The organism is Moorena sp. SIO3I8 (genome assembly GCF_010692325.1).
GTDB lineage: Bacteria > Cyanobacteriota > Cyanobacteriia > Cyanobacteriales > Coleofasciculaceae > Moorena.
The window spans coordinates 1-57,671 of record NZ_JAAHHW010000035.1 but is presented as its reverse complement, the minus strand read 5'-3'; the positions used below and the strand labels follow the sequence as shown (position 1 = coordinate 57,671).

At 43.9% G+C, this 57,671-nt stretch carries 42 protein-coding genes and 1 pseudogene (1 of these 43 running past the window's edge); 21 read left to right on the top strand and 22 right to left on the bottom strand.

Annotation, left to right across the window (positions count from 1 at the left end):
- From F6K51_RS15800 to F6K51_RS15790, 3 genes are all read left to right on the top strand, one after another.
- Nucleotides 1-500, top strand: partial view of a CTP synthase gene (locus F6K51_RS15800; protein WP_293021669.1) — the final stretch only. The gene continues 1,168 nt to the left of window position 1, outside the view; only the last 500 of its 1,668 coding nucleotides appear in the window; the start codon falls outside the window, past its left edge; the stop codon is at nt 498-500.
- A gap of 616 nt (nt 501-1,116) precedes the next feature.
- Nucleotides 1,117-1,536, top strand: coding sequence for a hypothetical protein (locus tag F6K51_RS15795; RefSeq protein ID WP_293021668.1), 420 nt, complete (start codon nt 1,117-1,119; stop codon nt 1,534-1,536).
- Between the two features lie 160 nt (nt 1,537-1,696).
- Nucleotides 1,697-1,861 carry a hypothetical protein gene (locus F6K51_RS15790; RefSeq protein ID WP_293021667.1) on the top strand — a complete coding sequence of 55 codons (165 nt, stop codon included), beginning with the start codon at nt 1,697-1,699 and terminating at the stop codon, nt 1,859-1,861.
- Between the two features lie 131 nt (nt 1,862-1,992).
- Here F6K51_RS15790 and F6K51_RS15785 read toward each other — a convergent pair whose 3' ends face one another.
- From F6K51_RS15785 to F6K51_RS15770, 4 genes are all read right to left on the bottom strand, one after another.
- Nucleotides 1,993-2,838 carry a metallophosphoesterase gene (locus tag F6K51_RS15785; RefSeq protein ID WP_293021665.1) on the bottom strand — a complete coding sequence of 282 codons (846 nt, stop codon included), beginning with the start codon at nt 2,836-2,838 and terminating at the stop codon, nt 1,993-1,995.
- 197 nt (nt 2,839-3,035) lie between these two features.
- Nucleotides 3,036-5,048, bottom strand: coding sequence for a hypothetical protein (locus F6K51_RS15780; RefSeq protein ID WP_293021663.1), 2,013 nt, complete (start codon nt 5,046-5,048; stop codon nt 3,036-3,038).
- Nucleotides 5,049-5,054: 6 nt separating this feature from the next.
- Nucleotides 5,055-5,183 carry a hypothetical protein gene (locus tag F6K51_RS15775; protein ID WP_293021661.1) on the bottom strand — a complete coding sequence of 43 codons (129 nt, stop codon included), beginning with the start codon at nt 5,181-5,183 and terminating at the stop codon, nt 5,055-5,057.
- Between the two features lie 354 nt (nt 5,184-5,537).
- Nucleotides 5,538-6,227 carry a glycosyltransferase family 2 protein gene (locus F6K51_RS15770; RefSeq protein WP_293021660.1) on the bottom strand — a complete coding sequence of 230 codons (690 nt, stop codon included), beginning with the start codon at nt 6,225-6,227 and terminating at the stop codon, nt 5,538-5,540.
- Nucleotides 6,228-7,077: 850 nt separating this feature from the next.
- On the opposite strand from F6K51_RS15770, the gene F6K51_RS15765 reads away from it, so the two are divergent.
- The 4 genes from F6K51_RS15765 (at nt 7,078) to F6K51_RS15750 (ending at nt 12,051) form a co-directional block, all read left to right on the top strand.
- Nucleotides 7,078-8,277 carry a glycosyltransferase gene (locus tag F6K51_RS15765; RefSeq protein ID WP_293021659.1) on the top strand — a complete coding sequence of 400 codons (1,200 nt, stop codon included), beginning with the start codon at nt 7,078-7,080 and terminating at the stop codon, nt 8,275-8,277.
- 163 nt (nt 8,278-8,440) lie between these two features.
- Nucleotides 8,441-10,129, top strand: a complete 1,689-nt coding sequence (locus tag F6K51_RS15760) for a glycosyltransferase family 39 protein (RefSeq protein WP_293021657.1) — start codon at nt 8,441-8,443, stop codon at nt 10,127-10,129.
- Nucleotides 10,130-10,313: 184 nt separating this feature from the next.
- Nucleotides 10,314-11,060, top strand: coding sequence for a sulfotransferase family 2 domain-containing protein (locus tag F6K51_RS15755; protein WP_293021655.1), 747 nt, complete (start codon nt 10,314-10,316; stop codon nt 11,058-11,060).
- An 82-nt stretch (nt 11,061-11,142) separates the two neighbouring features.
- The gene (locus F6K51_RS15750; RefSeq protein ID WP_075904680.1) at nt 11,143-12,051 is read left to right on the top strand and encodes a CoB--CoM heterodisulfide reductase iron-sulfur subunit B family protein; all 909 of its coding nucleotides are present in this window, start codon (nt 11,143-11,145) and stop codon (nt 12,049-12,051) included.
- A 179-nt stretch (nt 12,052-12,230) separates the two neighbouring features.
- Here F6K51_RS15750 and rpmA read toward each other — a convergent pair whose 3' ends face one another.
- A complete protein-coding gene (gene rpmA, locus F6K51_RS15745) occupies nt 12,231-12,503 on the bottom strand; it encodes a 50S ribosomal protein L27 (RefSeq protein ID WP_070395797.1) in 273 nt (90 codons plus the stop codon).
- Between the two features lie 362 nt (nt 12,504-12,865).
- A complete protein-coding gene (gene rplU / locus F6K51_RS15740) occupies nt 12,866-13,303 on the bottom strand; it encodes a 50S ribosomal protein L21 (protein ID WP_293021651.1) in 438 nt (145 codons plus the stop codon).
- A gap of 361 nt (nt 13,304-13,664) precedes the next feature.
- Between rplU and F6K51_RS15735 the strand changes: the two genes are divergently transcribed.
- From F6K51_RS15735 to F6K51_RS15725, 3 genes are all read left to right on the top strand, one after another.
- Nucleotides 13,665-15,068 carry an alanine/glycine:cation symporter family protein gene (locus tag F6K51_RS15735; protein ID WP_364304065.1) on the top strand — a complete coding sequence of 468 codons (1,404 nt, stop codon included), beginning with the start codon at nt 13,665-13,667 and terminating at the stop codon, nt 15,066-15,068.
- Nucleotides 15,069-15,118: 50 nt separating this feature from the next.
- Nucleotides 15,119-15,553, top strand: coding sequence for a universal stress protein (locus F6K51_RS15730; RefSeq protein WP_293021649.1), 435 nt, complete (start codon nt 15,119-15,121; stop codon nt 15,551-15,553).
- 243 nt (nt 15,554-15,796) lie between these two features.
- A complete protein-coding gene (locus tag F6K51_RS15725) occupies nt 15,797-16,609 on the top strand; it encodes a carbon-nitrogen hydrolase family protein (RefSeq protein ID WP_293021647.1) in 813 nt (270 codons plus the stop codon).
- A 79-nt stretch (nt 16,610-16,688) separates the two neighbouring features.
- Here the strand turns inward: F6K51_RS15725 and aroF are convergent, their stop codons facing one another.
- The 6 genes from aroF to F6K51_RS15695 form a co-directional block, all read right to left on the bottom strand.
- Nucleotides 16,689-17,753, bottom strand: coding sequence for a 3-deoxy-7-phosphoheptulonate synthase (gene aroF / locus F6K51_RS15720; RefSeq protein WP_293021645.1), 1,065 nt, complete (start codon nt 17,751-17,753; stop codon nt 16,689-16,691).
- 519 nt (nt 17,754-18,272) lie between these two features.
- The gene (locus F6K51_RS15715; RefSeq protein WP_293021643.1) at nt 18,273-18,782 is read right to left on the bottom strand and encodes a PAM68 family protein; all 510 of its coding nucleotides are present in this window, start codon (nt 18,780-18,782) and stop codon (nt 18,273-18,275) included.
- Between the two features lie 35 nt (nt 18,783-18,817).
- Complete coding sequence (rpsO, locus tag F6K51_RS15710) at nt 18,818-19,087, bottom strand: 30S ribosomal protein S15 (RefSeq protein WP_008188496.1); 270 nt, start codon at nt 19,085-19,087, stop codon at nt 18,818-18,820.
- A gap of 60 nt (nt 19,088-19,147) precedes the next feature.
- Nucleotides 19,148-19,576, bottom strand: a complete 429-nt coding sequence (gene ruvX, locus F6K51_RS15705; protein WP_293021640.1) for a Holliday junction resolvase RuvX — start codon at nt 19,574-19,576, stop codon at nt 19,148-19,150.
- Between the two features lie 112 nt (nt 19,577-19,688).
- The gene (locus F6K51_RS15700) at nt 19,689-20,927 is read right to left on the bottom strand and encodes a GNAT family N-acetyltransferase (protein ID WP_293021638.1); all 1,239 of its coding nucleotides are present in this window, start codon (nt 20,925-20,927) and stop codon (nt 19,689-19,691) included.
- A 993-nt stretch (nt 20,928-21,920) separates the two neighbouring features.
- On the bottom strand, nt 21,921-22,223 hold the full coding sequence (locus F6K51_RS15695; protein WP_008188499.1) for a hypothetical protein: 303 nt from the start codon (nt 22,221-22,223) through the stop codon (nt 21,921-21,923).
- A gap of 852 nt (nt 22,224-23,075) precedes the next feature.
- Between F6K51_RS15695 and F6K51_RS15690 the strand changes: the two genes are divergently transcribed.
- Nucleotides 23,076-25,400 (top strand): DNA polymerase III subunit gamma/tau, encoded by a 2,325-nt coding sequence (locus F6K51_RS15690; RefSeq protein WP_293021633.1) that lies wholly within the window; start codon nt 23,076-23,078, stop codon nt 25,398-25,400.
- A gap of 223 nt (nt 25,401-25,623) precedes the next feature.
- Here F6K51_RS15690 and F6K51_RS15685 read toward each other — a convergent pair whose 3' ends face one another.
- Nucleotides 25,624-27,687, bottom strand: coding sequence for a tetratricopeptide repeat protein (locus tag F6K51_RS15685; protein WP_293021631.1), 2,064 nt, complete (start codon nt 27,685-27,687; stop codon nt 25,624-25,626).
- Between the two features lie 752 nt (nt 27,688-28,439).
- Between F6K51_RS15685 and F6K51_RS15680 the strand changes: the two genes are divergently transcribed.
- Nucleotides 28,440-28,943 (top strand): hypothetical protein, encoded by a 504-nt coding sequence (locus tag F6K51_RS15680; RefSeq protein WP_293021629.1) that lies wholly within the window; start codon nt 28,440-28,442, stop codon nt 28,941-28,943.
- 12 nt (nt 28,944-28,955) lie between these two features.
- Here F6K51_RS15680 and F6K51_RS38455 read toward each other — a convergent pair.
- Together F6K51_RS38455 and F6K51_RS15675 are read right to left on the bottom strand one after the other, a co-directional pair.
- Nucleotides 28,956-29,156, bottom strand: a pseudogene (locus F6K51_RS38455) (transposase); the annotation flags it as partial.
- A 765-nt stretch (nt 29,157-29,921) separates the two neighbouring features.
- Nucleotides 29,922-30,347, bottom strand: coding sequence for a hypothetical protein (locus F6K51_RS15675; RefSeq protein WP_293021627.1), 426 nt, complete (start codon nt 30,345-30,347; stop codon nt 29,922-29,924).
- A gap of 284 nt (nt 30,348-30,631) precedes the next feature.
- Between F6K51_RS15675 and F6K51_RS15670 the strand changes: the two genes are divergently transcribed.
- Entirely contained in the window at nt 30,632-33,301 is a 2,670-nt protein-coding gene (locus tag F6K51_RS15670) for a carboxypeptidase-like regulatory domain-containing protein (RefSeq protein ID WP_293021624.1), read from the top strand.
- A 118-nt stretch (nt 33,302-33,419) separates the two neighbouring features.
- Here the strand turns inward: F6K51_RS15670 and rpsF are convergent, their stop codons facing one another.
- Entirely contained in the window at nt 33,420-33,728 is a 309-nt protein-coding gene (gene rpsF / locus F6K51_RS15665; RefSeq protein WP_293021674.1) for a 30S ribosomal protein S6, read from the bottom strand.
- Between the two features lie 574 nt (nt 33,729-34,302).
- On the opposite strand from rpsF, the gene F6K51_RS15660 reads away from it, so the two are divergent.
- Nucleotides 34,303-35,103, top strand: a complete 801-nt coding sequence (locus F6K51_RS15660) for a fumarylacetoacetate hydrolase family protein (protein WP_293021619.1) — start codon at nt 34,303-34,305, stop codon at nt 35,101-35,103.
- Here F6K51_RS15660 and F6K51_RS15655 read toward each other — a convergent pair.
- Both F6K51_RS15655 and F6K51_RS15650 read right to left on the bottom strand, forming a co-directional pair.
- Nucleotides 35,100-35,573, bottom strand: a complete 474-nt coding sequence (locus tag F6K51_RS15655) for a Tic20 family protein (RefSeq protein ID WP_293021617.1) — start codon at nt 35,571-35,573, stop codon at nt 35,100-35,102. The genes F6K51_RS15660 and F6K51_RS15655 overlap by 4 nt on opposite strands.
- Nucleotides 35,574-35,712: 139 nt before the next feature.
- The gene (locus F6K51_RS15650; RefSeq protein ID WP_293021609.1) at nt 35,713-35,910 is read right to left on the bottom strand and encodes a hypothetical protein; all 198 of its coding nucleotides are present in this window, start codon (nt 35,908-35,910) and stop codon (nt 35,713-35,715) included.
- A gap of 761 nt (nt 35,911-36,671) precedes the next feature.
- Between F6K51_RS15650 and glyA the strand changes: the two genes are divergently transcribed.
- The 4 genes from glyA (at nt 36,672) to F6K51_RS15630 (ending at nt 45,634) form a co-directional block, all read left to right on the top strand.
- Nucleotides 36,672-37,955: a serine hydroxymethyltransferase gene (gene glyA / locus F6K51_RS15645; RefSeq protein ID WP_293021603.1), complete on the top strand. Its 1,284-nt coding sequence runs from the start codon at nt 36,672-36,674 to the stop codon at nt 37,953-37,955.
- 1,463 nt (nt 37,956-39,418) lie between these two features.
- Nucleotides 39,419-39,844 carry a hypothetical protein gene (locus tag F6K51_RS15640; protein ID WP_293021601.1) on the top strand — a complete coding sequence of 142 codons (426 nt, stop codon included), beginning with the start codon at nt 39,419-39,421 and terminating at the stop codon, nt 39,842-39,844.
- A 572-nt stretch (nt 39,845-40,416) separates the two neighbouring features.
- Nucleotides 40,417-42,054 (top strand): efflux RND transporter periplasmic adaptor subunit, encoded by a 1,638-nt coding sequence (locus F6K51_RS15635; RefSeq protein WP_293021599.1) that lies wholly within the window; start codon nt 40,417-40,419, stop codon nt 42,052-42,054.
- A 352-nt stretch (nt 42,055-42,406) separates the two neighbouring features.
- Nucleotides 42,407-45,634, top strand: a complete 3,228-nt coding sequence (locus tag F6K51_RS15630) for an efflux RND transporter permease subunit (protein ID WP_293021597.1) — start codon at nt 42,407-42,409, stop codon at nt 45,632-45,634.
- Between the two features lie 122 nt (nt 45,635-45,756).
- Here F6K51_RS15630 and F6K51_RS15625 read toward each other — a convergent pair whose 3' ends face one another.
- Together F6K51_RS15625 and queA are read right to left on the bottom strand one after the other, a co-directional pair.
- Nucleotides 45,757-46,542 (bottom strand): Uma2 family endonuclease, encoded by a 786-nt coding sequence (locus F6K51_RS15625; RefSeq protein ID WP_293021595.1) that lies wholly within the window; start codon nt 46,540-46,542, stop codon nt 45,757-45,759.
- 263 nt (nt 46,543-46,805) lie between these two features.
- Complete coding sequence (gene queA / locus F6K51_RS15620; RefSeq protein WP_293021593.1) at nt 46,806-48,014, bottom strand: tRNA preQ1(34) S-adenosylmethionine ribosyltransferase-isomerase QueA; 1,209 nt, start codon at nt 48,012-48,014, stop codon at nt 46,806-46,808.
- Between the two features lie 140 nt (nt 48,015-48,154).
- On the opposite strand from queA, the gene F6K51_RS15615 reads away from it, so the two are divergent.
- Both F6K51_RS15615 and aroA read left to right on the top strand, forming a co-directional pair.
- A complete protein-coding gene (locus F6K51_RS15615) occupies nt 48,155-48,544 on the top strand; it encodes a hypothetical protein (RefSeq protein ID WP_293021591.1) in 390 nt (129 codons plus the stop codon).
- A gap of 146 nt (nt 48,545-48,690) precedes the next feature.
- On the top strand, nt 48,691-50,043 hold the full coding sequence (gene aroA / locus F6K51_RS15610) for a 3-phosphoshikimate 1-carboxyvinyltransferase (RefSeq protein ID WP_293021673.1): 1,353 nt from the start codon (nt 48,691-48,693) through the stop codon (nt 50,041-50,043).
- Between the two features lie 161 nt (nt 50,044-50,204).
- Here the strand turns inward: aroA and F6K51_RS15605 are convergent, their stop codons facing one another.
- On the bottom strand, nt 50,205-51,356 hold the full coding sequence (locus F6K51_RS15605) for a DUF1972 domain-containing protein (RefSeq protein WP_293021589.1): 1,152 nt from the start codon (nt 51,354-51,356) through the stop codon (nt 50,205-50,207).
- A 1,482-nt stretch (nt 51,357-52,838) separates the two neighbouring features.
- Here F6K51_RS15605 and F6K51_RS15600 point away from each other — a divergent pair.
- Nucleotides 52,839-55,082 (top strand): alpha/beta fold hydrolase, encoded by a 2,244-nt coding sequence (locus F6K51_RS15600; RefSeq protein ID WP_293021587.1) that lies wholly within the window; start codon nt 52,839-52,841, stop codon nt 55,080-55,082.
- Nucleotides 55,083-55,265: 183 nt separating this feature from the next.
- Here the strand turns inward: F6K51_RS15600 and F6K51_RS15595 are convergent, their stop codons facing one another.
- The gene (locus tag F6K51_RS15595) at nt 55,266-56,468 is read right to left on the bottom strand and encodes a glycosyltransferase (protein WP_293021585.1); all 1,203 of its coding nucleotides are present in this window, start codon (nt 56,466-56,468) and stop codon (nt 55,266-55,268) included.
- Between the last annotated feature and the right edge of the window lie 1,203 nt (nt 56,469-57,671).

Below are 57,671 nucleotides of genomic sequence, written 5' to 3'. Positions count from 1 at the left end.
AATGGGCAAAGCACATAGCCCTCTTAGAAGATGCCCATAGTGCCGAGTTTTTCACTGATATCAAGAATCCCGTCATTCATCTATTGCCAGAGCAACAAGATGTAGTGGATTTAGGCGGTACCATGCGTTTAGGGCTATACCCATGCCGTATAGCACCTAATACTCTAGCATCTTCCCTCTACCAAGAAGAAGTCATTTATGAGCGCCACCGCCACCGGTATGAATTTAATAATGCTTATCGCAACCTATTTTTAGAAACAGGTTATGTCATTAGTGGTACTTCTCCCGATGGTCGCCTCGTGGAAATGATTGAATTGAAACAACACCCCTTCTTTATTGCCACTCAGTTCCACCCAGAATTTAGCTCCCGTCCCAGTCATCCCCATCCATTGTTTGTAGGATTTGTGCAAGCTACCATTGACAAAGGACAGGTTAAACAGTCTAGTACTAACGGCAGTACTAGCCAAAACCAGCAATCCGTTGCGGAAGTAAGCTCTTGAGTATGTGATGTCACAAATGTCGCAGATTAGGGTATTAATGACATCATGCCGGATAATTACCCTCGATCAAAACATGATTCCACAGAAATTATCCGGCTCTGAGGAATAAAGCCCTGAAATATGACTTAGCTTGATCAGCCCCTAGGCAAAAGTGAAGTACCCCAATCTACTTCGTGTCGGTTGGGGCTTCCAACTTTCGCTCAATTCAGGGACAGTCTTAAGAGAATGAAGAATTAATAATTAAGAATTAAGAATGAATAATTAAGAATGAATAATTAAGAATTAAGAATGAATAATTAAGAATTAAGAATTAAGAATCCAATTCTAAATTCTAAATTCTAAATTCTAAATTTTTCTTATCCTGGTTAACTATTTATCCTTTAATAAATAACTAGTAACCAGTAACCAGTGTTAATTAACAACAAGTAACCAGTAATCTCAATAAGAAGAGCAATCCTAAATGAATTGTGATAATTTTTGTTCCCTGTTCCCTATTCCCTGTTCCCTGTTCCCTTTGCTAAAGTGATTAACTCGAATCGTTCGCGTAGCTTGGCCTTTGGCCATCGAATTGGTAATTGCTAGTATTACCAACCCATTATTTCAATAAGGAGGTTTTGTGAGTTACTGGATAAAAGTTAATTACGATCATCGAGAATATGTCATTGATCTGGACCGACTTAGTACATTCACCCATGGTCCCAACGGAAAAATAACCTTCTGGTTACCCGATAGTACTATCCCCATTATTGTCAACCGTCAAAATGACCCAGACGGTTATCAACGAGTGGTCAACTACATTCAAAAGTTATCAGCACGATCACCTTCAGGTTTTTGGATTACATTCAATTACGAGCGTCATGATTATATCCTTGACCTCAACAAAATCAGTAGTTTTTGTCACTACCCAAATCAGAGATTAACCTTTTGGTTACCTGACAGTTCCATGCCCATCATTATTAGCGAACAAAAATATCCAGAAATTTATCATAAGATAATAGACTACATTGAACAAAAAACTGGCTACCTACTAACGTAATTATAGAATTAAGAATTAAAAATTAAGAATTAAGAATTGAGAATTGAGAATTGAGAATTGAGAATTAAGAATTGGGAATTAAGAATTAAGAATTGAGAATTGAGAATTGAGAATTGAGAATTGAGAATTGGCAATTCCGTAAGTATTCAGCTATCAGCTAATGCCCTACGCGAACAGACAGTTATCAACTTATGCACTACGGGCACGCTGTCTTGATGCAGTCGCTCATGGGGGGAACCCCCAAGACCGTAATGGTGCGTTTTCCGTAGGCGAATTAAATTCGCCACGGGTCGCACCTCTGCATCGCTACTTGAGGTGCTTTTGAATAAAATAAGCTCTTCGCGCAGCGTGAGCTTTAGGCTCACAGCTGAATGCTTACCTAATTCCCCATTCTACATTCTTAATTCTTAATTCTACATTCTTAATTCTACATTCTTAATTCTTAATTCTACATTCTTAATTCAACGTAATTACTGTAACTTCTGGTGGACAAAATAGACGACCTGGCCAATAAGTTCCTAAACCACGATTAGTATATAACTGGTTTCTACCGATCCGATGTAGACCCTCGGACCATTCCCAATGGTTAGTTACTTTTGAACATACTTTCAAATAGGGTATCCAGGGCTGCACAGATCTAGGAATATACTTCCGGATAGTTTTCAAAAATGCTGGCGCAGGTCCGATTCCTGGAATCACAATCTGACCACCATGGGTATGACCAGACAACTGCAAATCCACTCGCCAACGCTGTAATATCTCCGCAGTATCAGGGTTGTGGGATAAGACAATCCGGGGTGTTTTGGGGTCAAGTTGATTGAGCACTGGACCAGGATTGAAATCACCAGACCAAAAATCAGCAAGTCCTACTAGAGGTAATTGTGCTCCAAACGGATAAGCGATCGCATTCCACAACACCTTCACACCAATCTTAGTTAGAGCCTGAGTAATTGTTGCTTTTGAATGACGCCAGGCTAAATCATGGTTACCCAGTATAGCATAGATTCCATGGCGACTTTCCAGGTACTTCAATCGCCGCGCTAGTAGATAAATAGGAGTCGGGCTATTGGTTACGTAGTCGCCAGTTAAGACGACTAGATCAGGTTCAGCTTGATTAGCGGCTTCAATAGCGTCAGCTAAGATATTTCCTGGTAACTGCTGTCGATCATAATGTAAATCGGATAGTTGTACAAGTTTTGTGCCTCGCAATGACGTAGGTAAATCCGCGATCGCAACTGTGATTTTTTCTACCCTTAAGGGTTCTGAAAATATCCAATTCATCCAGCTAATCAAGAGGGTCATTAAACACTTGCTTCCAGCATAGCTCAGCCATACTACTATCAACTAGATGAATTAAGCTATCAGCTATCAGCTATCAGTTATCAGCTATCAGCTAAGGCTGACGGCTGACCGCTGACGGCTGACCGCTGACGGCTGACGGCTGACGGCTGACGGCTGATAGCTTAAAATCTAATTTAGAATTACGGAGAAAATCAGGATTATTTTTGACTAAGGAAAATTTTGACCTTGTCTTTTGACCAGCCTTGGGTATAACTTCTATTTTGGTAAGTTATCTGCTCGCCTTGGTTAGTTTGATCAGGTTCAGGTTTAGTTGAAAAAATTGCACAAGGAATAAATTTGCTATTGTTGGTGGAAAGTTCAGACTTACTGGCTGATGCATTCTTAACATTTATATGTTCAATTATCACTGGTGAATCAGTCTGTTGTTGTAACAGTATCCATAATGGGTATTCCCAGTCATTGTCACCTAAATACATGCCAATATCTGTACATTTATTACTTTTCAAAACATCAATAGCACCGAGGTAACCTAATCTGATTCGAGACCTACTGTTAAAATATTGCTCAGTACGGCTAGTGTTTAAAATACTGTTAGCGCCGACAAGAGGTCGTTCTCTACCAGATAATGCCCATGGTAATGATGTGATGATCAGAACCACTGCTATAACATTGGCAACTTGACGTAGCTTAATTTGGGACAATACTATTCCGACTACTGCAGAAAAAAGTAAGAAAATTGGTAAATGAAGCCGACTGTTCCACCATTGCCATTTCAACAGGAAACAAAATAGTATAAATATGCTAATAATAACAGCAAGATAACTGAGTATATAGCGTTGCTTTCGACCCTGTCGTTGGATGAAACAAGCGATGATAGAGAAAACAATTAAAACTAGATGAAGGGTGTTGCTGGTGTTGTTTTCTGTAGCATTAATTCCCAGAGTTGATAAGCCACCAGGAATCCCAAACTTTCCGGTATAGGTGGTGCGGGGGTCACTAATATCTACACTTAAAACCAGATGGAATAAATTAATTATCTTATTGGAGATAGCATTAATAATCCCAATCGGTGTTCCCAGGTGAAGACCAATATTTCTCAAAATATTGGAGACTAACACTGACGTTGTAAAAATTTCATTAGTATATCGTAGTTCTTCTGACGCCGTAGCAATTGGAGTGCCATACAAGTCGAAGTTACGGATATAGTGACCAAGATTAATTGAAATAACAATAATCCCTACCGCTAAAATTGGCTTCCACCATCGCCAACCTAGGCGCTTAATCATGATCAGTGAAAACCAGATAAATAAGGGGAATGTATAAATATAGGCTGTTGCTTTCGTCACAATAGCCATGCCCATGGTAGCACCAACCCCTACTATATTAATCCAGCTAACTCTGGATTTGAGAGTCAAAATAATAAAGTAAGCCAAACAAATCACCCAGAACGAAACCACATAATCATTCTGGGTACTTGACCCTTGTAGGATTCCCATCGGAATAGTCGCAGCGACGACAGCAGCAAAAATCTGTCCTCGTATAGTCGCTCCCAGTTGTTGAGCAATCAGAGATACCCCAATCACGCTACCAATCATACTGAACCATTGGACAAGATTAGCTAAGCGATCGCCCCCACTCAGGAGTTGAAAATGCATGATCGTAAATTCAGCCCAAGGGTTTTGGTAAAGCTGTCTGGGAATATGGGTAGGATAATGGGCAACACTGTGATGCTGCATCCAATGAAGCACACGACTCATGTGGTAAGTCATGGAATCCCAGGTGTTGGGAGGCGCAACGATAGCAGTTAAGCCTACGATAGCGACCAGAAATCCTATACCTCCAAGTAAGACCAGTAAAAAACCAGAGATTTGGTCATTCCTATCCCTTGGGTTTTGCCCGTTTGTGGAGGGTGAGCTTTGCCCAATCCCATTTTGCCCAATCCCATGTTGTGAATCTTGGGTGAGGGTGACTCGTCCTGGTTTAACAGTCCGAAAGTAGGCAAAAATCAACGTCAGACTCAGTAAACCCCAGATTCCCGCGATCCAACCCCAAGTAATTAACTTAAATAAACTTAAAACTTCAGTAATAAAGGTTAATAAGACTCCCCAAGTAATAGCTGCCCACAATAGGGAACTACGCCAGCAATAATTGTAACGATAGATGAAGAGAAATAAAACAGTGAAGGTAATCAGAGGGAGCAAAGCCAACATAGTTATTCAAAGGGAATAGGGAATAGGGAGTAGGGAGTAGGGAGTAGGGAGTAGGGAGTAGGGAGTAGGGAGTAGGGAGTAGGGAGTAGGGAGTAGGGAGTAGGGAGTAGGGAATATGGGATCAAAAATTATCACAATTCATTTAGGATTGCTATAGTTAATTAATTTATTGTTAATTTATAGTAATTTAATTAAGGGAGTAATATCAAATCTGGTGGACTACTTATCCTATCTCTTCTGGGGTAATGGGTACTTGACAATTTCCTATTATCCATTACCGTAACCCAAAAATCCAGGGACTATTTGGTAAGTGATTAGTAAGCATTCAGCTAATGCGCGTAGCCCATTAGCTGCTAGCTGATAGCACCTCAAGTAGCATCTCAAGTAGCGCTTAAGCTGATAGCTGACGGCTGAATGCTTACCTTACAACCAAACTGTTTTTGGCCACCCGAGACGCTAAAAACCGATAAGTTATTTTTTAACTACTTCCTAATGAAAAAGATTGTATTTTAAGATACAGAATATTGCCCGAAACCCATCCCTCCAGCCAATTTTTTTCCCTTCTTCGTAAGTGCGACCATAGTAAGATATTCCTACTTCATAGATGCGGCATTTCTTTTTGGCAACCTTAGCAGTAATTTCCGGTTCAAAGCCAAACCGAGATTCTTCGATTTTGATAGATTGGATAATTTCACGCCGGAATGCCTTATAGCAGGTTTCCATATCGGTAAGGTTAATATTGGTAAACATATTGGAGAGCATGGTTAAAAATTTATTGCCCACCATATGCCAGTAATACACTACCCGATGGGGACCACCGCCAGCGAAACGGGAGCCATAAACCACATCCGCTTTGCCATCAATAATCGGCTGCATTAACAAGGGATATTCCTGGGGATCGTACTCTAAATCAGCATCTTGAACGATTACGATATCTCCAGTAGCCAAGCCAAACCCAGTCCGTAACGCAGCTCCTTTACCCCGATTCTTGTGATGATAGACAACATGGTCAATTTGGGATTCCAGTGATGACTCTAAAATCTCTCTAGTGCCATCGGTTGAGTAGTCATCGACAACAATAATTTCGCACTCTTTAACCGCAGATGCTTTGACAGCGTCAATAACATTGGCAATTGTGTTGACTTCGTTAAAACAGGGTATTACAACACTTAGCTTCATAAGCTTAAACCTTAATAATAAGCAAATAATTTGATTAGCTTAAAAATTTACATAATCTTTACATAATCCCCGCCTAATTCCCCTAGCCTTTGGTTAACTAGAGAGTTTGAGGCACTAAACACATCACGAAATCTTTACATAACGTTAGTTACATAAAGTTATGGGAAGTTTCCCCGTGATTAGATGGGATTGAACCCTCAAATTCAGGGCAAGACCAGGATTGATAGACAGGTTTGAGGTTGACTACTTGACACCCTGAATAAATTAGTATAATTCTACTGTAGGATTATAAATAGATCAACTAAATAGAGCAACTACTAAACCATTACGCTCAAGCCTGATTGGGGAGTCGTTGCTCATTACTCATTAGTATTTTGGTAAGCATATGCGCTACGCGCACGCTGCTTGAGGTGCCGTCAGCGGTCAGCCGTCATACTTTGGCTGATAGCTTGTAGGGTGGGCAAAAACAGTTTGCTTATGGGTGAGTATTCTAGATTATACTACTTTGCCCACCCTACTTTAATTGGTCTGATAGCACTGATAGCTGATAGCTTGTAGGGTGGGCAAAAACAGTTTGCTTATGGGTGAGTATTCTAGATTATACTACTTTGCCCACCCTACTTTAATTGGTCTGATAGCTGATAGCTGATAGCTGATAGCTGAATGCTTACGTATTTTGACTAATGACTGATAACTAATGACTAATCACTAAACTAATGACTAATGCCATAGGCTTGATAGCACTAGGTATTAGGCGCGCTAGACATTAAGTACTAACACCATTAACCCAAAACCTAACAGCTAACATCTAACACCATTAACCAAAAAAAATCCCATCAACCAAAAGAGTATGTCTTTGGATACCAGTAATGACTACACAAAACCAGAAGAATCTGACCTTGGTGATTCTTCCTTATCCTTGGTGATTCCCACCTATAACGAGAGTAGAAACATCGGGGAGCTAATTAGAATCCTGAGCAATTTGCTCGATGAAGCAATACCAAACCAATACGAACTGATTGTAGTAGATGACGATAGTCCCGATCGTACCTGGGAAATCGCCCAGGCTCTGATGTCGGACTATCCACAGTTACAGGTAATTCGCCGTCAGCATGAAAGGGGGTTATCTACAGCAGTTATTCACGGCTGGAAAGCAGGTACTGGAAAAATTTTGGGGGTAATTGATGGGGATTTACAGCATCCACCAGAGATATTATTAAAACTTTTGCTAGCAATGGAGGATGGAGCCGATATAGCCATTGCCAGTCGTCATGTAGACGATGGAGGTGTTAGTGATTGGAGTGTAGTCAGGCGTTTCTTATCCAGAGGTGCTCAACTTTTAGGATTATCGATTTTACCAGAGGTTATCGGTCGTGTCTCTGACCCGATGAGCGGTTATTTTATGGTACGCCGTAGTGCCATTCATGAAAAAGACCTCAATCCTCTAGGGTACAAGATTCTAATTGAAGTGCTAGCTAGGGGAAAAATTGGCCGGATTGCAGAAGTTGGCTATGTATTTCAAGAGAGACTCTCAGGAGAGAGCAAAGTTACCTGGAAACAGTATGTAGACTATATTAGACACTTACTCCGGTTAAGGTTTTCTCTCGGAACCATTGGTCAACTTAGAAAACACATTCCCTTCCCTTTAAAGCGGTTTATTCGTTTTGGCTTAGTGGGATTCAGTGGCGTATTTGTGGATATGACTGTGCTTTACTTACTCCATGACCCTGCTACTTTGGGTTGGGGACTCACCCGCAGTAAAATTATTGCTGCTGAAGCGGCCATTATGAATAACTTTATTTGGAATGATGCCTGGACATTTAGGGATATAGCCAGTCAGCAGTGGGGATGGGGTAAGCGCTTGAAACGGTTTTTGAAGTTCAACCTTGTCTGTTTGATCGGTTTGTGCCTGAATGTGCTGTTGTTGAATCTGTTGTTTAATCTCCTGGGAATTAACTATCTGATTGCAAATGCTATTGCGATCGCAGCAGTTACTTTCTGGAATTTCTGGATTAATCTAAAGCTCAACTGGCGAGTGACCCAAAAATAACGATAACCGCTTGACTGTTGACTGTTGACCGTTGACTGTTGACCGTCAACAGCAAAGGGTTTTAGGGAGTAGGGAGTAGGGAGTAGGGAGTAGGGAGTAGGGAGTAGGGGTAATAAAATTGAATGTACTACATAACAATCAATATCATCTATGGTAAACCTCTATGGTAAACAAATTGCATAAAAGTCGTAGATTTACATCAACTTGGTTAGGGGTTTTAATTGTTATCCTGTTGATGCTAGGGATAGTGTTTAGATTCGTCAATCTTGACCAAAAAATATACTGGATTGATGAAACATTTACCTCCCTAAGGATTTCTGGTTATCGATTGTCAGAGATGATCCCAGAAATTTCCAAGGGGGATGCGATCGCTATTAAAGACTTACATAAGTATCAGCAGACAAATCCGGAAAAAAATCTGATTGGTACGATTAAGGGATTAGCGTTTGAAGAACCTCAACATCCCCCATTATATTACGTAATGGCGCGATTTTGGGCGCAGTTATTTGGGAATTCAGTAGCAGTGAGGAGAAGTTTTTCAGCTCTGATCAGCTTGCTGATGTTTCCTGCTATCTATTGGTTATGTCAAGAATTATTCGAGTCGTCCTTGGTGGGATGGGTAGCTATGGCCTTAGTTGCCGTTTCTCCCTTTCAGGTTTTGTATGCCCAAGCAGCAAGACAGTATGGCTTATGGAGCGTAACGATTTTGCTATCAAGTGCAGCACTGTTACGGGCAATACGGTTAACTAAACCAAGAAACACCACCAGTAAGATTAAAGACATCCTACACTTTATCTCTACCTGGGGAATTTACGCCCTCACGTTAGTGACAGGATTTTATACCTTTTTATTTTCTATCTTAGTAGCCATCAGCCATGGCATCTATGTACTGGTAACAGAAAGGTTCCGCTTCAGTAAACGTCTTGTTTACTATGGGCTATCATCGTTAATGGCTTTGATGGTATTTGTACCTTGGTTACTGGTTTCTAACAGTAACCTTTCTAAGGTATCCAGCAAAACCAAATGGGCACTCAAAGAAGTTCCTTTATCATCATTAGCCCAAACCTGGCTGATTAATATTAATCGGAGTTTCTTTGATCTCAACCAAGGCTTAAATTTCCCCAGCGTACTGGTCTCTGTAATAATCTTAATCCTAGTCGGCTATGCCATTTACTTTCTCTGTCGTCATAGTCCCAAACGAGTTAGTCTATTCATCTTGACATTAATTGGAGTTACCGCCTTAGCCCTAGTGCTACCGGATCTAATTTCCGGAGGCAAGCGTTCTAGTGTAACTCGCTATCTAATTCCCTGTTATCTTGGTATTCAGCTAGCAGTTGCTTACCTATTTACTAACAAAATAACTAACAAAGTAACTAGCATTTTTCAGGGAGTATGGCAACAGAAGCTATGGCGACTCGGAATGATTTTGCTACTGTCTGGTGGAATTCTATCCTGTGTGATCAGTTCTCAAGCGGAATTTTGGTGGAACAAGTATACTAGTGCTAACCATACCCAGGTAGCAGCAATTATTAACCAGGCTGAGCAACCCCTCTTGCTGACAAAAAGTATGGAAGTGATATCGCTATCTTATCTTCTTGACCCCAAAGTCAAGTTTTCCTGGTTAAGCCAGAAATCCGTAAAGATGCCTAATGGCGAAAAAAGCAAACAGTTAATTATCCCCAAAAATACCGATGAATTCAGTGATGTATTTTTATATAATCCATCTAGGGAGTTGCGACAAAAAATCGAGAAACAATACAACTATAAATCAGAAATTATTGGCAAATGGAACCATAAACTTGAACCAACTTACGAAATTAAAACGTTTCTGTGGAAACTAGTAAAAGAATAAACTAGTAAAGCCATAAACAGCTTTACCAACCAACTTCGTATCGATTAGCACTTACGCACTACGACCTTTAAAACCCAGTTTTTGGTGATAAATCAAAGGCTGAAATCGGTGTAGTTAGGTTAAAAAACTGGGTTTGCGGCGTAAGTCTTGTTTATAATAACCCTAGAATAACAGGAGCTTGCTCATGGCAATGATTTGCCGTAAATACGGCTTACTCTACCTGATGGCACCGCGAACTGGTTGCACAGCAGTAGAAGATGTCCTGGAAAAAAAGCTAGAAGGCGAACTAGTCCCCCCCCAAGACATCCTAGACGCCAACGGAAAATTTTTGATGCACAGAAGACATCATTCTCTACGAGAGATGTTCAGACGGAATCTTTTGACAGAGGAAGAAGCAGCATCTTATCTAAAATTTAGTTGTATTCGCAACCCCTTTGACAGTCTAGCTTCCGACTATGTAAAAAGAGCCTCAAAATACCAACACTTTATCGCTGACTCCACGTCATGGGTTCACCGTCTACCGGGTTATATAGAAGACATGGAATTTTGCAAAACCCATTCATTTAATGATTGGATTGAGAAACACTATGGCTCTATTTACGGCAATGGACTGAAACGAACCGTTCAATCCCTGGTTCGGAATACTAATCGAAACCGACTTAAACAGTTTGTAGGTCTTCCAGCTGAACCGTATACACTCTATGGAAGCTATACCAAAGGTATGGATACTGTGATGCGTTTTGAAACCCTTCAGGATGATTTTGACAGAGTCCTGGATAAAGCTGGAGTGCCCTTCAAAGTCGAAATACCAGTGATCAACAAAACCGAAGAAAGAAAGACAGACTATCGAGATTACTATAATGAGCGATCGCAAAAAATTGTGCAGTACATTTTTGACGAAGAAATAAAGCGCTACGGTTACGAATTTTGAACAAGCTAGTAGCGCTTAGGCCATGAGCTGTTACCCTTGAGCTGATCTCTAACCGTTTTAAGGCGATTAAGTATAAATTACTATGCCATCTGCTACGCTCAAATATGCCTATTTCCCCGGCTGTGTTGCTCAAGGAGCCTGTGGAGAACTATACCAATCTACGTCAGCTTTAACCCAAGCGCTAGGGATTGAACTGATTGAGTTGAAAAAAGCTGCTTGTTGTGGTTCTGGAACCTTCAAAGAAGATTCCCAACTCCTAGAAGACACTGTTAACGCTCGCAACATCGCCCTAGCTGAGGAGCTGAATCTACCCCTGTTAACCCATTGCAGCACCTGTCAGGGAGTAATTGGTCATGTAGATGAACGTTTAAAGGAATTCCAACAGACCGATACCACTTATGTGCAAAAAGTGAATGGCTTGCTGAAAAAAGAAGGCTGTTCTCCTTACAAAGGCACTACGGAAGTCAAGCATTTACTGTGGGCATTGGTGGCAGATTACGGCATGGAAGCCCTAGCAGCACAGGTCAGTCGCAAGCTCACTGGACTCAAATGTGCTGCATTCTATGGTTGTTATTTGCTGCGAGCTCAGACATCCATCCCCTACGATGACCCAGTGCATCCAGAATCCATGGAAACTGTATTTCGCACCGTAGGAGCAACACCTGTATATTACCGAGGTCGTACTCAATGTTGTGGTTGGCCAATTTCTAGTTATGCCACAGAACAATCCTTCAAGATGGCAGGGAGCCATATTCAAGAAGCCTTGGATGCTGGTGCGGACTGCATGGTGACCCCTTGTCCGTTGTGTCATCTTAATCTGGATTCCCGTCAACCGGAGGTAGAAAAGGTGATTGGGCGTCAATTAAGGTTACCAGTATTGCATTTACCCCAGTTAGTTGCCCTAGCCCTAGGGGTTAGTCCGAAGCAACTGGGTTTAGAACGGCACGTGGTTTCGACCGCACCTGTACTAAAGAAGTTGGGGCATACTTGACTAGTTATCATCTCCCTTATCGGGTAATGGGTAATTGGTAGTTAACGATTACCCATTACCCATTAGCTTTTGTCTTTGCCAGACAGAAAAGCACCCCCGAGGGGGTGCCTCATCAGTTACCATCAACAGCAGCCAACTGCTGATGGAGGGATTTCAGTCTCAACTATAAACCGTTGTATCTAAGCTGATGCTTCGGTTTCAACCGGGTAAACGCTGACTTTTTTTTGGCTTTTACCCCTTCTTTCAAAAGTGACTATGCCATCAGCTATTGCAAATAGGGTGTCATCACCACCGCGACCAACATTGGTACCAGGGTGAAACTTAGTACCTCGCTGACGTACCAAAATGTTGCCAGCCTTGACAAACTGACCACCGTAGCGCTTGACCCCTAGGCGTTTGGAATTAGAGTCACGACCGTTACGAGTACTTCCTGTTCCTTTCTTATGAGCCATAATGTTCCTTTATATTTCAGTGTTTGTACGGGAATTTTGAGGGAATTTTGCCCTATCCACAGGTCTGAAAGATAAAAATAACATACCTATCAAACTGCAGAGGATGGGAATCACGCTCCTAGGGTGTGTCTTCTTGCCTCGGAGATCCCCCGTTGGTCCCCCTTAAAAAAGGGGGACTTTGACTATGGCTCCCCCCTTTTTTAAGGGGGGCTGGGGGGGATCTAAATCTTGCGGAAAACTTTGAAAACACGCCCTAATTAGTTTCCATATTAGTTTCCATCCCTACCGCTATGGCATAGGGGGTTTCCACTGGGGAGCTGATCCAAGCATCCTTACCCATCATCTAAACTATTCCGGATTAACTATTCCGGAGCAGTTTCAGCCGTTTCCTGAGTTGCCGGTGCTTCAGTTGCTGCTGCTTCAGGGGCAGTTTCTGCTGAGACTGGTGTTTCCTCTGCTTTGGACACCGAGGCGAGCACAGAACCATTCATACTAATAGCATCAATCATCAGACGGGTTTTTTCCTGTCTGTGTCCCCGCTTCTTACGGGTTTTCTTCTTGGGCTGCATTTTGTAGACGATGATTTTGCGATCGCGAAAGTGTCGCATCACCGTTCCTTGTACGGTTGCTCCTTCAACTAAGGGCTGACCGATGCTGATTTCACCATCATGATTAACGAACAGGACTTTGTCGATGGTGACATTTTGCTCTGGTTCAACGTGCAGTAATTCGATGTCGTAAAAGCGACCCGGTTCGACTCGCAGTTGCTTGCCACCAGTTTCGATAATTGCGTAGGTCATGGATTTGTTTTTCTAGAGTTGCCGTACAGGTAGCTGGTTAGTGTTTGTTCCGATGGATAGGATTTCTTGCTTGTGCCAGCTTTTGTTATGCCTTCACCTGATCCGAGCAGGAATCGACACGTAATCTATTATTATCTTTGATTAGTTAGTCTTTGTCAAGACCATAACCGTGAATCTTGACAGCAAATCTAGCACTAGGGTAACCTTACTACTGATTAGATTTGGTGTCCAGTTTTTGGTAAGTCCTGGTAAATTTGTAAAGAAGTATTGCTAAAAGACGTTGACACTAAATCCTATTTTTTTCAATTTACCCACTTTAGCTGTAGCAGCAAACAACTCGGTTCTAACTCACCTCACCGGTATTGTTAACCAAATCTTAAATGGCATATCTAATGTACTCTTCTTTAGCATCAGTGGTATGCCACTGATTGTCTTGTGGCTAGTCTGTGGTAGCCTATTCTTCACCTTCCGGATGAACTTCATCAACATCTGGGGATTTCGACACGCCATTGATATAGCCTTAGGCAAATACGAGCAACCCAACCAAAACGGTGAAATCTCTTCCTTTCAAGCTCTATCAACTGCCCTATCCGCTGGTGTTGGACTCGGTAGCATTGGCGGTGTTGCTTTTGCCATCAGTATCGGAGGACCAGGAGCTGCGTTATGGATGACCCTTGCCGGGTTATTGGCCATGAGCAGTAAATTTGTAGAATGTACCCTGGCTCAAAAATATCGAGTGGTCAGACCAGACGGAACCATAGCTGGTGGTCCAATGTATTACCTCTCGGCTGGTTTAGCGGAAATGGGATATCAAAAACTCGGCAAAATTGTGAGCCTCGTATTCTGCATCTTTGCCATTGCTGGGTCATTTGGTGGTTCAAGCATGTTTCAAGCTAACCAATCCTTTGAAGTAATGGCCAGCGTAGTCCCCTGGCTGATTAATCGAGGCTGGGTTTATGGCTTAATTATGGTTGGCCTAGTGACATTGGTGATTATTGGTGGCATTCAACGTATTGGCTTAGTGGCTGGTACCATCGTACCCGTCATGTGTGGGATCTACATTTTGACATCCCTCTGGATTCTGATTGTCAATTTTTCCAGCATCCCATCTGCAATCGAAACTATTGTGACAGAAGCCTTGTCTCCCCAAGCCGTTGAGGGAGGTTTGATTGGGGTGTTAGTACAGGGATTAAGGCGTTCAACCTTTACTAATGAGGCAGGTATTGGTACATCTGCCATTGCTCACGCCGCTGCCAGGACTGAGGAACCAGTGCGGGAAGGCATTATAGCCCTACTCGAACCTTTTATTGTTACTGTGGTCATCTGCAATATGACTTCTTTAGTAATAGTCATCACTGGAGTATACAAAAATTCTGAGTTTGCTGAGTTCGGTGGTGCCGAAATGACCGCCGCTGCTTTTGGTAGTGTCATTAGTTGGTTTCCCATCCTCCTTGCCATATCTGTGTTCTTTTTTGCTTTCTCTACCATGATTTCATGGAGTTACTATGGTGAAATCTGTTGGGATTATTTGTTTGGTTCGAGAACTTTGATTGTCTACAAAATATTATTTTTGATCACCATCTTTATTGGAGCTGTGGCTAACCCAGAAGCAGTCATTAATTTCAGTGATAGTATGCTTCATGCTATGGGTTTACCTAATCTTTTCGGTGCCTATTTCCTCTGTAGCAAAGTAGCCACTGAACTTAAAGACTATATGGATCGCTTGAATTCTGGGAAAATAGTTCCCGTAACTCAATCTTCTTAGAAGATTAGTATTTATAATATTTTTAAAGAAGCCATAGGAGTCAATAATCTATGAGCTTATTTGCCACCGACCGTGTACTTGTACCCATTGATTTTTCTGAAACCTCCTTTGAGGCTTTAGAAAAAACAATAGACTTTGTCAAGGATGCATCTCATATATACGTTATCCATGTTCTCCCCCCTCTCAACCCTGCTGAACCGGGAGTGATGTGGCGTACAGTAGATAGCCAGACTCGTAAATCCCATGTGGAAAAGGTACTTTCTGACAGATTCAAGGAACCTCAATACGAAGGAATCCATGTCAACATCAGCATTGGCAATCCTGCCTCAAACATCATCGACTACGCCAGGGAACAAGCCATTGATCTGATTGTGATCCCATCTCATGGCTACACCGGTCTGAAACGATTTGTTTTGGGGTCAGTAGCTGAGCGAGTCGTTCGATTTGCCCACTGTCCAGTGCTTGTGCTGCGACGGGAAGTCTGACAGTGATTAAATTTTTTTAATTTGGTTTGGGTCATTCTGGGGAAAATATAGTAAATGAATTTAATACCAAGTTGCGGTCCAACCTAAAACTTTCTGTTCTCCCAATCTCCCAATCTCCCAATCTCCCAATCTCCCAATCTCCCTATCCAAGCAATCTACTATCTTTGAATGCAACTGAATGCAACTCGGTATAATATCTGTCTTAATATGTTTCTATCTTGAAAACTCTACCTTTGAATCATAATGAAGTGCTATCTTGCAGCTGCCATTCAAATGACTAGCTCCCCTGACCTAGAACAAAACCTAGTCCAGGCAGAAGAACTGATCGACCTAGCCGTGCGTCGTGGTGCTCAACTGATCAGCTTACCGGAAAACTTTTCTTTTCTTGGTACAGAGCAAGACAAAATTACCCACGCTGATGCGATCGCAGAGCAAAGTGAACAATTCCTCAAAACTATGGCGCAACGGTTCCAAGTCACTATCCTTGGTGGTGGCTTTCCGGTACCAGTGGGTACTAGTAAAGTCTACAATACAGCCCTACTCATCGGTTCGAGTGGCAATGAACTAGCTCGCTACCATAAGGCTCATCTATTTGATGTTAACCTTCCTGATGGGAATACCTATCGAGAATCAGAGACAGTTAAGGCTGGAACTGAACTACCCAAGGTCTACCCGTCCCCAGAATTCGGCAATTTGGGACTCTCTGTCTGTTATGATGTTCGATTCTCGGAACTCTACCGACACTTATCCCAGAATGGAGCGGATGTATTGTTTGTGCCTGCTGCCTTCACCGCCTACACTGGCAAAGACCATTGGCAAGTTCTGCTCCAAGCTAGAGCCATCGAAAACACCTGCTATGTGATTGCGCCAGCTCAAACTGGTCGTCACTATGCCATGCGCTACACCCATGGTCATGCGATGATAGTAGACCCTTGGGGGGTAATCTTGGCAGATGCTGGAGACACACCAGGAGTTGCGATCGCAGAAATTGACCCAAACCGCCTCCAACAAGTCCGCCAACAGATGCCTTGTCTAGAACACAGAGTCTTTGTTTGATTAGTTCTTAGTCTTAATTAACCTGAGTTCTAGATCAAGTTGGTTATGTCGAACTCAGGTCATAACTAAAAACTAACTACTAATGACTAGCAACAGCCACAGCAGATTCAGGCCAACGCCCTACGGCTTGACCGATTACCGCCCATTCTTTCACCAACTCGTCAAACCGCTCCGGTGTCAAAGATTGTGGTCCATCAGACAGGGCTTTAGCGGGGTTGGGGTGAACTTCGATCATCAACGAGTCAGTTCCAGCTGCGATCGCAGCTTTTGCCATAGCTGGAACATAATCAGACTTCCCTGTGCCGTGACTGGGGTCAATCATAATCGGCAAGTGAGTTAGGAGTCGTAAGACTGGCAGTACTGAAAGATCTAGGGTATTCCGGCTGTATTTACGGTCAAATGTCCGAATTCCCCGTTCACAAAGAATCACATTAGAATTGCCCGCTGCTAGGATATATTCAGCAGCCATCAACCACTCATCAATAGTTGCTGACATGCCCCGCTTCAGGAGTACTGGCTTATCTTGAGCCCCCACTTTTTTCAGTAGGGCAAAGTTCTGCATATTACGGGCACCAACTTGCAGCACATCTGCTACCGTACCAATTTTATCCACATCAGCCGTGTCCATCACTTCAGTAATGATGCCCAACCCAGTTTCTTCCCGTGCCTTGGCTAGCAAATCCAAGGCACTTTCCCCATGACCCTGGAAGGAATAGGGGGATGTCCGGGGTTTGTAGGCACCTCCCCGCAGGAACTTTGCTCCTGATGCCTTAACCCTGCGTGCTGTTTCGACGATCATCTCCTCGTTTTCCACGGAGCACGGACCCGCAACAATCACCAAGGGATGGTGTTCACCGAAGACCACTGGCCCATTCGGTGTTGGCACTAGCACCTCACTGGCTTCCCCGTGACGATACTGACGGCTAGCTCGTTTAAACGGTTGCTCTACCCGCAGTACCTGTTCTATCCACGGACTAATTTCCTGAATTTGTAGGGGGTCTAAAGCAGCCGTGTCACCGACTAGACCCAACACTACTTTATGCTTACCAACAATTTTTTCTGGAGTCAGCCCCCATTGGCTCAGTTCCTGGCTAAGGCGAGTCACCTCGACTTCTGGAGAGCCTACCTTCATTACTACTATCATAAAAAAAATCCTCGTGAGTTTATAAACCCCGCGTCTAATGACCGGGGATGAAAAACGAGCCGACTAAGAGCCGATTAATTTGTTGTACATCTAAACAAGGATAATTCTAAGGCTGAAACCCAAGATTTCCGTTAGAGTGTCTCATACAACTAGATTCTTAACAGCTTAGGGACTTTAGTCCCAGTCAGGGAATGTGGGTGGGAGATGGTCGAGTTCCTACCCTTTGCTGTTGACAGAGTGCTTTATTATTCTATAGAATACTTTCTTGCTCTATATATGCCTTTTTGACTTATATTTATATTTCAATAGTCGCGATATCTGCTTGAACCAAAATTTTGATCAAATTACCCTTGTAGAATCTTGGATTTAGGCGGAAGAACGCAAAAAATATAACTAATTAATATAACAATATGTTAATTAAAATAACAAATTACTTACCCAGGTTAGTTAGGAAGCGAAAAAGTGCTTCCTACCTGGTAACCTTATACCCAAACTGAGACCATAGGATCCCCCAAAAGGTTAACTTTTTGTCTTAGCAGCACGCCATGCTGATGTCAATCTGCCTAGGTTAGTGCTGAACTCTTGCCAACCAAAAAAAGTTCCTGGTATATCTTCCTCCCACGAAGCAGAAAGAACACCATAGCTCAACCCCAACACACCTAGACCAAAGCATCCCATACTCACCAGAATCACTGCCACATGGGGTAACTCTACCCCAACCTGTGTGATCAATAAATAGCTAACCACAAATGTAACTATCCCTAAGAAACTGGGAATACCGCACATTAGAGCCATCCGACGCACCATCCGTTTACTGACCACATCGGGGATTGCCATTGAGTCCTTTGAGGCTGCCCTTGGCAAATCTTGCTTCTTATCTTGTTTCTTATCTTGCTTGACAGTAGTTTGACTGGGTTTTTCCTTTGGAGTAGCTTGGGGATTTGTTGATGAATTTTGGGCTTTAGGGTTCTTTTTGCGCTTTTGACGTGGTTCAAAAGGCAATCGCTCCCGTGACGGTTCAGTAGACATAAGCTCTTTTCAACTAGGGTCCGTTCAACTAGGGTCTAACCCCGAATACCTAAGCGCTCAATCAATTTTTGATACCGTTGTTGATCGTCTTGACGAATATAGCTAAGTAAGCGCTTGCGGCGACCGATCATCTTCAATAATCCCCGTCTAGACGAGTAATCTTTTTTGTGGCTTTGTAGATGGAGACTTAATGTATTGATACGCTCAGTCAGGATAGCCACTTGCACCTCTGCCGAACCAGTGTCAGTTTCATGAACCTGGTAGCCATTAATAATTTCAGTTTTACGTTCTTGAGTTAGACTCATCGATAAAGTTTAATTAGTATAAGTCAACAGTTTTCTATTCTATCACCATCAAGAAGGGATTCAATTCCCCGAGCGCCGCCTATCTAACCACTGTTGTAGGATGATAGCAGCAGCGTGACGGTCAATCAGTCCTTTATTGTGGGTAAGCGATCGCTTACTCGCCTTGAGTCGCGATTCAGCCTCCCAAGAGGTAAGCCGTTCATCGATATACTCTACCGGCAGCTGGAGTGCTGCTGCTAATCGCCTAGCCAATTTTTGCACCTTTCGTGCCTGGAAACCCAGGGTTCCATCCATCGAATAAGGTAAACCTACCACCAGTACCTGCACTTCTCTGGTTTCAACTAACTCTCGCAGTTGGTCAACATCCCGCTGAAAGGAGGTACGCTCAATGGTAGTTAAACCAGTAGCAATCAAACCCGTCCCATCACAACCCGCCACACCAATACGTTTGCTTCCCAAATCCAATCCCAGTGCTGAAATTCTTTCCATAACTTAAGCTCCTATGCTATCCATTTTTAGTCAAAGAGCGAATTTGGGGAATGGCACATTAGGTATGGGGCATCTGTAAATTAGCTTTTATAACCCAAGTGGGGATAACTAACTACTTCTGCGGTGAAGATTTAACTGACACCCTCTCCTCTTGAGAGACTACACTGGAGGACTGGGAAACCCCAATGGAGACCTTTTTTACCTTAGCACGGTGTTTCTTCGATGGGGATTGTGACCAGGATATGCGGCTGGGGATTGGAGTTCGAGCTGGCTGTAGCCCCTGAAGCACATCAGATAACTCAAAAGTAACAGACTTGGTTTCCCGCAACTTATGCCAAACGGAACGGGACATCAGCAGAGTATGCTCAATCCGTTCTGCTCCCAGCTCAGCTAGATACTCTTCCTGCTCAGCTTGATAGTCAGCCGTTGCCAGATTTAGGGATTGGGAAGGCAGTTTTTGAGCAATCCGTGCTATCTGAGACAGTAACTCTGGATATAGGTAATTGTAGGCTGGATGAACTGTTAACTCAGCTGAGTTGGTACGGTTACCATCACGGCACAGTCGCAGCCGAAAATAGCCAACGGCGACTTTACGCTGTGGTTCAAATACATAGGCACTGATTACTTCAGTATGATTTAGCCACTGCCACAGTGAATCAATGATTTTCCGTGACATACTGGTTTGAAAATCCTGAATATGGCGGTCAAAAACCTTACGCACTATTGGTGGCATTGATGCCGTATCCAGCTGATAGAGCAACTGAGCATCTGCGTTACTGACAGGCAACAGGTTCGGCAAATCTGGTTCACGAACCGCCAATTTTTCCAGCAGTTTTGGCTCAATCGCCCAATAGGTCATCTGAGCTAGGGGCTGGAATCCGTTTTGCCGATACAGAGCCAGTGAACTTTTATGATTGATATTGACTTCCAATAACCAAGTTCGCGCTTGCCAAATTTTTTCAAAGCAATAGCGCAACAGAGCCGAGCCAATGTCTCGAGTTGCCAGGGTGTTACTTACTAGAGGAGTGTTGGCATCAACTAACACCTGCTCCACCCGCCAAGTACTACGGGTGTGATTAAATGGGGAAATTTTGATCAGTCCGCGCAGCTGTTGGAGTTGCTCAGCCACATAGATACAAAAACTGTACTGGTAGGGGTTGGGAAACCAACTCAAAAACTTCAGCAACCAATACCAGCGTCTAACTTGCTTAAGTGGCTGTTGGTCAACTGATGGGCAGATCTTACTCTGCTCATCAGTTGCCTGTTGCAGTAGCTTCTCAATTGCTGCCAAATCATGGTATTGAAATGGGCGGATCAAATTCTTCGGGTTTTCCGAGACAGGTGAAGTCATTTTGGGTACGGATGCCATGAAGCTGCTCGCTCTGTTTGACCCATGTTCTTGCGCTGTAACCTACATTGGCAAGACTAGGGTTACTGCCAATATATTAGCTATTTTCCCATCATCCCAGTTGTGACAAGACATATAATTGACACTCCTCGCCCTAAAAGGACGAGGATTCTTGAGCTAATCACAGCCCTTTTAGGTTCCCCTTACTCAGGTCTTACACGATTATGTCCTATTCCGTTGCAAACTAGAATATCACTTAATATCTAGAACCCCTGCATGTGGATAGTTCTCCAAGCTTTTACCCAAACTTCTTGGGAAGTTTCCGTATGCCCTACGGTACTTTTGCTATTGAGTTAATCATTGAATTGCTATTCTGATTGAGGAAAATCAGCCTTGTACGAATTTTGGCTCGTTTGAACTCCTAGCAAGAGCAATTACACCGTTTCTTGTTTTTCAGAAGGTTTTTAAGCTGAGTTATCACCTACAAACTCAGTTCCTCTTGGATAATTGTACCAAAAGTCCCCCTAAAAGGGGGAGGCTTTCAACCCATTTATTTCGGTAATATTAGGTGCGCTTTCCGGATTAGGTGCGCGCCTGCTAGGCCGCGAGCAATCCCTCGCGGCCTAGGGTCGCACCTATCGGCTTTCGCCGACGCGGGGCGCGAACGGGCGCGCACCTCCAGTTGTGTTTCTTGGGTTAACTCCACCAGTGGTACGGTTGAGTGTTGAGTGTTAATCGTTAACGGTGGGGTCTTGGGTCAACACTCAACATATGTAAGCATTCAGCGTGTCGCGTATCAGCGTGTCGCGTATCAGCGTGTCGCGTATCAGCGTGTCGCGTATCAGCCAACAGCCTGTGGCCACACTACTTGAGGAGCACACCGCAATTGAATCAAATAAACTGACCGCTGACTGCTGACCACTGACTTCTGAATACTTACCAACATAGTCTCAACGTAATATAGGCACGCCCCTATCTAGCTTAGTCTTGTAAGGCTTAGTCTTCATCCATTATATTCCCTTTGTCTACCCGTTCTAACTGCCACAGAATTTGATTACCTTCACGCCTGACCCTGGACACAACCCAGTTGCGCCAAGACCAGTGGTTCCCCCGACTGGTGACAGCGCTGGCGTTGACATCCATTAAATCCGCCAGTTCAGAACTACTAATCAGGTAGCCTTGGCTGGCAATTTCATCTGCGATGTGTAGAGTTTCTACCAGATTACGCAGTTGAGCAACTCTCACCTCGCGGGGTAATTCGTCAGTAGTACTAACAGAAGAAGAAATAGCTGATTCCATAATTAAAACAGAAGATGATATATATCGATGAGGTGGAAATGCTCGATTATATAGTTTACGTAAGCTAACCGATCAGTAGTATGGGAATCTGATATCCCTGTTACTATCTTTGGTGAAAGATTACCACCGAAGATAAAGGTTTAACAAAACCCTCTCTCCAGCAATCCCTCATAAGACCCCGATCTGTCTTGCCTAAAATTAAAACACTATTAGCTAAACCGTGAGAAGCCCCGCACAATACCTGATAGGGTAAGTGTCGTATGGGAAGCGCGGGGCAAGGGTCGGAACGTCGAAATGCCAATGCGATATACTACCGATAGTAGGGAAAAACAAATTAAGAGCTAACCGCCACCTACGTGCCTGTACCTTTACAACCTGGAATATGGGGTGACCTTCAGAAAAAACTTGATAGTTTGAGTTATCTGTGGATGGGTAAAATTCCAGCAGTACTTTGGTTAATGAACTTTTTTTGTATTGTTCCGGCGGGTCGGGGCATCCCGGAGGCGAAACCTTAGAAGAGGGCAGCCTTAATCATAAAGTTTTAACCCTTTACCCATAGCCGACTAACCATAAAGGCCAGAGACGCGCGCCTTAGACAGGGTCGCCTTATAACAATAGCCTTAACCCTTTTACCCATAGCCTGCCGACCATAAAGGCGACCCTGTCTTACGGTAACTTCAAACCCTCTTCTTGCGGTAACTTCTGACCGTGTCGTTAATAAAGTAACCCGTGTAACCTAAGCAGTAGCTGGTGTTGGTAAGAAGCCCGCACTGTCCAGTGCTTGGCAGCGTCGGGAGTATGTCACTAAAACACTACTAGACCAATCCGGTAAGCCCCCCACAGCAGAAAGTCGTGAGCTACGAACCCCTACATCACAAATATCGTCCCCAGAGATTTGCGGATTTAGTGGGGCAAGATGCGATCGCAAAAACCCTAACCAATGCCATCGAGAGTGAGCGCATTGCCCCTGCCTATTTGTTTACTGGCCCTAGAGGTACGGGAAAAACCTCTTCGGCACGGATTTTAGCTAAGTCTCTCAACTGTCTCAAGAGTCCTTTGCCAACTCCATTTCCTTGTGGTGAATGTCACGTCTGCCGTGAGATCGCTGGTGGTTTATCCTTGGATGTGACTGAGATGGACGCAGCTAGTCATACCGGCGTAGATAAGATCAGGGAAATCATTGAACGGGCTCAATTTGCCCCAGTCCAGTGCCGCTACAAAGTGTATGTGATCGATGAATGCCATATGCTTAGTACCGCAGCCTTCAACTCCCTTCTCAAAACCCTGGAAGAACCGCCGGAGCGGGTAGTCTTCATCTTGGCTACCACAGACCCTCAACGGGTATTACCCACCATTATTTCCCGCTGCCAACGTTTTGATTTTCGCCGCATTCCCCTAGAGGCAATGGTGTCTCATCTGAAGGCTATTGCAGTTAACGAAAATATCGCTATTACACCAGATGCCTTAACCCTAGTGGCACAAGTGGCTCAAGGGGGGCTCCGGGATGCAGAAAGTTTGCTAGATCAACTGAGTTTGTTAGATGAACAGGTCACGGTAGAGCAGGTTTGGGATTTAGTGGGGGCAGTACCTGAACAAGACTTGCTGGCATTGCTAAACGCGATCGCATCTTCTGAAGCAGTAGCAGTACTAGAACAATGTGGCTATCTGATCGATAGAGGTCGAGAGCCCCTAGTTATCCTACAAAATCTCGCTAGCTTCTACCGAGATTTGTTGATTGCTAAAACTGCTCCTGCTCGTAATAATTTATCAGCCATCACCCTTCCAACCTGGCAGAAGCTGTGTGAGTTAGCTAAACAGCTTGATGTGGAGAGTATTTTACGTGGTCAACAGCATCTAAAAGACAGTGAAGTTCAGATCAAAAACACTACCCAGCCCCGTCTCTGGTTAGAAGTAACCCTAATGGGTTTATTGCCAGCGGCTCTTGCCTCTCAATCCGTAGAAACCTCACAGTTATTCCCTAAAAATCCATCAGTCAAACCCTCAGCACCTTCGGTTAAACCTAGGCACCAGCCTAACCTAGCACCAGTTGGGAGACATCAGCTCAGAAAAGAGCGGTACAATCAACCAACCTCTTCCCCAGATCAGACTACTCCTAAACCAGAGCATCCAAGTAAACCAGCTCAGAAGCCAAAGACTCAGGAAACTGAGGAGCCTAAGCCTTCAGAAAGGTTAGGGTCTCAACCACACCCGGACACCTCTACTAATGGCATACCCAAAACCCCTGATTTAGTGACAACCTCAACACCGAATCAGGAAGTTTACCATAGCGCTAGTGTTAATCGAGACAGCGACCTTAGCAACCAGCCATACGAAATCGAGCAGGTTTGGCAACAGGTCATTCATAATATTGAACTGGATGGCTCTAGAGAAATACTGCGTAGCAACGGCTGTTTATTAGCTTTCAATGGCCGAGAGGCATCTATTGGCATCAAAAAGAAGGGTGTACAAAAGCTCATACAAGGAATGTTGCCCCAAATTCAAAAGGCATTTGCCAAAGTCCATCCAGGTCATGTGAAAGTTAATTTTCAACTAGTAGGAGCACTCCCCACCCAGACCGCTCCTCAATCAAGAGTGACCCTACCAGCAGTACCAACTCCGAAATTACCTCCACCAATCACTACCCCAGAAGCACCACAGGAATCTTCAAGCAGCAAGGGGGATTCAAAGGGGGATTCAACGGAGGCCAAACTAGTTGTGCCACCTAGCACCAGTGACTCTTCAAAGCCAGCAGTAAACCCCTCCCCCCAACCATCCCAGCCACAAAACCTTGCCCCTCCTAGCAATTCTGAAACATCTGAAGCAGTGGACACTGTATTATCCAGCCCAGTATTATCCAGGCCAGCATTATCCAGGCCACCGTATGATTTCTCTGACTTAGACTGGGATGCTGATCAAATAGAGCAAGCTTTAGGGAAAATTAAAGATTGTTTTGGCGGAGAAATTATTGATTTAAATGATGATATGAGTAATAATGAAGTCATGGCCAAAGAGCCATCAGTAGAGTCGTTTGTCAATGATACTCAGGGTAGCTTTGACCAAGAGCAACCCCAATCATCAGTAGCCGAAAATCAACCTGATCCAAGACCGTTTTATATCAAGATTCAGAATAGGCCGCAAGAGTTAGAATATGATGAAAATGGTGAACTACCTTTTTAGAGTTATGATAAATTTGGTAATTGGTAATTACTAATTGGTAATTTATAGCGTTAATCGCACTTATGAGGTACAGTCTTTTTTGACGGTGATTCCCTTAAAATCATCTTTCTTATTCCCTTTTATATTTCCCCTACTGGGAGGGGTTAGGGGTGGGTTACTTTTGCATTAAAAGCATAAGCAATGTCGCTCAAAGGTTGCTGAGAATTGCTATAAATTCTTAAGCTCATAGGCGAGGCAAAATTTCTGGTAATAGCTGACCGGGAACTTTGGAAAGGGCAAGGCTTTGTCCCGCAGGACCATTTTCCCGAGAGAATGCCCGAATAGTGTGGATCAGGTAGTTCAGAGAAATTTGGTAGGTTTCGGGTTGATCAACTGTACCCATACAAGCTTGCACATGTTGGTGTAGGGCAGCTTCTAAATGAGTTAACTTAGACCCTTTGGTTAAGGAAAATTGTGGCTGTGTGGCTAGCTGGAAATGCACTAGCCCCAAGTTGTTGTAGGTAGCTATAATATCAAAGTTAACTGGTATAGGCGATCTATTCTGGTTAAGGACTTGGTCAGACGGGTGTGGTTGATGTCCTGCGATCGCAAGAGCATTTTCATAAGCCCTTATACATTGCTTAAAGTATTCTGCTTGTGCCCCATATTCCTCCTTTAACTGGTCGGCTAAGTGCCAGTAGGCGGTACCCAGGTTATTCTGGGTTGCAGCATAGCCAGCTGGGTCAACCTCTGGTTTCCGGTATTTGAGAGCATCTTTATAAGCAAATATCCCTAGCTTCAACCAGACTGTTGGTTGTTCGTGCTGGGCAAGACTCCAGTAAGCCGTACCCAAGTTATTTTGAATCATTGCCCAATTTTGAGGATTGGCTGTGGTGTCATGATCACAGATGGCTTCTTGGTAGGCTGCGATCGCTTTCTTTAAATTAGGCACTGGTGATTGATGTTGCGCTAGATTCCAGTAAGCCGTTCCTAAGTTGTTCTGGGTTGAAGCATATTTAACCATGTCATGATCAGCACCGCTATAGCGCAAAGCTTCTTCATAGGCGCGAATAGAATTTTCCAGATTTTTAGCTAAGTCTTGGTAGTGGCCTAACTCTCCATAAGCTGTTCCCAAATTATTCTGTATCATGCTAAAAATTTCCGGAGATTGTTCCGCTAAAAAGTCAGTTAGTGCTATTTGATAGCATTTAATCCCTTGCTCTAAATAAGAGACCATCAGGTTGTCATTGTTCGGACAACGAGATAGCATCCAGTAGAAATTTCCCACATCATTGAGGATAGCGGATTCTTCTATAGGTTTGAATTTTGACCATTGCAGCGCCTGCTCATAAGCCTGGATTGCGATCACTAAGTTTTCCTCAGAGGCATCTCCCTGTTCAATCAGGTAGCGATAATGATTGCCCAATTCAAGATAGGTTTGGCCTGTAGATGGTTTTTGAGTTCCAGGTGGCAGGTGGTTTAGTTCGCAGTTATCTTGTGGTGTTTCAGTTTCAGTTTCAGTTTCAGTTGCCGGTGGCAGGTTGTTTAGTTGAAAGTTATCTTGTGGTGTTTCAGTTTCAGTTGTAGGTGGCACGTTGTTTGGTTGAAAGTTATCTTGTGGTGTTTCAACATTAAAACTTTCAACTGTCAACACCTCCTCTTGCCCTGGTAGTGTCTCCACATCTTCCTGACCAGGATCGATTACTGTTGTTGAAGGGGGTAATGTGTAGGAAGCTTGTGGTGTATCAGCCACCCCTTGGGATAGGGGTGTTGGTTCTCCTTCAAACTCAAAGAAACCAGTGTGCTGTTGCCAAAATTCTGGTACGGACTGCTGAATGGAATAAAACCAAGGTCGTGGCAACCAGAGCAAGAAAGTCAGTTCCCAGTAGCTGAGATTATGCCCAATTGCCTGTAAATGCCTAAGAAACAATCGTTGCAGTGCTGCGGGTTGCCGTGTTAAGTTTTCTATACCCAGAATCTGAAATCCCGGTATACTTTCAGAAGTATAAGATTCCTGATGGTCGGTTAACCATTGATTAATCTGAGCTAGGGGATTAGGCTCGCTCAGATTTAAATTCAAGCTGACCAACTTTGGGTAACCTTGGTGGTTCCTTGACCCGTTTGCTGCACATAAGCCTAACTCCCGGTATAATTGATCTGCTAGCTGGTTGCGCAGATTCAGGTCATCACACACTGCCAAAAAAAGCTGGCGGCGCAGACCAATACTCAAAGCGAGTTTCAAACGTTGATAGGTTTGCCGATTCCAACTGGAAATTTCTTGATTTGAGGCAATGTCCGTTACTATCATGCTGGCATAGGTGTCAGAGCAAAGGGATTACATATCAACCTTTTCCTGCTTTTGTTGCCTAAGTCAGGATTGAACTTGAATATTCTGTGATCATCGCTTAATTTATCAGTAGTTAGCACTCAGGACGATTTTAAGGGAAGTATTGTTTAATTATCATTACAAAATAAATTACCTCTTCCCATTCTCGGTAATGCTTACAAAATCATAGTTTTTATTTTGTAAAACAGGTAATTGTTATTGTGTGACTACTTACAAATGACTTAGCATTGCTATATCCGTATTTATAACGATTGTTTAAAAAACATACTATATAAAAATCATTAATTTTTACCATACCTATTACCATAAAATTAGTCAACAATAGATTAAAGTATATCGCTGTTTACTAAATTATCGTAAGCATATGCGCTACGCGCACGCTACGCGAACAGCAATCAGCCGTCAGCCGTCAGCCGTCAGCCGTTGGCGGCACCTCAAGTATCGTCGTGGCACAGGCTTCGACGCTGGGACATAGCCCATAAGCTAAATCCTTAGTTTTATATTAATTAGTTACACATATTTTTAGCTATTTACTATTTCCGATTCCCGATTCCCGATTTCCGATTCCCAATTCCCGATTCCCGATTCCCGATTCCCAATTCTAAATTCTAAATTCTAAATTCTAAATTCTAAATTCTAACTTCCCGATTCCCGTTCCCCTCCTGGGAGGGGTTAGGGGTGGGTTCCGATTCCCGATTCCCTATTCCCTAGAAATGATTAAACTCAATCAACATTTAATAACCTATTTAGGTAGCTGCGCCTTATCTGCACTGGTGCTATTTCCCGGATTAGCTAAAGCTCAGGTTCAAGTTTCTCCCTTAGTTATTGAAGAAGAAGCAGAACGAGGTCAAGCCAGAGGTATCATCAACGTCACCAATCGCAGTAATAAAGCATTTCGAGCCCGTGTCTATGCCACACCTTTCACCTACGATGAAAATGGGTTTGAGGCATTGGAATCTAGCTCTAATGATTTAACCCCTTATCTACAATTCTCCCCTCGTGAATTGGTAGTAGAACCAGGAGTAACTCGCCGCATCCGAATGATTTACCGCTTTCCTCCTAGTATGGAGAAAGGGGAATATCGGGCAGTGATTTTCACAGAAAATCTGGAACATTCCCAGAATAACCGTGGTGGTGTAAGTATGGGCATTGTACCTCGCGTTGGTGTCACTGTCTATGTACGTCATGGAGACAGGACTTACGCAAGTAAGTCCTGAACTATAAACTGTTTTGGGTGGAGGGAAGTCGTGAGGAAGTAGTTCCCATGCACAGCCACTCCGGCTCCAATACAGAATAGCGTTGACTATTTCTCCTCTGATTACTGTTCGTTTGCGACCTCGCCCTGTTACCGATTTAGCTGCAGGCAGCAGGGGTTCAATTAGAACCCACTGCTTGTCCCTAAGGTCTGTTGGATAAGCTTTGCGATTCATTCACTTCACTCACTCGCTCTTCTAATCACTTCTCATCTTCAAGTCTCACCAGCTTCTTTCTTTAATCTTTTTTTTATAGATACCCTCTAGCGGCTATTCCCAAGGCAGTTATCGTAATAATGACTAGGGATTTAATCAGTTGTTTGGACATGGTAATTGTCTGGGATAACGTTACGGTTTTATATCCGTGTTATTCCCCTGTTACCATCCAGATTATTACCAAAAATCTATAAAATTTATATAATTATTACTTTTTATTAATTACTAGTTATTAGTAGCTGATAGCTCCCATGTAGCTGAATGCTTATATAGCAGTTCTCATAAGTAATGAGGTAAACAATATTTTTTACCTACTCCCTACTCCCTACTCCCTACTCCCTACTCCCTATTCCCTACTCCCTGCTCCCTGCTCCCTGCTCCCTGCTCCCTCAAAAAATGTCCCTCAACCCATTAATTGCTATAGATATTGACAGAATAATTAGCTGATGTTAGATTATTATAAATCAACGGTTTGTTGGTAAAGTCTCCGTAGTAAAAATCTGCTCAAGCCGATTCCCACGGAGACAACTAAAAATATAGAGTTTAATTGCAGTAACATCAATTACCTAGGGGGATAGGTGGATGGCTTCCAGCCAATAGTTGAGTTTAGTTAGCTGTAGCTGTAACCGTAAACTTAAAGGCGTAATCACCGCATTTAAGGGGTAAAATTACCTCGATCAACATGTCAGCTTCAACCTCGAATTTGCTAGGAGGTAAATTTAGTGGTTATGCTGCAGGTTCTCCCATATTACGCTCGATATCGCCAGTTGTTGGACGATCAATCTCAACAAAATAAACTCCATAGTTGTAGGTCTCGGCGGTGTCTAAAAGTTCTTCAGATAGAGGATTCATCGCCATCAAGTCTCCAAGAGAGACAGTTGATGGGGTATTACAAACCATCAAACCTGTAGCAGCATCACCTGGGTTAAGAACAGCTAATACTTCGGGAGCAGGGTTTATTAGAGTACCAGGTTGAACATCTATAAAAGAACAGGTTCCCTCTACTGTGCCCTCAAATTCAAACTCCTGCTCTATAGTAGCAGAAGCAGGAGGACCAGGAGGTACCTGAGCAAAGGCACTGGTAGCACCAGCAGCAACACCTAAAGCAGTCAATGCGGAAATAAATAAGGATTTACCGAATTGGTTTCTCATGTCCTTTATCTGGTGGAAATAAACTGTTTGTTTGTAATTTTTTTGTAATTATATTGTTTCCTAATTTCATAACTGGATACATCCGGAAAGATACCGAATTTAAAAATTCAGTGAAGTTAATTAAGGTGGAGAAAAATACGGGTAATAATGGAATAGGAGTGCTACTGCAATAAACCAGATGTATCAAACCCCTTAGTTACTGTTAGATCTGACCAAATTGGAAAGTCTGTATGTAGTTTCCCTTAAAAAATTTAGTCAGCATTTAGTCAGCTCATAGGTGTTGGATGAAAATTATTTCACTAGCTTATCTAGCTGTAACAACTCTCTTGTCTTCTTTGATTACCATAACTTCCGTTGTTGCCCAAACACTAGCACCTGAAATACCAAAACCGGAAGTCGCCGCCACTACCTCTAGCCCAAGGCGAAACGATAGTGATCAATTGATTATTCTTCCTGTGGGGGTAAATCTGGGAAAACAGAATGTGATTCCTAGTACCTTAGTGCGGGGATTTGAAGATGGTTCCCAGGCAATTAATTTTGAAAAGTGGCTGATTCCCTTAGATGATGTGATTAAGGGCTTGAAATTAGATGTCAAACCCTTAGAAGATGGTCAATTAGAAGTGCGATCGCCTGGTTTAGTCACCCGCATCAATCCAGAAGAATTACCAACGGACCCAGAATTAGGATTAGTCATTCCCGTCAAAACCATCCAAACTCTTCTAGGAGTTCCGACGGAGTTTGACATGATTGAATACGCGATTAGGTTTAATCCCCCCTGGTTGAATATGCGGCCCAAAGGTCGGCGAACTCCAGAAATCCCAGTCGTACTGGAAGGATTATCTGAGATTGATGCCCCTGCCTTTAGCATATCCGCGATCAGACAACGGGTAAATATTAGTGGCAGAGGGGGTGGTAGCAGTTCCGTGTCTAATTCCACTAACTATAGTGGAGAATTTACCACCGTCGGCACCTTATTAGGAGGTAGCTGGTTTTTGAGGACTCGCCAACCGGATTTAACCGATACCGGGACGTTTCGGTTACAGGAAGCCCAGTATTTTCGCCAAACCGATGCAGCGGATTTTGTCCTAGGTTCCCAGCCCACCTTTTGGCGAAGTCAAGGAACAGGTCAATATTGGGGTGCGACCACTATCCAGCGCTGGGGATTTACCCCACCCTCATCAAGAGGTGGATTTAATCCTAGCCAACGGTTGCAAGCCAATGACATTAGACGCAGGGTTACTGGGGAAGCTGAACCGGGTACATTAGTCCAGCTGACCCAAGGTTTTAATGATGTAGTGGTGGATGAAATCCTAGTGGACTCCTCTGGGGTTTACCGCTTTGAAAATGTCATAACTGGACGAGGCGGTAGCAATACTTATCGCGTCTTTCTATACCCAGATGGACAGCTTACTGCGGAACCGGAAATTCGAGAGGCCAAATTCTCTACTCTACCGGGTCAATTGACCAAGGGAGCCTCTGCTTTAGTTGTTTCCACTGGCTTGAGTCGAGAATCGAGCCAGAATGGGAATTTCTTCGGTGAGTTTATAGACGTGCGGGGGGGAATTGCCTATCGCTTAGGAGTCACAGAAGACCTGACCTTGGGGATGGGGGTGGTTTACGACGAGTCAGTGTTGGGGTTAGGGGAACTATTCTATCAACCTGCTGGCTTTCCCTTAAAGGTAAAAGTGTCGGCTCTTTTGGGTACAGAGGATGAGGAGATAGACTATGATGCCAGTATTAACTTCCAACCCTCTCCTAAGCTGAGCTTTAACTTCAACAGTGATAGTCTAGCCCAGCGGTTTCGGGTCAACTGGCAAGTCTTTAGTGGTTTAACCTTGAGAGCCAGTGGAAACACTCGGGAAGAAGCCTTAGCTGCTGGTATGAGCATTTCCCACACTAGCCAAGATTTCTCACTCTCTGCCAGTGCTGACATCGACACCAATAATAACTTGCGCTGGAGTTTGAGGTCTAACCTGGGAAGTCTGATACTCTCCCATCGAGGCAATGAAATCACTACCAATTCAGAACTGATCTATTATTTGTCCGATAGCAGTGCCTCTAAAGGACATTCCCTGCTACTGGGTTACGAAACCCGGGATTCCAATAACCGTGATGATCACCTGGCTCGCTTAGCTTGGCGCTATCGTTCTCAACAACAGTTTAGTGATGGTCGATATCTCTGGGACTTGGATTTCGCCTATGGCTTTGGTTCTCGCGGTAATGGATTGATTGCCTCAGCTTCCAGTGCGGTGATTCCCGGATTAGTATTGCGGTTACGTTATCAAGAAATATCTACTACCTCTGATGGCAGCACCTTCAGGATTGAACTTTCTCCCAATATCAATGTCCAATCAGGGATTAGCGCTGCCGACACCCGCTTTGACCGCTTACGCAGCCGAGGGGGATTGTTAATTCAGCCTTTCTTTGACAACAATGGCAATGGTAAACGAGATACAGGGGAAGAGATTTACCTCGAAGAGCCGGATTTACTTTTACTGCTGAATAATAAATCGATTACCTCTTTTCGACCAGACATTCGCAACAATGGGATTTTTGTCAAACTCGACCCTGACACCTATCGCCTCGACCTTGACCCTGCCGGATATCCCATCGACTGGAAACCTGAGGAATCAGCTTATGCAGTGGAGGTGGTGCCCGGTAGCTATACTCCAGTTACTGTGCCAATGGTACTATCCTACACGTTTGCAGGTGTAGTCACTGATGCTGCGGGAGAAGCGGTGGAGGGGGCGAAGGTAGAAGCAGTACCAGTTGATTCAGGAAAATCGATTTTTTCGATTACCAACGGTGCTGGGGTCTTTTATTTAGAAGGCTTGCAGCAGGGTAAGTATAATTTACTGATTAATGGTGAATCGGCTCAACCGAATCAAATTGAGATTAAGCCAGATTCCGAACCTTTCCAAGAACTGAATTTATCGATACTCCTTAGTCCTTAGTCTTTAATCGTTAGTGTTTTGTAGCCAGCAAAGAGTGTACAGGAAATAGGTAATCGTCAACTACCCATTACCTATTACCTGTTACCCATTACCTATTACCCCCTAGAATACCGAGAGTTCAAGCTTCAACTTCTGCTGGTTCTGGTTTAGGAGCTGGAGATGATTCGAGTCTAATGGTCAGGTAGCGAATCACATCTTGACTTAGACGCATTGCTCGCTCAATCTTGGCCACATGGGTACCTGGTCCATTATAGTTCATTTGGATATAAATCCCTTCCCGGTACCTATCAATGGGATAGGCTAAACGACGCTTGCCACGATGCTGAATCTCGATTTGCTCTCCACCGAGTTCCTGCAACAGGTCTCGGTATTTGCCGATAGCTTGATCTACTTGTTCCTCGCCCAAATCAGGACGCAGGATATACATCATTTCGTAAGTGTTTTGCACTGGTATTAATCTCCTTATGGACAAGTTGGCTTCTTTTTATCCGATGGACAGCACTAACAATCAGCACTAACAATCAGCACTAACAATCAGCTTTCCTTGACCCTCACCGAAGGTATGGTTAAAGGTTGGGTAATTGAGTTGCTTGCTACTGGATAGTTAAAGAAGCAAGGAATTGATCTACCGCTACTCAAGCGGACAGTTACCGGATCGGTAAGTGTGTGGGGTTGTTACACTTATCTGAATACTTTTATCTCAATACTTTGATATGAATACTTGACAAGCATTACCCCTTCACCATTTTAACCCCTTGTGCAACCAATTTCAATTAAATTTCAATTAAGTGGTGCTCAAAGAAAGTACATTCGTCAAAGGGGAATAACACTAGGCACCACCAGACACTACTAGAAGATGCTATGTATGAATGCAGCTTGTTATCTATTGTACTGTTAAGGACAATCTGTTATCGGTACTCAGTACTGACGTACTGCCAACTCAGGACTAATTTAGGTAAAGTAGAAAATTTTGGTAATATTATCAAGGAACATCTATTGTTATGACACAGCGCTACGTCCGAGTTAAATCTTCTAAAGGACAGACCTACTACGGCTTGTTACAGGTGACCCGCACTATTCAGGTGCTGGATGCACCACCTTGGTTACAAGGACAACCCATAGATTTAGAGTTGGAACCAGAAAGCTATCAATTGCTGGCTCCGTGTGCACCAACTAAAATCGTGGCTGTAGGGAAAAACTATACTGAACACGCAGCGGAATTGGGAACATCAGTTCCTGAGGAACCTTTACTGTTTCTTAAACCCCCTACCGCTATAATTCCTGACTCTCAAGCCATCCAGTATCCGCCTCAGTCTCAGCGAGTAGACTATGAGGGAGAGTTAGCACTGGTAATCGGTGACTATTGCTTAGACTGCACACCAGACGAAGCTCAATCCAAAATTTGGGGTTATACGATCGCTAATGACGTAACGGCTAGGGATTTACAAAAGCGGGATGCCCAGTGGACCAGGGCTAAGGGATTTAATAGCTTTTGTCCCCTTGGACCCTGGATAGTCCGGGAGTTGAGTGCTGGGGCAAAATTGCAGACATTTCTGAATGACAACCCTGAGCCAGTTCAATCAGCTTTAATTAGTCAAATGGTATTTCCGCCAGATGTTTTGGTATCTTACATTTCCCAGGTGATGACCTTAGTACCAGGAGATGTGATCCTTACGGGTACACCCAAAGGGGTAGGACCAATGGAAATTGGCGATCGCGTCCGGGTGGAAATTGAGGGAATTGGTCAGTTGGAAAATACGGTGAGCTCACGCCCTTCACAGGTCAAGACTAGGCAAGACTAGGGGACTTGGCTGTAAACGGCTTGACTAAGGCTTGGTATTTCTGCGTAACGGCCCATCAATGATTGAATCATGGAGTAGCCGCAGGCGGCAAGGATTCCTAAAAATACTATATTATATAAGGTTTCTGTTAGCAAGTTAACCCCTAGTGCTTGGACTAAAATTGGCAACAATAGACGACCCAAAACTAAAAGAATGTCTAAAAGAATCGCTTGCATGGTGTTAAAGCGAACAAAATGGCTGATTTGTGGGTTTCTGACTACGGCTAAGAATAAAACAAAGAAAATAATTAACCCCACGAAAGGCAAACGGTAGAGTGAAATTAACGGTTCTAGTGGCAGGTAAATAATGCCCAGAATGGGAAACTGTCCTAGCATAAATTTACCAAAGGGCAAAACCTCAATTAGAGGGAGTAGGTAAGGAAGGGCTGCAAAAATCCGGTCTTTAACATCTGTTGACCCGCGCCAAGTCATGGTGCTTTCTCCTTGAAGATGTTCAGATAAGGGGTACACTAACTACTATTAAGCATAGCGCAGCACAACACTCTACCCCTGAGCGACCTGAAATGGGATTGACCTGCATGTCACGCTACGCGATCGCTTACTAGAAAAGTCAATCCATATTGACCAGACGGAAGCCCATTTCACACTCATACTGTTGAGCTTGCTTCTCACTGAGCTTCTTGAGCACATGACCACAGACCAATTTGCCTTGATGCCAGCGAGGTTGACCACTTGGGTCAGCCAGTAAACAACATTGACAGACAAGGTCGGGGGAAATTACTTGGTTGTCCGTTAGAATGACTAACATAGCACTAATCCCATTACACTATCAGGGCTGATGCCGAAGCATGATTCTTTTATTTCTTCTCAACAGCAGACTGAAGGATAGGAAACAGTGTTTACTGGTGTTTATTTGCTCACTATACCACCCATACTCATCCTGAAACTATTAACTAATCAGCTTAGTGCTTAAGTTTTGTTTATTAGTGCTGTTGATTAGAACTGTTGTTCAATGCTATTCCTATCTTATTCGATACTCTAGATGCTAGGTATTGCATTATTTAGATAATACTATAACTTTTAATAATATAATAAAAACTTTAAGTTTGGCTAAAACTTGGCTTAATCTGACTCTGAATCGTTTCAAACTCAAGCTTTCAGCTCATCCTTACCAATGAATTGTTTGACAGGACTTTTGGAAAGCTGGCGAAAAACTGGGCATTAAACGCCCATATGTAGTAGGAATAAGTAGTAGGCATAAGTAGTAGGGATAAGTAATAGGGTGCGTTAATAACCCACCCTGTAGGTAGAGTTACTGGGTAAGTCCTGTTTAAGGGTCGTGTCCAAACAAACCACCTGCCAAAAAATCTTCAGGGCGACTAAAGCTGCTATTTAGCTACCGGTAGTCGCTGATGGGATAAACCCGTGCATCAAAGCGCTACCTCAGTTTTTGATTCCCGCTCCTGCCTAGACAGGGCTTGATTGCCTCAGAGGATTTTTTGTAAGCATATACACCTTTAAGGTTGTTGTGTCAATTAGCAAACGTGATCGATCCTAGAAGTAAAGAAAGTGACTCAAACTAATTTAGATTTTCTCGCCGAAACCGATCCCACGATAGCCACCTATCTGGGAGAAGAACTCCAACGTCAACGGGAGCATCTGGAACTTATTGCTAGTGAGAACTTCACCTCCCCAGCGGTGATGGCAGCACAAAGCTCAGTGCTAACTAACAAATATGCTGAGGGATTGCCCGGAAAGCGCTACTATGGCGGCTGTGAGTTCATTGACAAAGTGGAACAAGTAGCGATTGACCGTGCTAAAGAACTCTTTGGTGCTGCTCATGCCAATGTGCAGCCCCATTCTGGCGCTCAAGCGAACTTTGCAGTATTTCTAGCCTTACTAAAACCTGGTGACAAGATTATGGGGATGGATTTGTCCCATGGCGGACACCTCACCCATGGGTCACCGGTGAATGTGTCGGGCAAATGGTTTGAGGTGTGTCACTACGGTGTCAGCCAGGAGACTGAGCAATTGGACTATGGTCAGATTCGGGAACTTGCTCTGAAAGAGCGTCCCAAACTGATTATTTGTGGCTATTCCGCCTATCCCCGAATCATTGACTTTGAAAAATTCCGGGCCATTGCTGATGAAGTGGGTGCCTACCTGATGGCGGATATGGCTCACATTGCTGGTTTAGTTGCCACTGGTCATCACCCTAACCCCCTTCCTCACTGCCATGTGGTCACTACTACCACTCACAAGACCCTGCGTGGTCCACGGGGTGGCTTGATTCTGACTAATCAATTGGATTTGGGTAAAAAGTTCGATAAGGCAGTATTTCCCGGAACTCAGGGGGGTCCGTTGGAACATGTGATTGCTGGTAAAGCTGTTGCGTTTGGAGAAGCCTTGACTCCAGCATTCAAAACCTATTCTGCCCACGTAATTGAAAATGCTAAGGCTTTGGCAAGGGCACTGCAAAACCGGGAGTTAAAGATTGTTTCTGGTGGTACAGATAACCATGTATTACTGGTAGATTTGCGCTCTATTGGTATGACAGGTAAGCGAGCTGACCAACTGGTGAGCGGTGTCAAGATTACAGCTAATAAAAATACTGTTCCCTTTGACCCAGAGTCGCCCTTTGTCACCAGTGGCTTGCGCCTAGGTTCCCCAGCCATGACTACCCGGGGCATGGGAGTCGCAGAATTTACTGAGATTGGTAATATTATTGCCGATCGCTTACTGAATCCAGAGGATGAGCAAGTGGCAACTGAATGTCGCCAGCGTGTGGGACAGTTATGCGATCGCTTTCCTCTGTATCCCCATCTCACCAGTCTTGTACCAAGTTTGGTCTAAGGGTTGAAGGTTGAGGGTTAAGCAGTAGGGTGGGCAAACTTCTTTGATCTAGAATACTCAAAACAACCAAACTGTTTTTGCCCACCCTACAAGCTGATCTCAGTAGAGTCAGTAGGGTGGGCAAACTTCTTTGATCTAGAATACTCAAAACAACCAAACTGTTTTTGCCCACCCTACAAGCTGATCTCAGTAGAGTCAGTAGGGTGGGCAAACTTCTTTGATCTAGAATACTCAAAACAACCAAACTGTTTTTGCCCACCCTACAAGCTGGTTAACGAGAAACGAGTACTACTATAGGAGAAACCTGTACCCGTTTCTTGCTAACGGGTACTCGTTAGTGGTAAATGGGTACTCCTGTGTTAAAAGTCAGTACCCGATCTAGTTTGTTGTTGACCGTTGAACGTTGACCGTTAACCAGAGACTTCGCCAATAGTGTCTTTGGTTTATCAGGGAGTCGGGAGTCGGGAGTCGGGAGTCGGGAACTTCGGATTAAAAGAGCTGTCCGCCCTAACCCACCAATAGTCAGCGATTTCAGCTGTCTTAAGATTTACTTTATAAACAGTCTCTAAGTCCTATTCTGTCAACATCAATAATCGAACAGCCCTTATTCACACATTTAAATTGTGAATAGGGGCCCTTTGGGGAGATGGGGAGATGGTCAGAGGGTAGACCGGCTTTTGCACAAGTGGATTAACCGTTGGTCACGCTACGGGAACGATTTGCCGTTGGCCACACTACGCGATTGACCGTAGGTCACGCTACTTGAGGTGGAAATTTAAATGCATCTTAGGTTACCAAGTATAGCGTTTTTATTTGAGATGTATAGGACTGCATCAAGACAGGGAACAGGGAACAGCGGATCTGGGAACAGTAGGAAAGAGCTCCGAATAGTTTTTGATGTTATGAAAAATCAGCAATATTGTTTATGACCTATTTGTAAATGCTATATCTTCTGAATTATCTCTTATCAAAGGATTTTTAATCAAAACTTTATTAAGTTCAAGATTGAGTGAAGTTTACTTTAAGTAGCTAAATTATTCCGGATTTATATGTAATAGTGTTGTTGGAAAATAAATCAGTCATCAATGTTAACTAGTTCATTGTTTTCATAGCTGCCAACCTAAAGCCGTCAAAGAAAAGACCCCCATCTGGGGATAATAATCAACAATGAACACTATCCTTAGAGCGCGCAGCTTAAGTTCCTAGGGATTTTTATCATTAGTTACATCCATGCTTAGACTAGTTGGCTTGGATGTGTCAGATCATGGTGCTTGCTTATTAAGAGGCTCTAGATTTTAGAATTAATTGATTTGAGCCCCTTGATGTTTAGATGATCTGACTTATTTAGGATTTTTTTCCAAACCCAAATAGTTCTAGCAAAGATAATAGTTCAGCGTCGGTGATATTTTTCACCCGATTTGCATCCATGAGTTACTAATTGAAGTAAAGAGCAAACTACAATCATGAGTAAGCTAAAACAGAGTTTCTTGATCGGTTTCAATTATTTCGTTCTTACAGCAATAACCATGTTTCCAGGCGAGCCGTCCTTTGCAGCTAATAACTGTCGTCGACGTGACTGCATTCACCATGAACTTGGCACTCAAGCAGTTTGTAAATTGGTAGGATCTGACAAATCGCCTCTACTACCAAAAGGCAAAGCTCAAGGATGGGATAAAGGACTCAATACTGAGATCGACAATAAGAATTTGAAGGGTGATGTTGTTGCCTATAAAATTCGTTGGTTCAATGGTTCATGGTCACGCTGGTATGTCACTGGAGTGAATGACATCGATATTAAGTTTAATACTTCGACTAACGACATGCGCCGCATGTGGAGCTATTTCACTGACCACCGACATCAATACATTATTTGCAAAGAGCCGAATTAGTGATGGTATTTTTTAGTCTGGTGAACGTAAGCATTCAGCTATCAAATCCTCAGAATTAACCTTTTGAATCAAGGAATTGAATTCTTGTAATTAGTTTCAATTAATCCTCAGCAAACCCCGCTGGTTTAAAACACTGGTGGGGTTAATTTATGATTTGTGATTTGTTTACAAATTAACCTAAATTTAAATGCAGCCATTAATTTATCCCGTCTAGCGTACAGATGAAAGCCTATAGAGGGATAACCGCTCCTACTCCCTACTCCCTACTCCCTACTCCCTACTCCCTACTCCCTACTCCCTACTCCCTACTCCAATAAAATAATCTTATCCCTGGCTTTTAGTACTTATCCTGTTTCAATAGAAGTTTTGAGGCTGTATACTTGACAAAACTTCCGGTAATCCTATACTACGGGTTTATGGCACGGTTGCTCCAACAGATATATGGTAGATATCTGCTTGTTCTGATGCGCGCCTGTGGCATTTCTCTAGAAACAGACTCCTTGGTGACAGGCGATATCCCTATACTAAGCTACCCAAAAATACTTAAGACTTGATGCTACAGGAAATCAATAATGAAATCAAATCCTTTGCCTCAAAAGCACTTGTCCTCACCTCAACCAATTCAAGAAGACATTGATCAAGGAGTTGAACAGCAACCACAAGACCCATTACCCGAACTAGAAACGGAAGCTGCCAGAGAAGCAACCAATACCCCCGCCCATCCCTCCCGCAAAAAGCGACCGATGTGGCCTTTGTTACTGCTGGGTGTCGGTATTCTAGCATTGGGTGCGATCGCTTTCAAACAGTCCCAACCTAATCCCGAGGTATCACAAAACACCATCACAGCAGCCCCAGCTGAACCTAACCGGTTACCTGTACGAGCCACCCCAGTCAAAATTTATCCACTGCAACAGTTAGTCTTTGGCAATGGTTTCGTTTCAGCAGTGCGAGGCAAACACCTGACCTTCCAAACCTCAGGAACTATCACCTATCTCAAAAAAGTTAATGGACGGGATCTGCGAGAGGGAGATTTTGTCAAAAAGGGTGAATTACTAGCAAAATTAGATGACCGCAGACTGCGAGCAGAGCTGGCACAAGCTGAAGCCCAAACTGCTGAAGCTCAGACCCAAAGGGTAACAGCACAGGCTAACTTGTCTCAAGCTCAAGCAAATGTAGAACAAACCAAAGCACAAGTAATCAGCGCCCAAGCCCAGTTTGAAGCAGCAAAAAATGATTTTGATTTAGCAATATCTGAATTCAAACGCCGTCTAGAACTTTTCGATGCCGGTGTAATCTCAGAGAGTGATGTTGATGTCTACAGAAATAGAGCCGAGGATGCTCAATCCCAAGTCAGAGCAGCACAAGCTCAAGTTAATGCTGCCTTGAGCAATGTCAAAGCGGCTGAAAGTCAGTTAGCCTCTGCCCAGTCACAATTAACTGCTACTGTTGCCCAGATTGCTTCAGCCAAGGCTGGGCAAACTCGCTCTACCATTAGTTTAGAAGATACGGAGATTATAGCACCCTTTGATGGAATTGTAGCCCACCTTAATATCCGAGAGGGAGACTTCTGGACAACCCAAATTTTAAACAGTGCAAACACTAGTAATTATCAGACTGTAGTCGATTCAGTGCCTATCATTATCAATGACCCTAGCGCTTATGAAGTCAATGTCGAACTACCCACCTTTTATGGCCCATTGGTGCAACCAGGTCAATCAGCTTATGTGGTGTTAGATCAAGACATGAGTACTGCCTCTAGTAGAGGCATGAGCCAACAGGAATTATTTCGCCTTGCTAGAGCCCGAGGCACAATTTTTTCAGTTAGTCCTTCGGTTAACCCTGGTGAGCGTTCTGTAAACGTGACCATCCGCCTGTACCAAGGAAGTAAGAATGTACTCGATGGGGAGCGAGTTTCTGTTTGGATCGCTGTGGAAGAAAACCCCACAGCCCTAAGTGTTCCTCTTAATGCAATTGTCTACCGGGACCAGAAACCCTATGTCTTTGTTGTAAATCAACAAGAAAAGGTCGTCAAACTGCGTCCGATAACAGCGGGGATTAGGGGGATTTCTATGCAAGAAATTACCAGTGGTGTTGAACCTGGGGAGTTAGTGGTTACAGAAGGACTAAATCGCTTAGTTGATGGCACACCAGTTGAAGTGATTAACTATAGCAAAGGGAACAGGGAACAGGGAGTAGGGAGTAGGGAGTAGGGAGTAGGGAATATGGCATCAAAAATTATCACAATTCATTTAAACTCCGTATAGGAATTTTGTAAGTTGGTAATTGGAGTTTTTCAGTACATTTTATGCTAAAGTTCCAGTTAAAAAAATCAGAAAGCTTTATACACAAGGAAAATTAGGCTATTCAACTAACAAAAATTACTGAATACAGCCTCTTCCCACTTTTCCCTGTTCCCGTCTTGATGCAGTCGCTCATGGGGGAAACCCCCAAGACCGCGCTGCATCGCTGTTCCCTGTTCCCTATTACAGACTGTTTATTTAGCATAACAGTTACGGTAGAGCCGTAATTGGTCAGATGACGTTTTCCTTTGGTAGGTAATTGATGAGTAGTAAGCTGGTTTCCTCCAACTCTAAACCTGAGGTTTTACAGGATAAATTACATCATAATGGGCATGATGGGCATGATGGGCATGATGTTAACCGAGCCTCAGGTTTAGCTAAATTCTTTTTCCTGAAAACAGTATTTGGTATTCTCCTGATCGTTTTGCTAACCTTGGGTGGGTTGATGGGTTATCAGTCGATGGTCAAAGAAGCCGATCCAGATGTGGAAATTCCGATGGCGATAGTGACTACTACTTGGCCAGGGGCTGACCCAGAAACCATAGAAACTCAAGTCACCGATAAAATTGAAAAAGAACTCAAATCCCTAAAGGGATTGAAGAAAGTTGAGAGTGCTTCTTTCAACGGTTTCTCGCAGATATCAGTGGAATTCCAAGCTAATGCCAATGTTCAGGAGTCGATGGCACTGCTGCGGCAAAAAGTTGATGATGCTGAACCAGAGATTAATTCAGAGGCTGAGCAACCAAATATAGAGCAAATCTCTGCCCAAGATGTTCCGATTTTCTCGATTGCTTTATATGGTAATCTCGATCCGGCGGTGGTCAGTCGGGCGGCAGAAGATATTCAAGAAAGACTCGAAAAAGTCTCGGATGTACGGGAGGTTAATTTAGCAGGACAACGTAAAGAAGTTATCAATGTCCAACTTATCCCCAGCCGCATGAGTGCTTTGGGGATTTCCCCAACCACAGTAAGTGACCGCCTCACAGTTGCTAACCAGGATATGCCCTGGGATCAGATTGAAAATGAACAGATAGGGGCCCAGGTGCGATTGTACGGTAGGTTTCGTACCTTGGAAGATTTACGTAGCTTGCCTATCACTCGTTTGGGTGGTACTGATGGCAGGGTAGTGCGCCTCGATGAAGTTGCCTTAGTACGTCGGGATTTGGAAAGGGAAAAGACTCGTGCTTTCATTAGTTGGCAGGGTTCTGAGTTTGAACCCACCGTCAGCATGGATGTAGTGAAAGTACCAGGGTCTGACTCGATTAACCTAATCGAAAAAACCTTAGAAGAACTGGAGTCTCTTAAGCAAGACCTCAATGTCTGGCCTTTTGGGATGGATTATCGGATTACCTACAGGCAGGACGAACAGATTCACGATGAGCAGAATAACGTGATCACTAATGTGATTCAGGCAGTGATTGGTGTTTTTCTGATCTTGTTCATTGCCCTGACCTGGCGAGAAGCCATAATTGCAGGGTTATCGATTCCTTTAACCTTTCTCGGAGCTATATTTCTGCTCTGGCTTAGTGGGTACACCCTTAACAATATGCTCTTATATGGGATGGTCATAGCACTAGGATTGCTGGTGGATGTATTCATCTTAATGATGGAGGGCATGCATGATGGACTGTTTGTGGAAGGCTTAACCTTTAATCAGGCAGCCCTTAAGACTGTGAGAACCTATGCAGGACCAGCGTTTTCGGGTCAGCTCACAACTATTCTAGCTATGGCACCCCTGCTGGTCATTAGTGGCACGATGGGCAAGTTTATACGCTTGATGCCCATTACAGCAATTATCTGTCTGTTGCTCAGTTATGCGATCGCTTTATTAATCGATATACCCTTGTCTCGCTTTCTGTTAGGTAATGTCAAAGGCGGGATCCAAAAAACCCGCATTGATAAATTAACCGAATCCGCCTCTGAATGGTTTAAAAACTGGAGTCTCAAGTTTACAGTACGTAACCGAGCAATAGCTGGTGCTTGGATTGTCGGCACTGTAGTTCTTTTTATGACCTCTTTGGTTGCGGTTGCGCAATTACCAGGAACGCTTTTTCCTGATGCTGACAACCGCCCGATCAGTATCAATGTGGAATTACCCCCCACAGCAACCTTGGCAAAGTCTCAACAAGTGGCAGATGATTTAGGAGAAATTTTGCGTTCCAAGGATTATTTTGAAAGTGTCACCAAATTAGTTGGTCAAAAAAGTGGTTTAGTCCAAGAGAGTGGTCTTAAGCCGACACAGGATAACTATTTACTAGGTTTCTCAGCACTATTTACCAAAAAAAACCAGCGCGACCAGTTGTCCTATGAGTATATAGATGACTTGCGAACAGAACTGAATCAGGCCATGCGTAATTATCCTGGAGCATCCCTAGTCATCAATGTTCCTGGTACTGCTGAAGGCGGAGACCCCATTGCCATTGAGCTAAAAGGCAATGACATGAACAGACTGCGGCAGATTTCCGGTGAAGTCCAATTAGCACTGCGCCAGATTGATGGGACTGAAGATGTCCGTGATGGCTTGGGAGACTTGCGCAACGATATCAAACTTCGACCCAAACGGGAAGCTATGGATTTTTATGGCATCAGTGAAAATGACCTAGCCCTGCAGGGACGCTACATTATGACCGATAACGAGATTACAGACTCTGCGATTAGAGCAGGAAAAGACGACTTAGAAATTCGCCTGAGTACTGCCTGGCCCTCCCGCAATGGCGCTGTCGGTGGTCCCACTCGTCGTGATGAGTTGAGAATGTTTCAAGTGTTTTCATCAGACCACGGAGCAATATCGGGAAATGCGATATTGGATATTGAGCAGAGCATGGCTCCCCTATCGATTACCCATACAGATACTGAACGCACAGTTACTGTTTATTCTAAAGCTAAAGGTCGCACTCCTGGAGAGATTTTGGCAGAGTTACAGCCAAAATTAGAGCAAATGAAGAAAACCTGGTCTCCAGGTTATGATTACAAATTCGGCGGAGAGGCTGAAACTCAAAGTGAGACCTTTGGTTCTGCAATTCAGATGTCCTATGTATCACTTTTCTTAGTTTTTTCGGTACTGGTGCTGCAATTTGGCTCTTTCACCCAGCCTTTCATTATTATGCTCTCTATCCCCTTTGCTTTGATTGGCACCTTTAGTGGTTTCTCTTTGCTCGGGATACCCCTTTCGTTTCCTACCATGATTGGGATTATTTCTCTAGTGGGAATTGTAGTTAATGATTCCATCGTGATCGTAGAAACCATGAACAAGCATCGCTCAAGTGGAATGAAAGTGCGACTTGCTGCAGCTCATGGTGCTTCTGACCGACTGCGCCCGGTACTGACCACCAGTATTACCACCATGGTTGGTTTGATTCCTTTAGCACTAAGTGATCCCATTTGGTTTCCTTTATGTATGGCAATTATCTTTGGTTTATGTGCCTCAACCTTGAGTGCTTTGCTGGTGATTCCTTGTTTGTATTTACAGTTGACTCCAAATCAGAGATAGGCAAGAGGCAAGAGGCAAGAGGCAAAAGTTGGTTTTAGTGTAAGCTATCAGCTATCAGTTATCAGTTATCAGCTAAAGGCTCGACTAGGTGAGGACTCTTGCCCTTTGCCTCTTGTTATTCTTCAAACTTCCTCTGGATTTACTCCCATTGCTCGTAAGCGAGCAGCGAGTTTGTCAGCCCGTTCTTGAGCGATCGCCGCTTGTTCTTGAGCGATCCCCGCTTGTTCTTGAGCGATCCCCGCTTGTTCTTGAGCGATCCCCGCTTGTTCTTGAGCGATCGCTGCATTTTCTTCAGGAGTAGGTAGCACAATTCCTTCCAAGGTAGCCCAACGCAGCCAAGTGGCCTCTACATCCTTATACAAGCCTGACCAACGCACTAAGGCTAACCCTAATCTTTCGCTAATTAGTCGCTCCTGTTCATCTTCACTTAACGGCTGATACACACCATTGTCTAAGCTAAATCCGGCAAAATCCTCTGGATTAAACGGGTCGTACCAAAAATATTCCGATACTCTGATTTGGTCTTGATAAACTAGCTTTTTGGTACTTTTATCCGTCTTGGCTGTACTCTCAGAAATTAGTTCAATGATCACATCAGGTGCTTTCCCTTCTTCCCAAACTACCCAACTGAGTCGTTCGCCTTTGGGAACCCCAAGCACTACAAAGACATCTGGACCCCGGAAGTCTTGATTTTTAAGTTGTGCTTCACTGAAATGAAGAAACATATTACCGCCCACATAGCCATCCTCCCGCTGGGCCAACCAAGGCAATAACGGATCAATCAGCAATTGCATCTGGAGTTTATGTCGTTCAGTTTCCATCGGAATACCGTCATCACAGGGAAGGTCATACTGAGTTGGCAGATAAGGAGTATTAGGCACAACAGCAGAGGTCATGGTTTTAGACATAGCGATCGCATTACCTACTCAAATTTAACGCCCACAGCTACGATATCGTTGAAATTTGGTAAAAAACCCAGCGCTTGGATCTATCTTTTTTGCTAAAAATCTGGTATAGAAGTTCAAAATTTAATTATTGTTGATAGGGTTTCTGATAGTAACGAGGTACAAGGATTTTTTACCTCTTCCCAGGGAGTGCGCTTGACCCATTAAGAATTAAATTCGCCACGGGTCGCACCGCTCCCTACTCCCTACTCCCTACTCCCTATTCCCTACTCCCTACTCCCTATTCCCTGTTCCCTGGGAACATCTCTAGCTTCTGGAAAAATTAACATCGCATCACCAAAGGAATAAAAGCGATAACTAAGAGCGATCGCATCCTGGTACAAGCTCAGTAACCGCTCCCTGCCTACCATGGCGCTAACTAACATTAATAAACTCGACCGAGGTAAGTGGAAATTGGTAATCAATCCCTCCACTACCTGCCACTGATAGCCTGGGTAGATAAATAAGTTAGTCTTACCACAATAGGGTTGTAATTCCCCATCCACAACGGCTCCCTCTAGAGCACGGACTACCGTTGTGCCTACAGCAATCACTCGACCTCCGGTTGCTCTAGTTTCCTGGATTTGTTCCACAGTTGATTGGGGGACTTCTAGCCACTCTCCGTGCATGTCGTGCTCGGTAATATCCTCCACTTCTACAGGTCGAAATGTACCAACCCCCACGTGTAGGGTGATATACCCTAGCCGAATTCCCCGTTGGCGGCAGTTTTCCATCAGCTGATTGGTGAAATGGAGTCCAGCGGTGGGAGCGGCAACAGCACCACTCTTTTGAGCATAAATGGTTTGATACTGGTCTGGGGTAGCTTGAGAGTCTTGGATATAGGGGGGTAGAGGAACCTGACCATACAACTCCAACAGGGTTTCCCAGGATACTCCCTCTGGGAAATCAAACTGCAATATCCGCCCACTGGTCGCTTCATCTGTTGCCAGAACAGTTGCTTTCAGAGGAGGTAGGGGGGTAGTTAGGTGTTTTGAGAGGGTACTATCGTTGAGCCCAAGGTCGGATGAGGGAGTAAACCAAATCTCTGCTCCTGGCTTGAGACGCCTACCTGGTTTGACTAAAGCTAGCCAACTCTGGTGTTGTCCCTGCTGTTGTCCCTGGTGTTGTCCCTGATGTTGTCGCTCTTCTAACAACAATATCTCCACAGGCACACCAGTGGATTTACGCCCATAGAGTCGAGCGGGGATAACCCTGGTGTTATTGAGGATCAATAGGTCACCCGGTTGCAATAGCTGAGGTAATTCCCTAAAGATGTGGTGGCTATGGTGAGTTGGTGAATCTACCACCAGCAGTCGTGAACCATCCCTCTCGCTCAAGGGTGTTTGGGCAATTTGCTCTTGGGGTAGTTCATAGTCATAGCTTGAGACTAATCGGTCGATTTGGTGCGTGGATGTCTGTTTGTCAATCCCTGTCATGCTGTTATTCCTAAATTGGGGAATATCCCCTATCTAAGATCGGGGGAATATCCCCTGTCCGTTAGCAATCCTGCCTTGCCAAAATAAAGATACAGCAATAGGATATCAAGCCTCAGTTGGTTACTAACTAACTCCTCTCTATGGATTACCTTTACTTTTTAGCTAATGCCAGTCTAACTCTGCGAGTCGTTGAGTATATAAAAGACTCGCCCCAGCTACCTATAAAATTTGCCACGGTGATTCATCGGATTGATGGCTGGGTGGTTAAGGTCAAGATGGACACACCCTTAACGGCTCAACAACATGGAGACTTTCGGGCTTATATGAACGAGTTGGGGATTCCCTACAGCCCAGACATTCGTGTGCAAATGGCTCTGTGGAGTCTGGAAACCGGACAGTCACCGGTAGAGGTCATGCGTCGCTACCAAGTTGCTGTGGTTTCTCATGGTAGTCCAAACCAGAGCGACATAGAAGCTTTTTGCGAACAATTCACCATGGGGTTGGGATATTGTCCAGAAACCTTGGCATGAGCAACTTCACCTAGGGTGGGCTTTGCACGTTGCTAGGCACTGCCAACCCTAGGATTAATTACAACGGTGCCAGATCTTAGTAATACCTATAATTTTGGTAAAATCGGTTATGATGCAGCATGGTAATGTAACCGAAGTCTATGCCCTTGCCAGCCAATCTAGTCACCCTAACTACGACGGAAAATCAACAGAATTTAAGCATAAATCCCCCAACATCTGGTCTATCTTTGCAGGGAGTTATAAGGATACCAGGGGATAAATCGATTTCCCATCGAGCCTTAATGTTGGGAGCGATCGCGCAAGGAGAAACTACCATTAAAGGGTTACTTTTGGGAGAAGACCCCCAAAGCACTGCTAGCTGCTTTCGTGCTTTGGGCGCAGATATCTCGGAACTTAATACTGAACAAGTGATTGTTAAGGGTATAGGACTAGGGAAACTGCAAGAACCCGTTGATGTCTTAAATGCAGGCAACTCGGGTACTACCCTACGACTGATGCTGGGACTACTCGCCTCTGCTGCTGACCGATTTTTTACTGTAACTGGTGACAAGTCTTTGCGATCGCGTCCGATGTCCCGTGTGGTGAAACCCCTACAACAAATGGGAGCAAGCATCTGGGGGCGTGAAGGTGCAACGCTCGCTCCCCTGGCCATTAAAGGCTCGGTTCTTAAACCAATTCACTACCACTCTCCCATCGCCTCAGCTCAAGTAAAATCCTGTATTCTCCTCGCTGGTTTAATGACCGAAGGACAAACAACTGTCACTGAACCAGCCCTCTCCCGTGACCACAGCGAACGGATGCTCAAAGCCTTTGGCGCTCAAATTATTACTGACCCAAAAACCAATAGTGTTACCGTCACAGGACCGGCTCAGTTGCAAGGGCAAACCGTAATTGTTCCTGGTGATATTAGCTCAGCTGCCTTTTGGTTAGTAGCCGGAGCTATTGTACCGGGTTCAGAACTGATTGTGGAAAATGTCGGTGTCAACCCTACCCGTACAGGTATTTTAGAAGCCCTATCCATGATGGGGGCTGATATTGAGCTGTTAAATCAGCGAGTTGTCGCTGGGGAGCCGGTGGCAGATTTGCGGGTACGTCACGGTAACCTCAAAGGATGCACCATTGCGGGTGACTTGATTCCCCGCCTGATTGATGAAGTGCCAATTTTAGCAGTAGCAGCAGTCTTTGCCCAAGGAACTACTATCATTCGGGATGCAGCAGAACTGCGAGTCAAGGAAAGCGATCGCTTAGCGGTGATGGCATCCCAGTTGAACCAGATGGGAGCTAAGGTCACTGAATTGCCCGATGGTCTAGAGATTATCGGTGGTACTCCCTTAACTGGTACAGAAGTGGATAGTCATACTGACCACCGCATTGCCATGAGTTTAGCGATCGCAGCCCTAAATTCCCAAGGTACAACTACCATTCACGGTGCTGAAGCGGCTGCCATCTCCTATCCAAACTTCACTACCACCTTGGAAGAGGTAATTAAGGCTTGTTGACCGCTGTTCGCGTAGCGTGAGCTTTTAGCTCACCGCTCAAAATAAATAAAGTAATGGGTAAAGGTTTCTAAAATTACCCTTTACCCATTACTCGTTACCCTTTAACCCAAATTTTTCCCCGAGCAGCTAGCCCAACTAAGTAGCTCAACTTATGAAGGCTATCACTCTATTTCAGGGATTGGAGAAGTTAACAAAGCTAGTTTACGCAGCTGCTTAGCTTTGGATAAAAACAACCTTTCGTAGGCTTTAATATCCTTATCCTTAGCAAATTCCTCATCGTAGCGCTCTTTGCTCGCTAGTTTCATTTTTTGCAGTTCATCACCATCATTTAGCAGTATCTCCAGTTTCTCGTCCAATTCTGCTTCATTTTTGAAATAGTGAGCACCGGGTCCTGCAACCCAACGATTGAAGCGATTATTGTTTGCCAGAACCGGTTGACCAGCGCTGAGGGCTTCTACTAAAGAAGGATTAGTGCCACCAACTTGATGTCCATGAATATAGAGTCGTGCGTGGAATCTCAAGGCATTAACAACTGACTTATTATAGATAGCACCAGGAAAGATAACCTCATCACTGGCTGCTTCTAGAACTTGTTTGTGATAGGGTACTTGATCAGGTAAATAGCGACCAAGCACCACCAATTTAAGACCCCGAGGTCGCCTGGAAAAGCCAGAAACAATCTCTAGAATCGAGTTTTCTGGTTCAGGTCTAGCAATTACCAAAGCATACTCCTTCGGAGCCAGATTATACGCGGTTAAAAGTTGTGAGTCTGCATTAACAACTTTCTCGGTTCCATAAGGAATTACCGTAATTTTATCAGAAGCTACTTTTCGAGTCAATAAATGACTCTTGATTTCTGGATGATCAGCAATTAAACTGTTAGCTAACCAACACCCAGCCCATTCATTGAGATATAACCAAATTTTTTCAGGAAGCCTCCATTTACTGCGTTTCCATTCCAGACCATCCATATTCATAAAATTGGTAATCCCTTTGAGGCGATACCAAATACTGAAGATGGCTGTGTTATAGCCAAGGGTAAGCACGATTCCCTTTTGCTTGAGGGCATGTAATGTAGATTTCCAGTCAAAAATGATCGATCCCAGTGCGTTGCTATAGGGAACCGGTATATGAACCAGACGAATACCATGCCAGTATTCTTCAAACATCTGATTTTTGTGCTCTTCCTGACAATAGACTGTGACTTCCCATCCCTGAGATACAAGATATTTTGACAGCCGTTCCGCGAAAGTTTCAAATCCACCATATTGAGCGGGAATGCCACGGATACCAAGAATTGATAATTTCAACATTTTAGATGCCCCAGTCTAACAGTATACAAAGGCAAAAATTTGCCTTCCCAATTCACAAGTTAGTTATACTAACTGAGTTTAATCACGAAAATTTACCGAACAGTCGATAACAAACGGCTATCAAAGGTAGATAAGGTAGATAAACCCGATAATTTTTTGGTCTACCTTGAGCTGCTTTATCAATCAAGGAGATTCCCAGGATAAGCCTAGGCCATGATTTGTCAAAACTCTGTTAGTTTGGCGCAGTTTGACAATGGACTATCACCTGCCATCACTGAGATGGTATTTATCAACAAACCCTTAAAACCATTAAGTATAATACGTTCCGGGACTAGGTTAATGTCAGACTTGATTTGATTGTAATACTGCTGGAACGCACTACCACCGAGCAGAGGGGATGTGACACGCTTCACGCTGTGTCCCCTACACATTTAGGATTTGTGTGATAAATAGTCTCTGAACTTTAGGCGGTCGTTGAAGCGGTTGTGCCAACTTGTCAAAAGTGCCATAATCTGTTAGCATGTCAGGATTTTTGATGACGAATAACTTGAACATAGATCCAATAATCACCATTAGTTTTCCAAACGGTTTAACAATGGCTTTGCTATTTAATCAGCCTTTCACACAGTATAGCAAGGGAAGTATAGTTTAGGACATAGTCTTTTGGTTGAAAGGGAGCAGGAATCCCCCCTCCCTTAGTAAGGGGGGCAGGGAGCAGGGAGCAGAAGATGTCTTAAGCTTTACTTCGACTGCTATATCTTAAAATCCCTGTCAAAAGTCGAGATTTTAAAAAAAGTTAATGTTGTCAACAGCGGTCAATCAATTGTAAATAAACGGCTACATATTATTATTGTAGTATATCCCATCCAATCAACTCAACGATGATCGACGTGGAACTGAGCGAGTTTATGGAAAAACCTCCAACAATTAAATTGAGCTGAAGCAACATCTGATTAGTGATCAGACTTTAGTGATCAGACTTGGGTAACAAGTTAATCAAACTTTGTGAAAAACTTGTGAACTCATCTATCGGGTAGGGGAAACACTTAGCTATTTTAAGGGAATAAACTACCTAGTGACGTAGATTTGATGATTAAAGTTCCAGGATTTATAGAACTTACGAAATTTAGTTGGTTTTGGCTGGCTAACCCACTAAATATGGTGGGTAGTACTCAAAAAATATACTAAGTTTGGTGGAGCAATCGGGGCAATGGGTAAGTCCTGATTGATCAAAAAAATCTCAAAAAAAATCTCAAACAGCGCGCTGAGTTCGCTCACAGGGAATCGTTTTACCCTGTTTTCAGGCTAAGTATTGAATAAATCCGGTAAAAAAAGCTATACTGTATTACTTGAATAAGTAAGGTTTGCTATATTAGTTAAGGTTTGCTGTTACATCTGAGCAATCATGGCTCCCGCAAGTAATCCCTAAGCAAGTAACGGCTAAGCAAGTAAACCAATCAGCAACGCTGGGAAATCAGGGATGTGTTAGAACCGAGTACTCGCCAACCCCAACAACTACCGAAACAATTATTGATAAACGGCCAACAGCCCAAGCTTCAGCCGGTGGCGTTTATGTTTCCAGGACAGGGAGCACAATATGTCAATATGGGGCTGGAACTAACCCATGAAATATCAACATTTCGTGATTTGATTGATCGATGCTCAGAACTCCTCAAACCCCATCTGGGCATTGACCTGCGCCATGTACTCTACCCAAAGCAGGAACAGACTAATCAGGCCACAGAGCAACTGAAACAGACTAGTATTACCCAGCCAGCCCTGTTTGTGATCGAGTACGCCCTAGCTGAGTTATGGATGTCGTGGGGAGTCCGTCCCCAAGCGATGATCGGTCACAGTATTGGTGAATATGTGGCAGCCTGTGTAGCTGGAGTCTTCTCCTTAGAGGATGCATTATCTCTGGTTGCCCTTCGAGGGCAGATGATGCAACAACTGCCTGCTGGCTCGATGCTTGCTGTTCCTTTACCGGAAGAGGAGGTGCAATCCCTGCTGGGTCAGGAACTATCCTTAGCAGTGATTAACGGGCCATCCCAATCGGTGATTTCTGGTCCTACTGATGCGATCGCATTATTACAAAACCAATTGGATCAACAAGGGGTAGAGTACCGCAGGCTACATACCTCCCATGCCTTTCATTCCAAGATGATGGAACCGATCTTGGACTCCTTCACCAACCAGGTAAAACAGGTTAGTCTCAATCCCCCACAAATTCCCTACCTATCTAATGTTACTGGCACTTGGATTACAGCCGAGGAAGCAGTCAATCCACGCTATTGGGCTCAGCATCTGCGGCAAACTGTGCGATTTTCTCAAGGTGTGCAACAGTTGTTGAAACAACCAGAGACCATCCTGCTAGAAGTAGGGCCTGGGCGAACCTTGAGCACATTAACTAAACGACACTCTCAGAAAGCGGTTGAGCAGCTGGTGCTAACCTCGGTACGTCATCCACGACAGGAGCAATCCGATCTAACCTTCTTGCTCACTACCGTAGAACAGCTCAGGGAAGCAGGGGTATCAGTAGATTGGGATGGATCCCATGGTCAGACACCTCACCAGCAAGACATCCCAAGGCACAAGGGCCAAGAAGATGATGCCCAAAAAGACAACAGTACTCTGCTAGCCCCTGACCAACCTCAGCCAGAGTCATCCAAAACCTTTGTTGCTCCCCGAGATGACTTAGAACGTCAATTGACCAAGATTTGGCAAAACGTCTTAGGAATCAAATCTATCAGTGTTACAGATAACTTCTATGACCTAGGAGGAGACTCTCTGCTAGCGGTGCGCCTGTTTGCTGAGATTGAGAAGGTTTTCCATAAGAAACTGCCCTTAGCTTCTCTGCTGATGGCTCCAACTGTAGCCCAATTAGTCAACCAGCTGCGCCAAGACCAAGGAGCAGCACCTTGGTCCTCAGTAGTACCAATTCAGAGCAATGGTTCCAAACCGCCTCTATTTTGTATTCATGGAGCCGGTGGTAACGTTCTCAGTTTTCGAGATTTGGCACGTTATTTGGGTTCGGAGCAACCCTTTTATGGACTCCAATCATTGGGTCTCGATGGCAAACAGACTCCCCTGACCACAGTTGAAGATATGGCTCGCTGCTACCTAAAGGAAATACGTACTATTCAGCCCAAGGGTCCCTATTTTTTGTCAGGATACTGCTTTGGAAGTAAGATTGCTCTGGAGATTGCTCAGCTGCTCCGCTTAGACGGTGAGACAGTGGCTCTGCTAGCTCTGCTTGAACCTAGCCCTCTTGAATTCTCGACAAGTGAAAACCAACGTCCCTATCAACGTAGCTATAGTGATCGATTAAAGGGACTGTTTCAACGATTGATTCACAGAGGTTTTCAAGACGTACTCAAGCAGCAATTCCTAAAGGTTGTTTCTAAATTATATCAGTCCTTTGGAATTTCCTTACCGCAATCTCTCCAAATCATAAAAGTCCAAGAAGCTAACACCTTCGCTTCAAAAAATTATGTGGCCAAACGCTACTATCCAAACCCAGTAACAATGTTCTTGACCAGTGAGCGGATTTCCCAGTCTCCAGAACTCCAAAAAGGCTGGATAGAGTTAGTTACTGGAAACCTGGAAATCCTGGAAATCTCTGGTAAGCACTTAGATGACCAACCAGGGAGTTTTCTCAAAGACCCCCATGTAGAGCTACTAGCTCAGAAAATTAGGGCTTCTATAGATCAGGTAATTGTTAGTTAATTGTCAATCATTTGTTAAGTTAAACTTGTCACTGGTCGTAAGCATTCAGCCGTGAGCTTTTGGCTCACGCTACGCGAACAGCCATCAGCCGTCAGCTTTTGGGCAATAGCTGAGAGCTGATAGCTGATAGCTGATAGCTGATAGCTGAGAGCTGTTCGCGTAGCGTGCGCGTAGCGCTTAAGCTTAAGAATTGATAACTTGCTGATATAAACTCAGCATTTGTTCACCAATTATTTCCCATGACCAATTCTCTGAGACTATCACTCGTCCTTTAAGTCCCATAGATATGCGTTTTTCCCCATTAGTTGCTAACTGCAACAGTGCTTGATCTAAATCATTGATCACTTGGGATAGGTTATCGACAGGCACTTTAATTCCCCAGTCTTGTTGAACCATCAACGAGGGTCCACCAATATCGAGACAAACCACAGGTCTACCAGATGCCATTGCTTCCAACACCACCGTCGGCCAATGATCATGGAAGCTCGGATGCATTAACACGTCCACCTCTGCCATCCGTTGTAAGACCTGATCACGGGAAAGCTTCCCCCAAAAACGTACAGCATCACCGCATCCAAGGTCTTTAGCTAATTTCTGTAGTCCCTCCTTTTCAGGACCATCACCAATCAGCCAGTATTCACTAGTGGGGTGTTCACGATGGAACTGGGCAAAGGCACGGATGCCCAATGCAAACCCTTTCCAACCCAAAAATCTCCCGATACTGACCACTCGAAATGGTTCTTCCTGGCGCTGGGGCAGTTGAGCTAATCTCTCAATATCTTTTTGATTAAGACCAAAGGGAGGAAAAGCCTTAACTGGTAAATTATCTGACCATTGGCTCGCTTCCCGAGATAGAATTAATTGGGCGCGAGAAGCAACAGACCACTGGGTAAAGCGACCTAGGGCATTCATCGACACCATCCGAATCCGTTCCATCATGGCCGATTTTAGGGATAATGTCTTCAAGAGTACCGACGGAATTTTATCTTTAGCGCCACCATTCCAAATCAAGGGCACACCTAGCCAGCCTATCCATGTTGGCAACCAGGAATTTTGATAGGTGACATGGTGAACCAAATCAAAGCCAATTTCGCTCTGGAGTTTTTTGGCCACAAAAAATGCTCTAATCTGCCAGGCGATATAGTACAAATAATGGGACAATCCTGAATTACGAGACCCTTCAGACATTGCTACAAAAATAAAGGTGACATTGTCTAAAGGTGAATGAGTCAATTCCTGTTCAATCTGAGATTGATCAGTTATGTTAGTGAGCACCCAACACTTATGGCTATGGTCCTTAGCTATTTGTTTTACGACATTCCAACCTATACCATATTCAGACCCTCTTACTGGGGAACAGCCATAAGCAGAAATCAGGATATTCATGATTATTTTTCCCTGATTAATTCAGCTGATAATTAGTAACATTTTAACAGACTTAGGCGTCTTAGTAGGGAGCATGTTACCCTTGTAATTAGGTAACATGCTCCCCTTCGATCACAGGATAGACGATTCTGAAGCACCATAGATAGGACTTACGAAGTTAGTTGGTTTTGCCCCCCTGCCCCCCAATTTTGGGGGGTAATGATGTCAAAGTCCCCCATAATTGATACCGTTGGCGAAATTAATATTTGTTTACACAAGAGTAGCAGATGGGTAACTTTAAGTTCATGCTCCCCCAGAATTGGGGGTTGGGGGGCTATAAAGACTGCTGTCTTCAGGCTGATATTTCTAAATGTTAAATTCGCCAGCAGTATCATAATTGGGGGATTTAGGGGGCTTTGCGTAAGTCGTGATAGACAGATCCAAGTGTGGGTTAGTGCTCACGAAAAACAGAGCTAGCCTTGATAACCTGATTGGGCTGTAATGGCTGTATGCTAGACTTGGGAACAGTCAGCGGAGATTAATCTAGGGGTGGTGGCGGCGGAGTTAAAGCAAGTGGATCGCAATTTGGTAGAAATTGATGCCACGATCGAGGGGATTTTGTGATTAGTTAGGGATGGATCGGTGCATGTCAGTTTTGTTAATCCCTGATTCAGATCCCCCATTATCCCCCTTAATAAGGGGGACTTTTCAATCTAATTCCCCCCTTTTTTAAGGGGGGTTAGGGGGGATCTATGTACCTAATTACAAAGTTGACATGCTCCCTACTCCCTACTCCCGTTCCCCTCCTGGTCGGGGTTAGGGGTGGGTTCCGACTCCCTACGGGTGCATGTCAGTTTTGTTAATCCCTGATTCAGATCCCCCATTATCCCCCTTAATAAGGGGGATTTTTCAATCTAATTCCCCCCTTTTTTAAGCTATGCTTTATAAACATATTTCTTTACAAAAAACTTGACAAAAGTAACTTTATATGATTCCTGTGATCAAAAAACTTGACGTCCCACGTTCTCGCTCAGTTTGTATAGGAAAAGCCTTTTGCCAAAAAGGAGCGAAAAATCGTGATAGGCACGAGGGGATTTTGGGGGAATCATGTTAATTTAGTTGACATTGATCAGGAGATAATTTTGATGCTCAGGGTACCCTCGGGTGTGCGTGATAGGGGTAGATATCAGGAAATTGATCCTATCTTCATATTAGAATATGAAA

Excerpts from the sequence above, each read along its gene's own strand:
- F6K51_RS15760 (WP_293021657.1), top strand. The coding sequence starts at position 8,441 with ATGGTAAACAAATTGCATAAAAGTCGTAGATTTACATCAACTTGGTTA.
- F6K51_RS15635 (WP_293021599.1), top strand. The coding sequence starts at position 40,417 with ATGAAATCAAATCCTTTGCCTCAAAAGCACTTGTCCTCACCTCAACCA.
- rpmA (WP_070395797.1), bottom strand. The coding sequence starts at position 12,503 with ATGGCTCATAAGAAAGGAACAGGAAGTACTCGTAACGGTCGTGACTCT.
- F6K51_RS15655 (WP_293021617.1), bottom strand. The coding sequence starts at position 35,573 with ATGACTTGGCGCGGGTCAACAGATGTTAAAGACCGGATTTTTGCAGCC.
- F6K51_RS15730 (WP_293021649.1), top strand. The coding sequence starts at position 15,119 with ATGAGCTTATTTGCCACCGACCGTGTACTTGTACCCATTGATTTTTCT.
- F6K51_RS15680 (WP_293021629.1), top strand. The coding sequence starts at position 28,440 with ATGATTAAACTCAATCAACATTTAATAACCTATTTAGGTAGCTGCGCC.
- aroF (WP_293021645.1), bottom strand. The coding sequence starts at position 17,753 with ATGATAGTAGTAATGAAGGTAGGCTCTCCAGAAGTCGAGGTGACTCGC.
- F6K51_RS15785 (WP_293021665.1), bottom strand. The coding sequence starts at position 2,838 with ATGACCCTCTTGATTAGCTGGATGAATTGGATATTTTCAGAACCCTTA.
- rpsO (WP_008188496.1), bottom strand. The coding sequence starts at position 19,087 with ATGAGTCTAACTCAAGAACGTAAAACTGAAATTATTAATGGCTACCAG.
- F6K51_RS15615 (WP_293021591.1), top strand. The coding sequence starts at position 48,155 with ATGGATTACCTTTACTTTTTAGCTAATGCCAGTCTAACTCTGCGAGTC.
- F6K51_RS15660 (WP_293021619.1), top strand. The coding sequence starts at position 34,303 with ATGACACAGCGCTACGTCCGAGTTAAATCTTCTAAAGGACAGACCTAC.
- F6K51_RS15630 (WP_293021597.1), top strand. The coding sequence starts at position 42,407 with ATGAGTAGTAAGCTGGTTTCCTCCAACTCTAAACCTGAGGTTTTACAG.
- queA (WP_293021593.1), bottom strand. The coding sequence starts at position 48,014 with ATGACAGGGATTGACAAACAGACATCCACGCACCAAATCGACCGATTA.
- F6K51_RS15790 (WP_293021667.1), top strand. The coding sequence starts at position 1,697 with ATGCCCTACGCGAACAGACAGTTATCAACTTATGCACTACGGGCACGC.
- F6K51_RS15605 (WP_293021589.1), bottom strand. The coding sequence starts at position 51,356 with ATGTTGAAATTATCAATTCTTGGTATCCGTGGCATTCCCGCTCAATAT.
- F6K51_RS15780 (WP_293021663.1), bottom strand. The coding sequence starts at position 5,048 with ATGTTGGCTTTGCTCCCTCTGATTACCTTCACTGTTTTATTTCTCTTC.
- F6K51_RS15770 (WP_293021660.1), bottom strand. The coding sequence starts at position 6,227 with ATGAAGCTAAGTGTTGTAATACCCTGTTTTAACGAAGTCAACACAATT.
- F6K51_RS15755 (WP_293021655.1), top strand. The coding sequence starts at position 10,314 with ATGGCAATGATTTGCCGTAAATACGGCTTACTCTACCTGATGGCACCG.
- F6K51_RS15685 (WP_293021631.1), bottom strand. The coding sequence starts at position 27,687 with ATGATAGTAACGGACATTGCCTCAAATCAAGAAATTTCCAGTTGGAAT.
- rpsF (WP_293021674.1), bottom strand. The coding sequence starts at position 33,728 with ATGTATATCCTGCGTCCTGATTTGGGCGAGGAACAAGTAGATCAAGCT.
- F6K51_RS15640 (WP_293021601.1), top strand. The coding sequence starts at position 39,419 with ATGAGTAAGCTAAAACAGAGTTTCTTGATCGGTTTCAATTATTTCGTT.
- F6K51_RS15725 (WP_293021647.1), top strand. The coding sequence starts at position 15,797 with ATGAAGTGCTATCTTGCAGCTGCCATTCAAATGACTAGCTCCCCTGAC.
- F6K51_RS15675 (WP_293021627.1), bottom strand. The coding sequence starts at position 30,347 with ATGAGAAACCAATTCGGTAAATCCTTATTTATTTCCGCATTGACTGCT.
- F6K51_RS15595 (WP_293021585.1), bottom strand. The coding sequence starts at position 56,468 with ATGAATATCCTGATTTCTGCTTATGGCTGTTCCCCAGTAAGAGGGTCT.
- F6K51_RS15765 (WP_293021659.1), top strand. The coding sequence starts at position 7,078 with ATGTCTTTGGATACCAGTAATGACTACACAAAACCAGAAGAATCTGAC.
- F6K51_RS15650 (WP_293021609.1), bottom strand. The coding sequence starts at position 35,910 with ATGTTAGTCATTCTAACGGACAACCAAGTAATTTCCCCCGACCTTGTC.
- F6K51_RS15750 (WP_075904680.1), top strand. The coding sequence starts at position 11,143 with ATGCCATCTGCTACGCTCAAATATGCCTATTTCCCCGGCTGTGTTGCT.
- F6K51_RS15700 (WP_293021638.1), bottom strand. The coding sequence starts at position 20,927 with ATGACTTCACCTGTCTCGGAAAACCCGAAGAATTTGATCCGCCCATTT.
- ruvX (WP_293021640.1), bottom strand. The coding sequence starts at position 19,576 with ATGGAAAGAATTTCAGCACTGGGATTGGATTTGGGAAGCAAACGTATT.
- F6K51_RS15625 (WP_293021595.1), bottom strand. The coding sequence starts at position 46,542 with ATGTCTAAAACCATGACCTCTGCTGTTGTGCCTAATACTCCTTATCTG.
- F6K51_RS15715 (WP_293021643.1), bottom strand. The coding sequence starts at position 18,782 with ATGTCTACTGAACCGTCACGGGAGCGATTGCCTTTTGAACCACGTCAA.
- F6K51_RS15695 (WP_008188499.1), bottom strand. The coding sequence starts at position 22,223 with ATGGAATCAGCTATTTCTTCTTCTGTTAGTACTACTGACGAATTACCC.
- rplU (WP_293021651.1), bottom strand. The coding sequence starts at position 13,303 with ATGACCTACGCAATTATCGAAACTGGTGGCAAGCAACTGCGAGTCGAA.
- F6K51_RS15670 (WP_293021624.1), top strand. The coding sequence starts at position 30,632 with ATGAAAATTATTTCACTAGCTTATCTAGCTGTAACAACTCTCTTGTCT.